Genomic DNA, 56,289 nt, shown 5'->3' with positions numbered 1-56,289 from the left:
GCGGACTGCCACTACGACCCCGACCAGGCACGACAGTGGAGTGGCAGTCTGGCGAGCAGGTTTCCTATTAGTAACGCCCCTCAGCCCGGTCTGTCGGTGCCGTGTGCCAAGGTAGACGTGTGCGTCGCATCCATCCCGACACCGCAGACGATCCCGACATCCCCCAGGCCTACGCCTACCCCGGGCGGCAGCCGTGGCTGCGCGTCAACATGGTCGCCAGCGCCGACGGCGGCACCTGGGTCAAGGGGTTGTCGGGCGGCCTGTCCAGCAAGGGCGACCGGCGGATCTTCGGCGTCCTGCGCGGTCTGTCCGACGTCGTCATGGCGGGCGCCGCCACCGTCAGGACCGAGGGGTACGGTCCGGCCAAACCCAGGCAGTCGTGGCAGGCGCTGCGCGAGGGCCGCCCGGCCGCGCCGCCCATCGCCGTGGTGACCCGACGCCTCGACCTCGACCTGGGCAGCGCGCTGTTCACCGACGCCGAGCCGTACGCGCGGACGATCGTGATCACCTGTGCGGCGGCGCCGCACGACCGCCGCGCCGAGGCGGCCGAGCTGGCCGACGTGATCGTGGCGGGTGACGACAGGGTCGACCTCAGGCTGGCGGTCGAGGCGCTGCGCGAGCGGGGCCTCGACCACATCCTGTGCGAGGGCGGGCCGCGGCTCAACGGCCAGCTGGCCGCCGCCGGGCTGATCGACGAGCTGTGCCTGTCGGTGAGCCCGATGCTGATCGGCGGCGGCGCGGCGCGCGTCCTGAACGGCGAGCCGGTTCAGCTCGGCCTGAGCCTGGCGCAGGTGCTGGAGGAGGAGGGTTTCCTCTTCTGCCGATACATCAGGGAGTAGCCATGGATGACGAGCTCGACCTCCGGCTTGACCTCCCGGTGCTGCCGCCGGTGGCGCCGATGCTGGCCAAGGCGGTCAAGGGCATGCCCAAGCAGGACGGCAAGATGTTCTACGAGCCGAAGTGGGACGGCTTTCGCTGCATCATCTTCCGCGACGGCGACGAGGTGTTCCTCGGCAGCCGCAACGAGCGGCCGTTCACGCGCTACTTCCCCGAGCTGGTCGAGGCGGTCAAGGCCGAGCTGCCCGACAAGTGCGTGGTCGACGGCGAGATCGTGCTGCGCAGGGGGCAGGAGCTCGACTTCGAGGCGTTGCAGCAGCGCATCCACCCTGCCGCCTCCAGGGTGAAGATGCTCTCGGAGCAGACGCCCGCCTCGTTCGTGGCCTTCGACCTGCTGGCGCTGGGGTCGGATGCGCTGATGGAGGCGCCGTTCGCCGAGCGGCGGGCCAGGCTCGAAGGGCTCTTCCCTCAGGCGGGCGGCTCGATCAGGCTCACCCCGGTGACCGACAGCGACGAGCGGGCGGCCGAGTGGTTCGAGATGTTCGAGGGGGCGGGGCTCGACGGCATCATCGTCAAGCCGGGCGACCAGCCGTACGTGCCGGACAAGCGGACGATGTTCAAGGTCAAGCACGAGCGCACCGCCGACGTGGTGATCGCGGGCTACCGCGAGCACAAGACGGGGCCGATCGTCGGCTCGCTGCTGCTCGGCCTCTACGGCGACGACGGCAGGCTCCACCACGTCGGGGTGGCCGCCTCCTTCCCGATGGCGCGCAGGGCCGAGCTGGTGGAGGAGCTCAAGCCGTACCTCGCCCAGTTGGGCGAGCATCCGTGGGGCGAGTGGGCCGACCAGGCGCTGCTGCGGGCCGGGCTGCCGGCGGCGACCCCGTCGGGCGGCGGCCAGCGGATGCCGGGAGCGGTCTCAAGATGGAACGCCAAGAAGGACCTGTCGTTCATCCCGCTCAGGCCCGAGCTGGTGATCGAGGTGGCCTACGACAGCATGGAGGGCGACAGGTTCCGGCACACCGCGCAGTTCCGGCGGTGGCGGCCGGACCGGACGCCCGAATCCTGCACCTATGAGCAGCTCGAAAAGCCGATTTCGTACAACCTTGATGACATTCTTGCCCGCTGACCGGGCAATGCGTTATATCTCGATCTATGACGTCATCTCACGGCGATGAGCTGCGCGCCGCCGTCGCGGCGCGCCGCGACCTCGGCCCCGACTTCGAGGACTCCATCATCGAGTCCTTCCTCGACAAGATGGGCAAGGAGGTCGACCGGCGGGTCGATGAGCGCATGGTCGCCGACGCGGGCGTGGCCAGGCGCGAGTTGAAGCAGCAGCAGAGCACCACCGGCATGCGGCTGGCGCTGGCGATCGTCTCGATCGTGATGGGCACGATCGCGACGGTCGCGCTCACCGTGGGCGACGCCGGCCTGCTGACCTACCTGGTCGTGTGGGGCGGCGTCGTCCTGGTCAACCTGGCCTTCTCGGTGGGGTCGTCGCGCCGCTAGCCGTCCCGCATCAAGCAAGCATATGCTTGGTCGCGTGATGGAGTATCGCAACCTCATCGGTGGCAGGCTCGTCCCGGCGGCCGACGGCCGTACCCTCGACTCGGTCAACCCCGCCACCGGCGAGGTCTGGGCGCGGATCCCGGCCAGCGGGAAGGCCGACGCCGAGGCGGCCGTCGCCGCCGCCCGCGCGGCGCTGCCCTCGTGGTCGGCGCTGCCCGCCCTCGGCAGGGCCCACTTCCTGCGCAAGGTCGCGGCCGTCTTCGCCGACCACGCCGAGGAGCTGGCCAGGATCGAAACCCGCGACAACGGCCGCATCCTTCGCGACACCCTCCACCGGGACCTGCCCGGCATGCGGTTCCTCTGGGAGCTGGCCGCGGGGCAGGTGCTCGACGCGGTCAGGGGCGACACCGTCATCCTCGGGCCCGACAGCCTGGGGCTGACCAGGCGGGAGCCGTACGGCGTGGCGCTGGCGATCATCCCGTGGAACTCCCCCGTCTCGACGTTCTCCGCCAAGGCCGCCTTCGCGCTGGCCGCGGGCAACACCGTGATCGTCAAACCGGCCGAGCAGGCCGCCGCCTCGGTGCTGCGCCTGGGCGAGCTGCTGGCCGAGGTGCTGCCGCCCGGCGTGCTGAACCTCGTCTCCGGCATGGGCGAGGACGTCGGCGAGGCCCTCGTACGGCACCGCGGCGTCAACAAGATCAGCCTGACCGGCTCCACGCAGACCGGCGTCGCGATCACCCAGGCGGCCGGGATCAAGCCGCTCACCTTCGAGCTGGGCGGCAAGTCGCCCAACATCGTCTTCCCCGACGCCGACCTCGACGCCGCCACCGAGGGCGTCACCGTCAACTCCGTCTTCACCGGCAACGCCGGGCAGGTCTGCGTCGCCGGGTCGCGCATCCTCATCCACCGCGACATCTGGGACGAGATGCTCGGCCGCATCTCCTCGGCCGCCTCCGGCATCGTCCTCGGCGACCCGCTCGACCTGGGCACCACCATGGGCCCGATCGTGTCGGCGGGGCAGTACGAACGGGTCTCCTCCTACCTGCAGATCGCCGAGAAGGAGGGGGCCGAGCTGATCTTCGGCGGGACGACCGGCGCCGAGGTGGTGCCCGCCATGCCGGGCGGCTACTGGGTGGCGCCGACCCTCTACACCGCCACCGACAACGCGCTGCGCGTCTGCCAGGAGGAGATCTTCGGGCCGGTGGCGGTGGCCATGCCGTTCGGGAGCGACGAGGAGGCGCTGGCCATCGCCAACGACTCCGCCTACGGGCTGGCCGCCGGGGTGTGGACGCGCGACCTGGGCCGCGCCCACCGGTTCGTGCGCGACCTCGACTGCGGCACGGTGTGGGTCAACACCTTCCGGCAGATGCCGCCCGGCCTGCCGTTCGGCGGAGTGAAGGACAGCGGCTACGGTCACGACGCGGTGCTGGAGTACACCAGGGAGAAGGCCGCGATCATCAACCTGTGACGGGCGCCGGCCGTGACCCTGACCACGGTCCCTGGCCGTGGACCCTGGCCGTGGACCCTGGCCACGGTCCCTGGCCACGGACCCTGGCCGCGGACCGAATAAGGTTCTAGATTCGGTCGCATGGCGATCGCACTGACTTCGGAACACCGGGCGTTGGCCGAGTCCGTCCGCGGGCTCGTGGCACGTGACGCCTCCCATGCGGCGCTGGCAGCGCAGGGGGTGTTGGGAGTGCACGTGCCCGAGGCGGCGGGCGGGCAGGGGTACGGGCTGGTCGAGCTGGCGGTCACGCTGGAGGAGCTGGGGTCCGCGCTCGTCGCCGGGCCCTACCTGCCCACGGTGCTGGCGTCGGCGGCGCTGACGTGGTCGGGGCGGTGCGGGTCGCTGCTGCCCGGCCTGGCCGACGGTACGGTGACCGCCACCGTCGTGCTGGACGGGCACGGGCTGGGCGCGCCCGACGCCGACCTGTTCCTGGTGCCGGTGGCGGGTGGGTGGGCGCTGCTGGACCGGACCTCGGTCCGGGCGAGCGCCATCTACGGCGTCGACCTGTCCCGCCCCCTGTCGCAGGTGAGCCCGGTCGGTGAGAGTGCCGACCTGCCGCGAATGAGTCCGGTCGGAGAGGGCGCCGACCTGCCGCGGGTGAGCCCGGTCGCTGGGAACGCCGACCCGCCGCAGATGGGACCGCCCGCCGAGGGCGCCGCCGACCTGTCGCGGGTGGGGCCGTCGGGGGTGTGGGACGTGCCCGCGTCGCGGGTGCTCGGGCCGGTGCCGGTGCGGGAGCTGGCCGCGGTGCTGCTCGGCGCGGAGGCGTGCGGGGTGGCGGCGTGGGCGGTGCGCACGGCGGCCGACTACGCGAAGGTACGGGAGCAGTTCGGACGGCCGATCGGACAGTTCCAGGGCGTCAAACACCGGATCGCGGCAGCGCTGGTCGCCCTGGAACAGGCTCGCGCGGCCGTCTGGGACGCCGCCCGCGCCCTGGACACCGCCCGCGCTCACCACACCACCGCGCGCGCCCTCGACACCACGCGCGCTCACCACACCACCGCGCGCGCCCTCGACACCACGCGCGCTCACCACGCCGCCGCCTCCACCCCGGACGCCGAACGCGCCCCACACACCGCCGACACCGCCCCGGACGCCGGGTTGCCGGAGTCCACGGGCGGCGGGCGGCTGGGGGCCACCGACGGCGGGCGGCTGAGGGCGGACGCGGAACGGGAGACGGTCGGGCGGCCCCCGGCGGGCGTGCCAGAGGCCCCCGGGGACGGGCGGGCGCTCGGAGCGGAGCGAGCGCCCGGGGACGGGCGGCCGCTCGGGGCGGAGACACGGCTGGCGGTCGGGGTGGCGGCGGTGCTGGGGCCTGACGCGGCCGTGCGGTGCGCCGCCGACGCGATTCAGGTGCTGGGCGGCATCGGCTACACCTTCGAGCACGACGCCCACCGCTACTACCGGCGCGCGCTGTCGCTGCGCATGCTGGCGGGCGACCCAGGCGTGTGGGCCGAGCAGATCGCGGAGCTGGCCATCGGCGGCGCGCGCAGGGCCATGGAGCCCGACCTGCCGGAGGAGGCGTCCCCGCTACGCGAGGAGATCAGGAGCCTCGCCGAGGGCCTGGCGAGGGAGGAGCCGCTGGCCAGGCTGGGCAGGTTCGCCCGCGAGGGCTGGATCATGCCGCACCTGCCCGAGCCGTGGGGCCGCGCCGCCACGCCACTGGAGCAGGTGATCATCCACCAGGAGTTCCACGGCCTCAAGCGGCCCAACCTGGGCATCGCCGCGTGGGCGGTGCCGTCCATCGTCCGGTACGGCACGCGCGAGCAGCAGGAGCGCTTCCTGCCGAAGACGTTCACCGGCGAGATCGTGTGGTGCCAGCTGTTCAGCGAGCCGGGAGCGGGCTCGGACCTGGCGGGGCTGTCGACGAAGGCCGTGCGGGTGGAGGGCGGCTGGTCGATCAGCGGATCGAAGATCTGGACGTCGCTGGCGCAGTACGCGCACTGGGGCATCTGCCTCGCGCGCACCTCGCCGGACCGGCCGAAGCACGACGGGATCACCTACTTCCTGGTGGACATGTCGTCGCCAGGAGTGACCGTGCGCCCGCTGAAGGAGATCAACGGGGAGGAGATCTTCAACGAGGTCTTCCTCGACGACGTGTTCGTGCCGGACGACCTGGTCGTCGGCGAGGTGGACGGCGGCTGGCGGGTCGCCCGCGACACGCTGTCACACGAGCGGGTCGCGCTCGGGGACTCCTGGGGTCCGGGGTCGCAACACACCGACCTGATGAAGCTCGTCCGGCGCCTGCCTCCACTGCGGCAGGCCCAGCTCGAACAGGCGGGACGGCTGTGGGCCGAGGGACAGGCGATCTCGGCGCTGGGGCTGCGGGTGACGCTGTCGCAACTGGCGGGGACGGACGCGGGAACGGCCTCCAGCGTGCGCAAGCTGCTGGGGATGCGGCACGCGCAGGCGATCTCGGAGTTCTGCTGGTCACTGGCGCCCGCCGATCCCTACTGGAACCGGATGATCCTGACGACGCGGGCGTTCACGATCGGCGGGGGGACGACGGAGGTGCAGCTCAACATCATCGCCGAACGCGCCCTCGGCCTCCCCCGCGACCCCTGACCCTCGGCCTCCCCAAAGACGCCTCCAAGAACGCCTCCCGAACGACACCCCAAGAACGCCCCCCGAAAGACGCCTCCCGGGACCCGGCTCGCTGAACCGCTGGCACCACACGATCTCGCCAGTGAACGTCTTCGGCAGGAAGCGCTCCTGCACTCGCGCGTGCCGTACCGGACGATGGACGGCACCGCCCACGCGGCGATGCCCAGGTTGGGCCGACACCCCCAGGACCGCCTCCCGCAAGTCACCCCTTCGAGGCCGCCCCTTGTAAGACGCCTCCCGAACCGAAGGACGCGGTGAGGCTCAGGACGTGGGATGGTACGCGTGGGCGAGGTGGGCGTAGACGATGGTGTTGTCCCGGTAGCTGTGCGCCTTCCTGTCGAAGGCGCCGCCGCACGTCACCAGCCGCAGCCCCGCGTACTTCACCTTCCCGAAGACCTTCCTGCTGGGAAAGGCGCTCTTGGCCACCTGTTCCACCCGGTCGACCACGAAAATGGCCACCGACCGGTCGGCCCGCATCACCTGCACCTGGTCGCCCCGCCTGATCGAGCGCAGGTTCGCGAACACCGCGGGTCCGGTCCGCGTGTCGAGGTGCCCGGTGATGACCGCCGCCCCCCGCGCGCCCGGCACCGGCGCGTACCGGTACCACCCGGCCACGTTCGGATGGTCCAGCGGCGGGTTCTCGATCGCGCCCTTGGCGTCGACGCCCAGCTCCATCAGCGGCGCGGACACCCCGAGCTTGGGGATGTAGACGGCCGTCGGCCGGGCCGTCCGCATCGGCTCGGCCACCCTGCCGACCAGCACGTCGGGCGGCTCGGTCAGCGCCGGAGCGCCGACCTTGGGCAGCGCCGACGTGGCCGTGGCGGAGACGGGCGACGGCTCGGGCGTGGCCGCCATGCCGGTGACGCCGAACCAGATCAGGGCGATCCCGGCGAGCGACACCAGCACGGCCCCCGCCATGATCAGCTTGTGCCCAGGCGGCTCAGCCACTCCGCCGTTCCGAGGCGCCGCGCCGTACCGCGAGACCCGCCAGCCCCGCGCCGGTCAGCAGGGCCGCGCCCCCGGCGGCGAACGGCCACGTGGGGTCGCCGGCCGCGAGTCCGCCCGCCCCCGTCTGCGGCGGGCCCTCGGGGATGCGGTGCTTGTCCTCGTCCGCGGGCTTCCACGTCGGTTCGCGCGGCGGCTCGGCGGGCCCCGACGACCAGGTGTCCTGGGGCGCGGGCGCGTTCGACCACGTGTCCTGAGGAGCGGGCGCGTTCGACCAGGTGTCGGAGGGGATGGGGAGGTTGGACAAGGGGTCGTTCGGGATCGGCAGGCGTGGCGGAATGATGCCCGGCTCCCACGGATCGCCCGGATCGCCGCCCTGGACCGGCTCGTCCTCGCACGCCAGGATGAGCAGCTTGCAGTCGGCGGCCATGGCGGTGCCCACGCCCGCCACCATGGTCACGCCGCCGACGATGAAGGCCGTCACCGCTCCCGCGGCGGCGAGCCGTCGTGCTGATGCCAAAGCCATAGTCCGAGAGCCTCCCGAACTATTGGACCGGGCGTCAAGTAATGTGATTCAAGTGATACAAGTCACTCATCCCTGGCCTTGCTGGGCTGCACCCGCTTCGGCTCGCCCGGCATCTTCGGGTAGTTCGGGGGGTACGGCATGTCGCCGCGCTCGTCCTTGGCGTACCACTCCAGCAGCGTCTCGATCGAGAACGCCCGCTCGTCGATGTCGGCGTGCACGTCGCCCACTATGGCGAAACGCTCCGGCATGGTCCTGATGTCGAAGTCGCCGGGCTCGGCGTCGGCCAGCTCGTCCCAGGTGAGCGGCGCGGAGACGGGCGCGTGCGGCTTGGCCCGCACCGAGTAGGCGCTGGCGACGGTCCTGTCCCTGGCGTTCTGGTTGAAGTCGATGAACACCCGCTCGCCGCGCTCCTCCTTCCACCAGGCGGTCGTCACCAGGCCGGGGTCGCGGTCCTCGATGGCCCTGGCCAGCGCGATGCCCGCGTGCCGTACCTCGATGAAGTCCCAGCGGGGCTCGATCCTGACCGCGATGTGCACGCCCCTGTTGCCCGAGGTCTTCACGAAGCCGGTCAGCCCCGCCTCCGCCATCACCTCGCGGGCCAGGAAGGCGGTACGGCGGGCCGCGTCGAAGTCCAGGCCGGGCTGCGGGTCGATGTCGATGCGCAGCTCGTCGGGGTGCTCGACGTCGGCGGCCCGCACCTGCCACGGGTGGAAGTCGAGGGTGGCGAGGTTGGCGCAGTAGGCGATCGAGGCCACCTCGGTGACCTTGAGCGCGTCGGCGGTGCGCCCGCTGGGGAAGGTCACGGTGACGGTCTGCAGCCAGTCGGGATGCTTGGCGGGCATCCGCTTCTGGTAGATGGCCTCGGTCTCGACGCCGTCAGGGTGCCGTTTCAGGTGGGTCGGACGATCCTTGAGCCCCCGCAGGGCGCCCTCCCCCACGCTGACGTAGTACTCCACCAGCTCCCGCTTGGTGGCTCCGATCTGCGGGAAGTAGACCTTGTCGGGATTGGTGACCTTGACCGTACGGTCCCCGACCTGCAGTTCGATGAAAGGCGACGCCATGGGGCTGAACCTACCCCGAAACGGGTGGGTCCGTCCTGGAGTGCCACGGTGGCGGGACCGAGCACTCGACAGGACGAACCTGACGACCGCCCTCCTTCACGCCGTGCCGGACGCTGGCGCATCGTCCGGCCGGCTTCGACGGGCCGCCTGCGCGCGGTACGGGCATATCCGCGCAGCGGCGACGGCCCCCGGCGAGCGGTCTCACCCCTCTAGGGAGGTGAAGTCACACCCCCTCATCGACAAAGACGCAGAAACGCCCCCGGAAGGATGCTTCTCGCAAGTGATTCTTCCGCGCCGCATAAGGTGGACGCATGAACAAGGTGGTCAAGAGTGAGGCCGAATGGCGCTCGCAGCTCACTCCCGAGGAGTATCACGTCCTCAGGGAGGCGGGCACGGAACGACCCTTCAGCGGAGAGTACGTCGACACCAAGACCGAGGGCGTCTACTCCTGCCGCGCCTGCGGCGCCGAGCTGTTCAGGTCCGATGCGAAGTTCGAGTCGCACTGCGGGTGGCCGAGCTTCTTCGAGCCGTCGCAGTCGGAGGCGGTCGTCCTGATCGAGGACCGCGGCCACGGGATGGTCCGCACCGAGGTCCGCTGCGCCGCCTGCGACTCCCATCTGGGTCACGTCTTCCACGGCGAGGGCTACGCGACGCCCACCGACGACCGCTACTGCATCAACTCGATCTCCGTACGGCTGGAGCCCAAGGCCTGACCTCAGCCGGGCTCGGGGTGGGTGACGCGGCAGTCGCCGTCGCCGGGGCCGAGGACGTTGGCGAGGACGGGATTGCCGTTCTCGCCGAACTCGGCCTGGACGAAGACCACGGGCTTGTCCTCCCCGATCTCCCGTAAGTACTCCAGACCCCGCTCGCACAGCGTGATCGCCTGCGCCGAGTTGTGCGCCGACTCGGGCAGGTCGGTGTAGATGCGCAGGTAGCCGCCGACGCTGCGGATGTCCTTGAGCCGCTTGGCGGCCTTGTCGCCGCCGCCCCAGCGCTTGTCGAAGTACTCGGCCGCCTTCGCGTCGGTGTGCTCAGACTTCTTCCGCTTGGCTGAGGGAGGGGCCGCCGTGCTCGCCACCGCTCTGTCGGCCCCGCCCTGCGCGGTTGGCGCGGGGGTGAGGGGGACGACGGTCACGGTGCCCGCGGCCTGCTGCGGCCGGTCCCGGCCGAACACCCCGCTGCCGACCGCCAGCCCGGCGACCATCAGCGCCGCCGCGGCGACCGCCCCCTCCAGCACCCACGGCCCGCGCCGCCTCGTGCGCCGCCGTCCGTGCCTCCCACGCCTGGAGCGTGCCAGGCCGCTGCCTTCGTCCACCCTTTGCCTCACTAGGACAGGGGATTTGGCGTGATTATGGCAAAGGAGAGGCGGCCAGGCGCGAGGACAGCGCCTTTACAAAGTCAGGTCAGGGAAGGGCGGTGATCAGCTCGCCCACCGGCTTGCGAACCCCAGTGTAGAACGGCACCTCGATCCGGGTGTGGCGCCTGGCCTCGGCTCCGCGCAGGTGCCGCATGAGGTCGACGATCCGGTGGAGCTCGTCGGCCTCGAAGGCCAGCATCCACTCGAAGTCGTTGAGGGCGAAGCAGGCCACCGTGTTGGACCTGACGTCGGGGTACTCGCGGGCCATCATGCCGTGCTCGGCGAGCATCGTGCGCCGCTCGGCGTCGTCGAGCAGGTACCACTCCAGCGACCGCACGAAGGGGTAGACGCACACGAAGTTTCTCGGCTCCTCCTCGGCGAGGAAGGCGGGGATGTGCGACTTGTTGAACTCGGCGGGCCGGTGCAGCGCCATCGCCGACCAGACCGGCTCGCTCAGCCGTCCGAGCGTGGTGCGCCTGAAGCGCGAGTAGACGTCCTGCAGGTCCTCGGCGGTCGGCGCGTGCCACCAGAACATGTAGTCGGCGTCGGCGCGGAAGCCCGCCACGTCGTAGCAGCCACGCGTCACGACGTCCTTGCCCGCGGCCTGCTCGAGCAGCTCGTTGACCTCGTCGGCCATGCCCTCGCGGTTGCTCGGGCACTGCTCGGTGGCTTTGAACACCGACCACATCGTGTAGCGGATCACCTGGTTAAGGTCGCGGGCCTTGGGCCGCTGGGTCGTCCCCTCAGTCATGCCGTCATTCTCCCCTGCCGCCCAGGTGGTCGAGAATCCGGGCCGCGGCCGTACGGGCGGTCGAGACGCACGCGGGCACGCCGAGCCCGTCGTAGGCCGCGCCGCAGACCGCCAGCCCAGGCTCGACGGCCACGGCCGCGCGGACGCGGGCCACGCGGTCGAGGTGGCCGACGTTGTACTGCGGCAGCGATCCGCCCCACCTGCTGACGCGGCTGTCGAGCGGCAGCCCCCGCACGCCCACGACCTCGCCCATCTCGGCCGTGGCCAGCGAGACCAGCTCGGCGTCGTCGCGCTGGAGCAGCTGCTCCTCGCCGATGCGGCCGATGGAGCAGCGCACCAGGACGGTCGACGGGTCGGACTCGACCAGGTGCGGCCACTTGACCGAGGTGAACGTCGCGGCCTTCACCGCGCGGCCCTCGACGGGCGGCACCAGGTAGCCGCTGCCGGTGGGCGGCTCGGGGAAGGCGGCCGCCGGGTAGGCGAGGGTGACGATGGCCATGCTGGAGTACTCGATCCTGGCCAGCTCGGCGGCGGCCTTCGGCACCTCCTCCCGCAGCAGCCGCGAGGCCGGCGTCGCGGGCACGGCGACGATCACCGCGTCTGCCTCGACGATCTCCGGCCGCGGGACGGGCCCGGTGACCAGGCGCCAGCCGTCCTGCGCGCGCCGCAGCTCCCTGACCGTCACGCCGGTCCTGATGTCGGCGCCCGAGGCCTTGGCGACCGCCTCGGGCAGCTTGCCCAGGCCGCCGCGCAGGCCGGCGAAGACCGGGCCCGCGTCCTTCGGGGTCTCGTGGACGATGTCCCTGACCGCGCCGAGCAGCGAGCGTTCCGAGCGCGCCGCGACGGCGATGCGGGGCATCGTCGCCTCCAGCGACAGCATGTCGGCCCGGCCCGCGTAGACGCCGCCGAGCAGCGGCTCGACCAGCCGTTCGACGACCTCGGAGCCCATGCGGGCCCTGATGTAGGAGGCGACGGACACGTCGGTGCGCACCAGCGTCGCGGGCAGCACCTGGTCGAGCGGCACCCTGAGCAGCCCGCCCGGCGAGACGATGCCGGATCTGGCCAGCTCGGTCAGGTCGCCTGGCACGCCCATGACCTGGCCCTTCGGCATCGGCCGCAGCGCGCCCCTGCTGTAGACGGCCGCCTGGGTGGTGCCGGGGTCGACCAGGTCGGCGCCCAGCCCGACCATCCTGGCCAGCTCGATGCCCTCGGGCCGCCTGGCCAGCATCGACTCCGCGCCCTCGTCCACGCTGACGCCCGCCACCTCGGAGGCGTGCAGCTTGCCGCCCACTCTGGGGGCGCCCTCGAGTACGGTCACCCGCACCCGCTCGCCGCCGCCCTGCCTGAGGAACCACGCCGCGGCCAGCCCCGAGATGCCGCCGCCGACGATCACTACATGCCGCTGATGCCCTTCCACGTCTCCTGACGCTACCGCCTCACGTCACCGCCTCCGCGAGACGGTAGGAGCCGACGGCGAACGGCCGCTCGTGCCCGGCGTCGACGTGCTCGCCGATCTTGAGCAGCGCGGGGTCGCCGTCGAGGAAGCGGTGCAGCCGCCGCGCCTCCGGCCACGGGTGCGTCACGACCAGCGTGCCCCGCGGCGACAGGAACGAGCGCAGCCGCTCGCAGGCCAGCCGCAGCCGTTCCTCCCTGCCCACGTAGTAGAGCGTCTCGGCGCAGAAGACCAGGTCGAACCGGCCTCCGGGATCCTGGTTGAGGAAGTCGACGGCGGCGAAGACGGCCCTGCCGTTCGCTCTGGCCGTCGCCCGCCTGACGGCGCGCTCGGAGACGTCCACACCCACCACGTCCGCCCCCGGGTAGGCGTCGGCGGCCAGCAGGGTGAAGGTGCCCTCGCTGCATCCCACGTCCAGGATCCTGCGGAAGTCGCCGCCTCCGGCGTGCCGGAGCGTGGCGTCGTACTTGGCGGCCTCGTAGGGGTCGACGGCGTGGTGCCACGGGTCGGGGTTGCGGTGGAACCAGTCGAAGTAGCGCTGCAGGAAGCGGCCCTGCCCGCGCGCGGGCAGCAGTGACATCGTGCGGAAGAACGTCCTGTGGAACCTCTCAGGAAGCGTGCGCATGCTTCCAGCCTGCGCGACGCGCGTCTCTGGTTCCAGGGGCGTTCCGTGATCGGGAGGAGTGCCGAACGTGACGACTTCGTGACGGCATCGCGCGGGCCGGGTCCGTCTCACGAATATGAGCAGATTTCGGTACGGCATGGCGTTAACCGCAGCGGGCGTCGCGCTCGTCCTGTCCGGTTGCGGTGGCGGCGGGAGCTCCATCAGCGACTCGGGCGGAAGGGCGCCAGCCGCCGCCTCACGGGCCCAGCAGGAGAGCGCGGCCTCGGTCAAGGACTCCCAGCAGGAGGCCGGCAAGCAGATCACGATCGCCCCCGAGCAGCGCTCGATCATCTACGTGTCGGAGATGACGGTCCGCGCCAAGGACGTCACCAAGGCGGGCGAGCAGGCCAAGCAGCTGGTCACCGGGGCGGGCGGCTACCTTGCCAACGAGCAGTCCGACGCGTTCGAGAGCAGCGAGGGCAGCTCCACGCTGGTCTTCAAGATCCCGCCGACGGCGTACCAGGGGCTGCTCGACCGGCTGGGCAAGGAACTCGGCAAGCGGGAGTCGCTGCGGCAGAACACCACCGACGTGACCGAGGAGGTGGCCGACGTCGCCAGCCGGCTGAAGTCGGCCGAGCAGGCGCTCGCCTCCATGCGCACGCTGCTCACCAAGGCGAGCACGGTCGGCCAGGTGATCGAGGTGGAGCGGGAGATCGCCACCCGCGAGGCGGAGTTGGAGTCGCTGCAGGCCAGGCAGAAGGCGCTCAACTCGCAGGTGTCCATGGGGACGCTGACGCTGCGGCTGATCGGGCCCGTGGCGCAGGTGGTCGAGCCGTCGGACGAGCCCGCGGGCTTCCTCGGCGGTCTCAAGGCGGGCTGGTCGGCGCTGGTGAGCTTCGTCAAGATCCTGCTGACCGTGATCGGCGTGCTGCTGCCGTGGATGGTGCTGATCGTGCCGGTGGTCGTGGCCATCCTCATCCTGGTACGGCGTGGCCGCGCCCGCCGTCCCGCCGCCCGGCCCGTGGGCGTTGCGCCGCGTCCCCGCCCCGGCAACGACATCCCGCTGTTCCACGGCGGCCCACCGCCCGCCCATCCCGGCAACCCGCCCTTCCACGGAGCGCCGAGCCACACCGAGCCCGGGCCCGCCGCACACGGTGCCCGGGGCCACACCGAGGCGGGCGATGACCCGTCGAGCCCTCAGCCTGCGGACGACCCTGCCGAGTCCTGACGGCCGCGCAGGTCGGCGAGCAGCCGCCCGCTGCGCTCCTCGGCGGTCGCGTCGCTCTGCGCGACCGCCAGCTCCAGCGCCGCCCGCGCGCAGGCCACGGCCTCGTCGAGGCGGCCCATCGCCCCCAGGCTCCTCGCCCTGACCTGCACGGCGGCGCATTCCACCCGGCGGTCCCCCATGGCGACCGCCTCGGCGCGCGCCTGCGCGGCCAGCAGCTCGGCGCGTTCGTGCTCGCCCCGCTCGGCGGCTAGCGTGGCGGCGACGTACTTGATCACCATCTCCGGCCGCCTGATGCCCTCGGCGACGGTGATCGCCCAGGCCAGGATGGCCTGGGCGGTATCGTGCCGGCCGGCGGCGTGATGGAGTCTGGCCAGGTGGCCGAGCATGTGCCCCTCCGTCGCCCGGTCGCCTTCGCGCAGGGCGAGGTCGCGTGCCTCGTTCGCGCGGGCCAGCGCGCGTTCGGGCCGGCCGAGCGCGTTCTCCGTCTGGGCGAGGTTGCCGATGACGAGCGCCCTGAACGGGCCGTCCAGCGACGCCAGCGCCCGTTCCAGGCGCTCCTGTGCCCGCTCGTAACGCCGCTCGAACAGGTCGAGCGAGCCGAGCGAGGCGAGCATGGCCGCCGTGCCGTACGCGTCGCCGTGGGCCTGGCACAGCTCCAGCCCGATCGTCGAGGTGGCGTGCCAGTCCGACAGGTTGCCGTTGAGCTCGTAGAGCCTGACGCCGAGCAGCGCGAGCTCCCAGCAGTGACCGACCCTGCCCAGGTCGGCGGCCTGGCGGACGGCGGCGGGCAGGGTGGCCCGCTCGGCCGCCAGCCAGGCCATCGGGTCGTCGGGCAGCGCCTGGCCGTCCAGGCGCCAGCGGGCCGCGCCGCCGTGCGCGAGCCTGAAGCCGCCCGCGTACTCCCGCAGGTAGGCCTCCTCCCCCAGCGCCAGCAGGCCGCCGAACACCCTGTCGAGCGCGGCCCCGCGCTCGACGGCGCTCATCGACGCCAGCGCCCGTTCCCTGGCGAAGATCCTGATCAGGTCGTGGAAGCGGTAGCGTTCCTGTCCCGCGACGTCGAAGCCGAGCGGCTGGACGAGCTGGGCCTCGGCCAGCCGCTCCAGCAGGTCGGCCGCCTCGCCGAGCGGGCGGTCGGCCAGGGCGGCGGCGGTCCACGGCGCGAAGTCGGGGGCGGCGAGCAGGCCGAGGCGCTCGAACAGGGTCCGTTCCCGCTCGCGCAGGTCGCGGTGGCTCACCTCGAAGCTGGCCCGCACATCGAGGTCACCGGCGCGTAGTTCGTCGAGCCTGCGCCGTTCCTCGGCCAGCCGGGTGGCCAGGCGCCGAGGGGTCCATCCGCTCCTGGCCACCAGGCGGGCTCCGGCGATGCGCAGGGCGAGGGGCAGCCGGTCGCACAGGCCGGCGAGGGCTTCGGCCTCGTCGGGGTCGACGCCTGCCAGCCTGCCGAGGAGGGCGGCGGCCTGCCGTACCGGAAGGATGTCGAGGGGCACGAACCTGGCGCCCGTCTCGGCGATCAGCTCCTCGAACCTGCTGCGCCCCGTGACCAGCGTGAAGCAGCCGGGCGAGCCGGGCAGCAGCGGCGCGACCTGGGCCGAGCAGTCGGCGTTGTCGAGCAGGACGAGCAGCCGCCGGTCCCTGGTGAGGCCGCGGAACAGGGCCGCGCGCTGGTCGAGCCCCTCGGGCACCCGCAGGACGCCGAGCGCGGACAGGAAGCGTTCGAGCACCTCCGCGGGGTCCCGGCCGCCGAGGTCTGCGTAGAGCAGGCCGTCGGGGAAGCGGGCGGCCACGCGGTGCGCCCAGCGCACGGCCAGGCCGGTCTTGCCGACGCCGCCCACCCCGCCGATCGCCGCCACCCGCGCCCCGCCGCGGCCCTCCACGAGGCCGTCGAGGACGGCCAGCTCGGCCTGCCTGCCGGCGAAGGGGAAGACGTCGGGCGGCAGCTGCGCGGGGCGTACGGCGGCGGCCGGGCTCTCCTCCCTGAGGATCTCGGTGTGCAGGTCGCGCAGGGCGCTGCCGGGTTCGACGCCGAGCTCGCCCACCAGCAGGTCGCGGCCCTCCCGGTAGACGCGCAGCGCGTCGGCGCGCCGCCCGGCCTGGTGCAGCGCGCGCATCAGCAGCTCCCTGAGCCGCTCGCGCAGCGGGTGCGCGGCCAGGCGCGCGCGCAGCTCGACGGCCGCCTCGTCGGGCAGGCCCAGCTCCAGCAGGGCCCGCGCCCTGCGTTCGGCGGCGACCAGCCGCAGTTCCTCCAGCCGCGTGGCCTCGACGCGGACCGATTCGACTCCGGTCGACTCGACGCCGATCGAGTCGGCGCCGCAGACGTCGGCGTAGGCGGGGCCGCGCCACAGGGCAGCCGCCTGGCCGAGCAGGTCGGCCACGGCGGCGGGGTCGGCGGGGTCGGCGGCGCGGGCGCACAGCTCCTCGAAGCGGGCGGCGTCGAGCTCGCCGGGCAGGACGGCGAGCTGGTAGCCGTCGGGCCTGCGGGTCAGCCGGTCGCCGCCGAGCGCCTGCCGCAGCTGGTGGACGTGCCAGCGCAGGGTGGCGGGCGAAGGGGGCGCCTGGCCCCACCCGGCCTCGGCGAGCCGGTCGGGCGCGACGGGCCGGTCGGCCGCGGCCAGCAGGACCGCCAGCAGCGTGCGCTGTTTGGCCGAGGAGAGCTCGACCGCCTCCCCGTCGCGCAGGACCGTCAGCCGCCCTAACACCCCGAATTCCACGCGCCCAACGGTCGCACAACGCTCGCCCAACGGCCACCTGGGATCTTCCTGACGGGGCCATGATCATGGGGGAACACGGGTGGAGATCGAGCTGATCCTGTTGCTGCTCGCGGTCGCGCTGGCGGCGGGCTGGGTGGACGCGGTCGTGGGCGGCGGGGGGCTGGTCCAGCTGCCCGTGCTGCTGCTGGCACTGCCCACTGCGTCGCCGCCCGCGGTGCTGGCCACCGACAAGTTGTCGTCCATCTCGGGCACGGCGGTGTCGGCGGTGGGCTTCGCGAAGAACGTCCGCCTGGAGGCGCGGGTCGCGGTGCCCGCGACGGCGCTGGCGGTCGCGCTCTCAGCCGCGGGCGCGCTCACCGCGGGACTCCTGCCCTCCGCGGTGTTCAGGCCGTTCGTGCTGGTGATGCTGGCGCTGGTGGCGGTGCTGGTGATCGCCCGGCCGAGCCTGGGCACGCGGGAGCGGCGGCGGCCGAGGGGGCGGCGCAGCGTCGTGGCCGCCGTCGTGCTGGCCGGGGTGGTCCTGCCGTTCTACAACGGCCTGGTCGGCCCCGGCACCGGCGCGCTGATCCTCATCACGCTCACCGCGCTGCTCGGGCTGGACTTCGTGATGGGCTCGGCGACGGCGAAGGTCGTCAACGTCGGCGCCAACCTGGGCGCGCTGGTGGTCTTCGCGGCGCACGGGCAGGTGTTCTGGCTGCTGGGGCTGGCGATGGCGGCCTGCAACGTGCTCGGCGCCCGGCTCGGCACCCGTACGGCGCTGCGCAGGGGCGCCGCCTTCATCAGGGCGACGCTGCTGTGCGTGGTCGCCGCCCTGATCGTGAAGCTGAGCCTGGACCAGCTACGCCTCTGAGGCGAAGGAGTGGACCAAGTCGGTGAGCCTGCGCAGCTGGTCGGGGTCGGTCGAGGGCAGCACCCCATGGCCGAGGTTGAACACGTGGCCCTCGGCGGCGCGCCCGCGTTCGAGGATCTGCCTGGCCTTGCGCTCGACGGCCTCCCACGGGGCCAGCAGGATGGCGGGGTCGAGGTTGCCCTGCAGCGCCTTGCCCGGGCCGACGCGGCGGGCCGCCTCGTCGAGCGGCACCCGCCAGTCGACGCCTACGACGTCGGGCCCGGCCTCGCCGAGCACGCCGAGCAGCTCGCCGGTGCCCACGCCGAAGTGGATGCGCGGCACCTCGGGCACCGCCGCGAAGATCCGCTCGGTGTACGGCATGACGAACTCGCGGTAGTCGTCGGGCGCGACCGCCCCCACCCACGAGTCGAACAGCTGGATGGCCGAGGCGCCCGCCCTGATCTGGACCTTGAGGTGCTCGGTCACGATGCCGGTCAGCCGGTCCATGAGCGCATGCCACAGCGCGGGCTCGCCGTACATCATGGCCTTGGTGTGGTCGTGGTTCTTGGACGGCCCGCCCTCGATCAGGTAGGAGGCGAGCGTGAAGGGCGCTCCGGCGAACCCGATGAGCGGGGTGCCGCCCAGCTCGCCCACCAGCGCCCCGATCGACTCGGTGACGTACGGCACGTCGTCAGGCTCCAGCGGGCGCAGCACCTCGAGGCCCGCGTGGTCGCGGATCGGGTCGGCGATGACCGGCCCGACGCCCGGCTTGATGTCGAGGTCGACGCCGATGGCCCTGAGCGGCACGACGATGTCGCTGAAGAAGATGGCCGCGTCGACGCCGTAGCGGCGGACCGGCTGCATGGTGATCTCGACGATCAGCTCGGGCCGCTCGCAGGCGGTCAGCATGGGCACGCCCTCGCGCACCTTGAGGTACTCGGGCAGGGACCGCCCGGCCTGACGCATGTACCACACGGGGGTGTGCGGGACGGGCTGGCGGCGGCAGGCGCGCAGGAAGGCGGAGTCGTCGAGATTCACCGTTCAAGGGTCCCACGCGCAGGTGGCGGTCGCTCCACCGGCGCTATTCGGAAACATACGCACGCCACGGCTAAAGTCACGATCAGGAGTCGAAGTAGAGGTTTAGAGCACTTCATCCCTTTAGCGCGGGCGCGCCGTGCGGACCGGGCCCCGTCACCGACGTCGTCCGGGTACAGTTCTTGTCACGGTCACCCCGAAATCCCCTCTCGACTGGACCAAATGTTTGCCAATCCACCGCGCGTCATCGAATGCCGCCCCACTTTCAGGACACGCCGAGCGCGTTGCGCGGAATTGTCAGCGCGGCATGCCAACGTCGGAGCCACGTCCCGAAGAAAGGCTCCGTACCGATGACCGCGTTGTGGAGTTCCCCCGAGCGCCGCAGTGAGCAGGCTTGCCAGGCCCCGCGCCCGCTGATGGTCGCGGCTTGATCGGCCCCGATGAGCACCCCCGTGGTCCCCATGCGACCCTCCTCGACCTACGCTTCGGCTATGACCATCGGTGACGCGCCACCGGCCCCCGCCGCTTTCCGGCGGGCGGTCGAGAGCCTGCGCGCGGCCGAGGTCAGGCCGGAGATCGAGCTGGAGGACCTGCCCGCCCCCCAGCGGCTGGCGCCGTTCTCGGCGGCCATCGGCGCGTCGGTCTATCGTGAAGACGAAGAGCTGGCGGTGGGCAGGCTGATCCTGCTGTTCGACCCCGAGGGGCAGCGCGGCTGGGAGGGGCAGTTCCGCCTGGTCGCCTACGTCAGGGCCGACATGGAGCCGGAGATCACCTCCGATCCGCTGCTGGGTCCCGTCGTGTGGAGCTGGCTGACCGAGGCGCTCGACTCCCGTGAGGCGGGCTACCGCGCGGCGGGTGGCACGGTGACCCGCGCCGTCTCCGAGGGGTTCGGCGACAAGGCCGACGAGCCCGTCTCCACCGAGCTGGAGCTGCGGGCCTCGTGGTCTCCCGCCGAGGAGGATCTGTCTGGCCATGTCGCCGCCTGGTGCGATCTGATGTGCCTGGCGGCCGGCATTCCACCGCTACCACCTGACGTGGCCACGATGCCGCGCCGACGCGAAGATCCGGAGTCCACCAGGCCGTGACCGAACGCAGTGAGACCAGCAGGGCCGCAGGAGGAGACCTCCAGAGCGAGGCGAACACCGTCGTCCCCCTTCTCGAGCCGCGGGAGGGGATCCCGCCCGTCATCGCCTCGCAGGAGGAGCTGACCCGGGTGGTCGAGAAGTTCGCCCAGGGCAGCGGCCCCGTGGCGGTCGACGCCGAGCGCGCCTCTGGCTACCGCTACGGCGGCAGGGCCTATCTGGTGCAGTTGCGCCGCGAGGGCGCCGGCAGCGCGCTGATCGACCCGATCGCCTGCCCCGACCTGTCGGAGCTCGACGCGGCCGTGGCCGACGCCGAGATCGTGCTGCACGCCGCCTCTCAGGACCTGCCGTGCCTGGCCGAGATCGGGTTCAGGCCGCGGCGGATGTTCGACACGGAGCTGGCGGGCAGGCTCCTCGGCTACGAGCGGGTGGGGCTCGGCACGATGGTCGAGACCGTGCTCGGGCTGCGCCTGGAGAAGGGGCACTCGGCGGCCGACTGGTCGACCAGGCCGCTGCCGGAAGACTGGCTGCGCTACGCGGCGCTCGACGTCGAGGTGCTGGTCGAGCTGCGTGACGTGCTCCACGACGAGCTGGCCGACAGCGGGAAGCTGGAGTGGGCGCGCGAGGAGTTCGCCACGGTGCTCGCCACGCCGCCGCCCGCGCCGCGCTCCGACCCGTGGCGGCGCACCTCCGGCATCCACAAGGTGCGCAACGTCAGGTCGCTGGCGATCGTGCGCGAGCTGTGGACCATGCGCGACCAGATCGCCCGCGACGGCGACATCGCGCCCGGCAGGGTGCTGCCCGACGCGGCCATCATCACCGCGGCGCTGGAGATGCCGCGCACCAAGAAGGCGCTGACCGACATCACCGCCTTCACCGGGCGGGCCGCCCGCCGCCACATGGCGGCCTGGCTCGACGCCGTGCACCGCGCCCGCACGCTGCCCGACTCCGACCTGCCGGCGCCGAGCACGCCGGGCGACGGCCCGCCCCCCGCCAACCGCTGGCCCGACCGCGATCCGGCCGCCGCCAAGCGGCTGGCCGCGGCCCGCTCGGTGGTGGCCGCGCTGGCCGACGAGCACCGCATGCCGACGGAGAACCTCCTGCAGCCCGACGCGGTGCGCAGGCTCACCTGGGAACCGCCCGCCGAGATCTCCGAGGGCTCGGTCGTCGAGCGGCTGCGCTCGCTGGGCGCCCGTGAGTGGCAGCTCGGCCTCGTGGGCCGCCCGCTGGCCAAGGCGCTCGACCGCCTCGAGACCAAGGGCGAAGTCTAAGCCGCTTGACGGCCTGGCTCTCGCCGCCGTACGGTCATTTGGAAAGCGCTTTCCTGAGGAGTGGTCACATGAGCGTGCGCACGATCAGTGTCGCGATGAACGGCGTCACCGGCCGGATGGGCTACCGCCAGCACCTGGTCAGGTCGGTCCTGGCCATCAACGAGCAGGGCGGCGTGACCCTCTCCGACGGCGGCAGGGTCATGCTGCGGCCGATCCTCGTGGGCCGCAGCGAGGCCAAGCTGGCCGACCTCGCCGCCAGGCACGGCATCGCCGACTACACCACCGACCTCGACGCGGCGATCGAGCAGGCCGACGTCTACTTCGACGCCCAGATCACGCAGGCGCGCGTCAAGGCGGTGCTGAAGGCGATCGAGGCGGGCAAACACGTCTACGCCGAAAAGCCCACCGCCGAGTCCTACGACGAGGCCGTGGCGCTCGCCGAGGCCGCCAGGGCCAAGGGCGTCAAGAACGGCGTCGTGCAGGACAAGCTGTTCCTGCCGGGCCTGCTCAAGCTGAAGCGGCTGATCGACGGCGGCTTCTTCGGCAAGATCCTCTCGGTGCGCGGCGAGTTCGGCTACTGGGTGTTTGAGGGCGACTGGCAGAGCGCCCAGCGGCCCTCGTGGAACTACCGGGCCCAGGACGGCGGCGGCATCATCCTCGACATGTTCCCGCACTGGCACTACGTGCTGGAGAACCTGTTCGGCGAGGTCGAATCGGTCTACGCCAAGGCCGTCACGCACATCCCGACCAGGGTCGACGAGCAGGGCCGGCCGTACGAGGCGACGGCCGACGACGCCGCCTACGGCATCTTCGAGCTGGCCGGCGGCGTCATCGCGCAGATCAACTCCTCCTGGACGGTCCGCGTCAACCGCGACGAGCTGGTGGAGTTCCAGGTCGACGGCACGCACGGCAGCGCCGTCGCGGGCCTGCGCAACTGCCGCGTCCAGAGCCGCGCCACCACCCCCAAGCCGGTCTGGAACCCCGACCTGCCCGTCACCGCGCGCTTCCGCGACGACTGGCAGGAGGTGCCTGACAACGCCGACTTCGACAACGGCTTCAAGATCCAGTGGGAGCTGTTCGTCAGGCACGTCATGGAGGACGCGCCCTTCCCCTACGACTTCGCCTCGGGCGCGCGCGGCGTACGGCTGGCCGAGCTCGGCCTGCGCAGCTCGGCCGAGGGCCGCAGGATCGCGATGGAGGAGCTGTGAGGATCGAGCTGCCCGGCGGCCCCTACACGCTGAGCGACCCGGTCACCTGGCCGGCCGTCGACGGGCCCGCCACGAGCCGCGTCGTCTACGCGGCGGCGCACGTGGTCGCCGACCCGATGGGCGACAACACGCCCGGCTCCCCCGCCGCGGTCGACTGGGACGCCACCCTGCGTTTCCGCAGGCACCTGTGGTCGTACGGCCTGCGCGTCGCCGATGCCATGGACACCGCCCAGCGCAACATGGGCCTGGACTGGGCGGCCACCCGCGAGCTGATCAGGCGCAGCGCCGCCGAGGCCCGCTCCTTCGGCGACCCCGCCGACCTGGTGGCCTGCGGCGCGGGCACCGACCACGCGCCCGGCGCCGACACGCTCGACGCGATCACCGCCGCCTACACCGAGCAGATCGAGACCGTGCAGGCCGCGGGCGCGGGCGTGATCGTGATGGCCTCGCGCCAGCTCGCCCGCCTCGCCACGGGACCGGCCGACTACCACCGTGTGTACGGCAAGCTGTTCGCGGTCGCCGACCGGCCGGTCGTCCTGCACTGGCTGGGCGAGATGTTCGACCCGCAGCTGGCCGGATACTGGGGCTCGCGCGAGGTGGCCAGGGCCACCGAGTCGTTCCTCGAGCTCGTCCACGCCCACGCCCCGATGGTCGACGGCGTCAAGGTGTCGCTCCTGGACGAGGCGCACGAGGTGGCGCTGCGCGCCGCCCTGCCCGAGGGGGTCAGGCTCTACACCGGCGACGACTTCAACTACCCGTCGCTGATCAGGACGGGCTCGCACGCGCTGCTGGGCATCTTCGACGCGATCGCCCCCGCGGCGGCCGCCGCCCTGCAGGTGCTCGACTCCGCCGAGGCCGCCTGCACCCCCGAGGCACGTAACCGGCTGCTGGCCCACTACGACGAGATCCTCGCGCCGACCGTGCCGCTGTCGCGCAAGATCTTCGAGACGCCGACGTACAACTACAAGACCGGCATCGTCTTCCTGGCCTGGCTCAACGGCCACCAGGACGCCTTCGCCATGGTCAACGGCGCCCAGGCGGCCAGGTCGCTGCCCCACCTGTGCGAGGTGTTCACGCTGGCCGACCGGGCCGGGCTGCTGGCCGACCAGGAGCTGGCCGTACGGCGGATGCGGGCGCTGCTGGCGGTGAACGGGCTGTGAGGCTGTCTCTCAACCAGTGGACCACCAAGCGGTGGACGGTGGCCGAGGCCGTCGAGGGCTGCGTACGGCATGGCGTGGAGGCCATCGGCCTGTGGCGGCAGGAGGTGGCGGCGCAGGGGCTGGCCGAGACGGTCAAGCTCGTCGGCGACGCGGGCCTGCGGGTGTCGTCGCTGTGCAGGGGCGGCTTCCTGACCGACGGCTCGGCCGAGGCCATGGCCGACAACCGGCGGGCCGTCGACGAGGCGGCCGAGCTGGGCGCGGCCTGCCTGGTGATGGTCGTCGGCGGCCTGCCGGGCGTCCCGGCGGGTCAGCCGCCAGCCGAGGGGTTCTCCCGTGATCTGGCGGGGGCGCGGGAGCGGGTGGCCGAGGCGCTGACCGTGCTGGCCCCCTACGCGGGCGAGCGTGGGGTACGGCTGGCGCTGGAGCCGCTGCACCCGATGTACTGCGCGGACCGGGCGGTGCTGTCCACGCTGGGCCAGGCGCTCGACCTGGCCGAGCCGTACCCGCCGGAGCTGGTGGGGGTCGTGGTCGACACCTTCCACGTGTGGTGGGATCCGGCGGTGTACGAGCAGATCGCCCGAGCGGGGGCGCGGATCGCCTCCTACCAGGTGTGCGACTTCCTGCAGCCGCTGCCCGCGGACGTGCTGCTGGGCAGGGGGATGATGGGCGACGGGGTGATCGACTTCGCGCCGATCACCAGGGCGGTGCGGGCGGCGGGGTACGACGGCGACGTGGAGGTGGAGATCTTCAACGCCGACGTGTGGGCCGCCGACCCCGACGCCGTGGTGGCCACGATGAAGGAGCGCTTCGCCTCGCTCATCACGGCCACCGTCTCCTGACCATCACTCGTCTCCTGACCATCACTCGTCTCCTGACCGTCACTCGGCTCCTGACCGCCACTCGGCGATCGAGATGACGCCCGCCGAGCCGTCCACGGTGATCGTCTGCCCGGTGACGATCTCGTGGGTGGCGTCGGCAACGCCGACCACCGCGGGGATCCCGTACTCCCTGGCCACCACCGCGCCGTGCGACATCGAGCCGCCCATCTCCATCACCAGCCCGCCCGCCGTCAGGAACAGCGGCGTCCAGCCGGGGTCGGTGGAGGGCGCCACGAGGATCTCGCCGGGCTCCAGGTGCGCGCCGACCGGGTCGAGCACCACCCTGGCGGGCCCGGTGACGGTGCCCGCCGAGGCGGGGGTGCCGGTCAGCGCGCCCTCCTCGGCCGCCGCCCTGACGGCGAGCGCCTCGGGCTCGGTGCCGTCGGACAGCAGCACCCTGGGCACGTGGCGGCGGCGCACCTCCTGCTCGTAGGCCGCCCGCCGCTCGGCCACCAACGCGCCGAGGTACCCGCCGCCGAGCGCCGCGCGGGTCTCGCGGAAGTCGAGGAAGTAGACGTCGTCGGCGGTGTCGAGGACGCCCTTGGCCACCAGTTCCTCCCCCACGACGCGCATGCTGCGCCGTACCGCGGCGAGGACTTCCACCATGTAGTACTTCGGCAGCTCGCGCAGGCCGCCGAACAGCCTGGTCCTGCGCAGCCCGAACGCCGCCAGCCGGCCGCGCCACCTGCCCCTGGCCGCCGCCATGGCGACGATCGTCCTGACCGCCCGCTCGGCCTCCTGCGCGCCCCTGGCGAACATCTCGTCGGGCGTCAGGTCGTCGCCGTCCAGCCGCAGGTAGTTGGCCAGCACGCCGAGGATGTGCGCGGGCTCGTCGGACCAGCGCGGCATGCCGAGGTCGATCTCGGCGACGCCGCGGTGGCCGTAGCGGGCCAGGAAGCGGTCGATTGCGCGCTGCGCCTTCAGCTCGCCGCGCGCGTAGCGGGCCGCCAGCTCGCCCACCCGCTGCGTTCTGAACGGTTCGGCCGCCTCGGGGTCGGCGCCGATCTCCGTGGCCAGCCGCCACAGTTCGAGGTCCATCTCGGTGGTGGGGTTGTTCGGCAGGCTGCGCAGGACGGCCTGCAACTGCTCCCCCTTCGCGCCCGACAGGCGGCCCGCCAGGCCGAAGCCCGCGTAGCCCACGACCGCGATCGGCATGATCGAGAAGATCGTCGGGAACGTGCCGCGCAGGCAGCGTTCGGCGTGGTCGAGCCGCTGCTCGGCGCTCGCGCCCTGGTCGATGCGCAGTCTGGCCTCGATCGCCTTGCCCAGCCGCCTGGTGTAGTCGAGCGCCGCCTGCGGTCTGGCCAGCGCGAGCGCCACCCGCTTGGGCGCGCCGACCCGCCTGGCGACGCGTGCCGCCGTACGGAGGAAGGGGCGCAGGGAGGTGGTGGTGAGCGAGAGCCGCGGATCCTCGGCGACCTGCTCGAACACCACGCCCGCGCGTGCCTCGCCGAACGCGAGCGCCCTGGGCAGGATCAGCCGTCCCGCCTTGCTGCGGACGGCGGCGGTGATGTCGAGGAACAGCCGCTGGCCGGCCTGGACCACGATCCCCGCCCCTGCCAGCGGGTCGGTCGGCGGGTGGCCCGCCATCGCCGCCGCTCCCCCGCTGATCACCTTGAACGCCGCCAGGCCCATCGGCGTGAACGGGCGCATCACGCCCTGCGCGACGTTGACGGAGAAGTAGACGCGCAGGCCGTCCCTGGCTGTCTCGTTCGTCTCGGGCAGGGGGTAGAGCGTGGTGATGGGCCTGGCCTGGGTGAGCCAGAGGACGTCGTCGGCGTCGATCGCCCACTCGGTGTCCTGCGGCGAGCCGTAGTGCTCCTCCACCCTGCGCCCGAGCGCGGCCAGGTCGCGCACCTGGTCGTCGGTGAGGCATGCCTGTTGCGCTTGTTGTGCATCGCGCATCTCGGAGCGCTCGGTGCGCTCGGTGGGCTCGGTGGGCTCGGTGCGCTCGGTGCTTTTGATACCCGCGGTGCCTTCGGTGTTCCCGGTACCTTCGGTGTGGCCGGCGCGTTCGGTGCCCCCGGTGCCTTCGGTGCGCCCGGTGTGCTCTGTGCGCTCGGTGCCGCCGCCCGGTAGGGGGCGGATCGAGACTCGCTTGTCGCCGATCCGGCGTTCGGTGATCTGTCCGGTCGCCGCGTCGACGACGAACCTGTCCGGGTTGACCGCTCCTGACACCACGGCCTCGCCCAGGCCGGGGGCGGCGTCGATGACGGCCTCGTGGCGGCGGCCCGTCACCGGGTTCGCCGTGAACATCACGCCCGCCACCTCGGCGTCCACCATCCGCTGCAGGACCACCGCGAGCCTGACCGCCGCGTGGTCGATGCCGTTGGAGGCCCGGTAGGCCACGGCTCTGTCGGTCCACAGCGAGGCCCAGCACCTGCGGACCGCGTCGCGCACCGCCTCGGGGCCGACGACGTTGAGGTAGGTGTCCTGCTGGCCGGCGAAGCTCGCGTACGGCAGGTCCTCGGCCGTCGCCGACGACCGCACGGCCACGGGCGCCCGGTCGCCGAGACGCGCGTAGGACTCGTCGACGGCCGCACGCACCTCGTCGGGAACGGGCGCGTCGAGCAGCAGCGCCCTGGCCCTGCCCGCCAGCCCGGCGAGTGCCGCGGTGTCCGTGGCGTCGGTGGTGGCGAGTTCGGCGATGACATCCTTGAGCGCGGTGCCCTCGGCGACCCGGTGGTAGGCCTCGGTGGTCAGACAGCATCCGGGAGGGACGGGCAGGCCCGCCGCGGTCAGTTCGCCCAGGTTGGCCGCCTTGCCGCCGACGTCGGCGAGCATGCCAGCGTCGATGACGGCGAACGGGAGTGCGAGCGGTTCGCGAGCGGTCGTCATCTGGCGTTCCCCTTGCCATCAGCGGTGCGTCTCATCCTGTTTGCCAGAAGTGTGCATCGCGGAGCGGGGTGAGGGAATGCCTATCCGGGAAAAAATTCATCAAGCGATGAACTTCTGTCCCGTCGGGGTGGCGCAGGGCGATCGCTCGGGGCCGGACCGTCGTGACGCGCTGCTGGAGCAGCCATCGGTCGGCATTCTCGGCATAGGCCTCCTCACCCGGTAGCCGACTCGCGGTCGCGCGCCGACCGTAGGGCGCCGGCGCGTGCGGCGGCGAGCGTGACGCGCACCGCCTGGTCGGCGGTCGCCTCGTCAACCGGTTCGGCGGTAATGAGCAGGCGCAGGTAGATCGGCGCGGCCAAGGTCTTCAACAGCTCGGCGGGCTCGGTGTCCCTGGGGAGTTCGCCGCGCGCGATGGCGCGCGTGACCACCGGTTCGGCTCTGGCGAGCCGGTCGTCGAACACGTGACGCCGGGCCGCGGCGATCTCCGGAAGACGGGACGCCCCCGTGACCATGGCGGCAAGGATGGCCTGCCCGGTCGGACTGGTGAACGCCTGGGCGAGCGAGCGCGCCAGCGCACGCAGGTCAGTCTCGACCGCTCCGGTGTCAGGGACGGGTATGTCCATCGCCATGTGCTCGGCCAGCGCGTCGGTGAGCAGGCTCTCTCGATCCTTCCACCGCCGGTACACCGTCGTCTTGTGGACTCCGGCACGCTGGGCGATGTTCTCGACGGTCAACGCGGCATACCCCTTGTCCACGAGCTCGGCGAGCGTGGCGGCGTGAACGGCAGCGCGTACTTTGGCGCCGCGGCCGACCGGCCTGCCGGTGGACTGCTCGGACTGCATTGCAACTCCAAGTTGCGATATTCGAAGGCGGCTGACAGGATCAATGTATCGCAACTCAGAGTTGCGATACATTGGTCTGCGTTCCCTTGAGGTGGTACATCATGCGCAACTCTCCACCCTGGATCCTCCCTGCCATCCCCGACCAGACCGGGCGCGTCGCCGTGGTGACCGGAGCCAACAGCGGCATCGGCTACGTCACCGCCCGCGAACTGGCCCGCCGTGGCGCGCACGTCGTGCTGGCCTGCCGCGACCTCGGACGCGGCAATGCCGCGCTCATCCGCATGCGGGGTGAGGTGCCTGGCGCCCGCCTGGAACTGCGCAGGGTGGACCTGGGCAGCCTGACCTCCATCCGGGAGTTCGCCGCCGGGTGGGACCGCGGCCGGCTCGATCTGCTGGTCAACAACGCCGGAGTGGCGATGGTTCCCTACGCCTTGACCACCGACGGGTTCGAGTCGCAGTTCGGCGTCAATCACCTGGGCACCTTCGCCCTGACCGGCCTGCTTCTGCCGCATCTGCTCGCCGCACCTGATCCGCGGGTGGTCACTGTCAGCAGCGAGGGCCAGCGCTTCGCCCGCTTCGACCTGGGCAACCTCAACGCCGAACGCAACTACCGGGCGGCGTTCGCCTACGTGCAGTCCAAGCGGGCCAACCTCTACTTCGCCATGGAACTGCAGCGCCGGGCCGACGCCGCCGGGCAGAAGCTACGCAGCATGGCCGTCGCACCCGGGCTCACCCGCACCAACGTGCTCACCGGCGGCGCCAACAGCGGCAGAGGACGGCTGTATGCGACCCTCACCCGCCTGCTGGTGCGCGTGGCCTTCCGGCCCACCCCGGAAGGGGCGAAGACCTCCCTGTACGCGGCGACCGTACCGGACCTGCCCGGGGGCAGCTACATCGTTCCCGACGGGTTGCTGCAACTGCGCGGGGAGCCCACCCGTCGCGGTCGTGAGCGCGCCATCCGCGACACCGCAACGGCCGCCGGCCTGTGGCAGCTGTCCGAGCGCCTTTCCGGCGTCACCTACGCCCTATCCGCCGCCACAGCGACACGCCTGCCGTAGCGCCGACAGGACGTCCTCGTTGTCAGGAGACGGGGCGAGCGGAATAGCGGGTGACCCAGTCGGCGGCGCCTGGCAGGATCTCCTCGACCGGGGCGACCTGCGGGTACCAGGTGCGCTCCCACTCCAGCGAGACCCACCCGTCGTAGCCGTGCGCGCGCAGGAGCTCGCCGGCCGCGTCCAACGGCACCGAGCCCGACCACAGGGGGACGGGGGTGGTGTCCGTCGCGGACACCGCGTCCTTCACCTGGACATAGGCCAGGTACGGCGCGAGCGCCGCGAGTGTCTCCTCCAGGGGTTCGCCGTGCCGCCACGGGTGGAGCAGGTCCCACAGCGCGACCGCCGCGTCGGGCCTGCCGGTCGCCGCCAGCAGTTCGGCGACAGCGGCACCCGTGGGCATCTTGTCGTGGGTCTCGACGAACACCCGGACGCCGAGCGACGCGGCGGTGTCGGCGACCGCCCGCAGGCGCCGGGAGCCGACCGCCGGGTCGCCGCCACGGGGGAAGACCCGCACGCCGGGCGCACCCAGGTCGGCGGCCAGCGTGAGGTCGGCCAGGAGGGCGTCCACGACGGAGGAGTCGGCGGGCTCGGGATCGCAGATGCCGACATATCCCGCCAGGCCGGCGATAGACAGCCCGGCGTCGGCGATCCGCTCGCGCACCGCCGCACGCTCGGCGGGCGACAGCCCGGCGTGCACCCCTGTGTCGGGATGCAGCCGCAGCTCCAGACCCTCGCAACCGGCCTTCGCCGCCACCTCGATCGCCGAGTCCAGGTTCAGTCCCGGCATTCCCAGTGTGCTGACCGCAAGCCTCATCCGTGTCTCCTCACGCCTACCCGTGTCTTCTTACGCTCTCCCGCAGCACGACCTCGCCGACGACCCGCTCCACGCGCCTCCCGACGTCACCGCCGGACACCTTGGCCGCTTCCGTTGCCGGTCCCGAGGCTGCTCTCGTGGCCGGGGCCACAGCCGATCTCGCGGCCGGTCCCATGATCGGCGCCCCGGCCGGTCCCACGGCCGATCCTGCGGTCGATCCCGAAGCGGGTCGCGTGTCCGGTCCCACGGCCGGTCCTGCGGTCGATCCTGTGGCCGGTACCGCAGTCGATCCCGAAGCCGGTCGCGTGTTCGATCCCGCGGCCGGGTCCGTTGTCAGTGCCGTGGCCGATATCGCGGTCGATTCCGAAGCCGGTCGCGTGTTCGATCCCGCGGCCGGATCCGTTGTCAATGCCGTGGCCGGTTCCGTGGTGAGTGCCATGGTCAGCGCCTTGGCGCCCATGTCGGCCAGCGGTAGCCGTACCGTGGTCAGGGCGGGGACGTGGTCGCGCAGGGTCGTGATGTCGTCGAACCCCGCCACCGACACGTCGTCGGGCACCCTGATCCCGCGTTCGCGGTAGGAGGCCAGCGCGCCGACCGCCATCACGTCGTTGACCGCGAACACGCACGTCGCCTCGCCCGTCTCGCGCGCGGCCGCGTAGCCGCCATCGCGGTCGAACGCCCCGTGGATCACCACGGGCTCCGGCAGGCCGAGGGCGGCCAGCGCCTCGACGAACCCCGCGCACCTGTCGGCGGCCGTCAGCAACCCCGGGGGCCCGGCCAGTACGGCGAAGCGGCTGTGGCCGAGCCCCGCCAGCGCGCGGGCCAGATCGGCCGCGCCCTCCCTGTTGGCCGGTGCGACGGTGTCGACGTCGAGCAGGTCCTGGCCGACGCAGGCGACCCTGCCGCCGTTGGCGCGGTAGCGGGCCAGCTCCTCGCGCAGCCGCCTGGTGACGTGGGGGTCGTCGACCCGCGAACCGGCCAGCAGCACCGCCCGCACCCGCTGGGCGTTGAGCGAGGCGACGTAGGCGATCTCCTGCTCGGGATCGCGGTGGGTGGCGCCGACCATGACGAGCAGGCCCTGCTCGGCCGCCACTCGCATGGCGCCGTCGGCCAGCGCGGCGAAGTAGGGGTCGGTGAGGTCGTGGACGACGATGCCGATGACGTTGCTGGCGCCCCTGGCGAGCGTCTGGGCGGCGAGGTTGGTGCGGTAGCCCAGCTCGGCCGCGGCCCGCTCGACCTTCGCGCGCAGGGAGGCGCCCACCTGGCGGGTGCTGCCGTTGAGCACGCGCGAGGCGGTGGCGAGAGAGACGCCAGCCTGTCTGGCGACGTCCTCGAGCGTGATCATGTCCCCTCCCGGAAAGCGATTTCCAGTCTGCCAGACCGACGGCCTTCGCGCGATCGTACGGCACCTACGCGACAGCCGCCCTCCCTCAGGGAAGGCGGCTGCGGACATGCAGGGCACCACTGTTGCCACTCAGGGAGACCGCGGGAAACGCCTTCTCGGCGAAGGCGGCTTCGGACGTCTGGGAACCGCCCTCACTCCGGGGAGACGGCGGCAATCACGCCCTCCGCAGACGCTTGAGATCCGCCCTCCCCGGGAAAGGCAGGCTGGGGACACGCTGGACCCACCGTCACCCAAGGGAGACGGCGGGAAACGCCCCCCGGGGAAGGCGGCTGAGGGCTCAGCCGAACAGCCAGTCCAGGAGGCCTCCTGGTTTCTTCTCCTCGGCGGGCTGCTGCGGAGGCTGGGCCGGCTGCTCCGTGGCGGGGGCGGGCGGCGCCTCGGTGCTGGCGGCGGGCGGGGCCTGCGTGGTGGTCGGCTCCGTCGCCGGTTCGTTCCCCTGGTTCCGTTCCTTGGTGCCCTCGTCGTTGAGCGTGCGAACCGGCTTGGAGGTGGGCTTGGTCGTGGGCGTGCCGATGCGCGTGGTGGTCGTGGGCCGCGGCGTCTCGGGCTGCTTGCTCTGCCGTACGCGGGCGACCGGCTCGGGCGTGGCGCTGACGGTCGCCGACGCCTCGGGCGTCGGGGAGGTGTCGGTGATCGGGTCGACGGCCGGCTCGGTCTCCGTCTCCTCGGCGGGCGTCTCGCTGACGGCGGGGGCCACCGAGCGGCTGGAGGCGCAGGTGCCGCCCGAGCACACGTCGCCACCCGAGCCGGTCAGCATCCAGCCGCCGGCGGCGCCCACCACCACGATGGCCGCCGCGCCCGCCAGCAGGAGCCTGGTACGCCTGCGCACCTCCCGCTGGGGGGCGTCGGTGTCCTCGGTCCAGCCCGAACCGAGGAAACCGCGAGGGGAGGAGTCACCGGGAGAGTCATAGCCCCGGTCGAGGGGCAGGTACTGCGCCTCGGTCTCCGGCACGTCCAGGGCGACGACAGGCGGCGCGTCCATGACCGTGACCAGGGGGATGTCATCCACCTCGGCGACGCCGGAGCCGGAGCCGGAGGTCACACCCGGGCCGGAGGAGACATCCGGGTCGAGGGCGTCCCCAGACGCAGGGACGGGGCCGGAGACAGGGCCGGAGACAGGGCCCGAGGCAGGGGCGGAGGTCTCCACCTCCGCGACGACGGCGGGCTGTTCGTCGGTCACGTCCGACTCGGGGGTCCAGCGGTCAGACAGCACGTCACCTGTCAGATCCGGGCTGTCGTTCTCGTCGCGCGCCACGGTGGAACCTCTCTAGTGCTCAAGATGATCGCGCACTTTCTAACAGACCGCACCACACTTTGTCCGGAAATTTCACAAGAACCAGCGATCGAGGGCTCCAGCCAGGGTCTCCTCCCCCGCCGCCGAGGGCCCCGCCGCCGAGGTCCACGCCACGTACCCGTCGGGCCTGATCAGCAGAGCCTCGTAGGGGCTGTCGGCCTTCCCGCTGACCACCTCGGCCCTGGCGCCGACGACCTTCACCAGGTCGTACCTGCCGTTCAGGTCGAGGAAGAGCGGCTGCCCCCTCCGCAGCAGCTCGACCAGCGTGACCGTCCCCGCGTCGGTGGCGATGGCCAGGTCGGGCGCCATCCATCCCGCGCCCGGCACGCCCACGTCGTAGACGGTGTCCACGCCGCTGATCATGCCGCTGAGGTAGGCGTTGACCTCCTCGAAGCGCATCAGCTCGGCGAACAGCTCCCGCAGCGGGTCCATGCGCGGATCGGGGTCGGCCAGCGCGTTCTGCGCCCTGACGTTCCACAGCACCCTGGCGGCCACGGGGTGCCGTTCGGCGTGGTAGGTGTCGAGCAGGCCGTCCGGGGCCCTGCCCTGCACCTGCGCGGCCAGCTTCCAGCCCAGGTTGAAGGCGTCCTCCAGCCCGGTGTTGAGCCCCTGACCGCCCCAGGGGAAGTGCATGTGGGCGGCGTCGCCCGCCAGCAGCACTCGGCCGCTGCGGTAGGTCTGCGCCTGCAGCGACGCGTCGCCGTACCTGGTCAGGTTGCGCGGCTCGCTCATCGGGATCGGGAAGCCGGCGATGTGCTCGGCCGCCTCTCGCAGTTCCTCCAGGGTGACCGGGGCGCTCTTGTCGGCGTGCGGCCCCCGGTAGTCGTAGGTGGTGATCCGGCCGCCGGGCCAGACCAGGAGCCAGCCGCGAGGGGTGCGGTGGTAGCCGCCGGGCAGGCCGGGCGGCAGCCGTACCTCTCCCATGAGGGCGGCCACGCGGGCGCCCATGCCGACGAACGGGATGCCGGCCGCCTTGCGGACGGCGCTGCGGGCGCCGTCCGCGCCGACCACGTAGCGGGCCTCGACGCCGTTGGACAGCCGCACGTGGCCGTCGTGCTGGACCAGGCCGGTGACCTCCTGCCCGCGCAGGATCGTCGCGCCGAGCGCCTCCGCACGCTCGGCGAAGACGTGCTCGGCCCACGCCGAGGGGCTGCCCATGATGGAGGGTCCGTCCCCGGCGACCGCGCCGAGGTCGAGCCCGAACATCCCGGAGAAGTGGAACCTGACGCTCCCCCAGGTGGGGTGGCCGACCTCGGTCAGCAGCCCCCGCCGGTCGAGGCTCTGCGCGGTGCGGGCGTGCAGGGTGCCCGCCTTCGACTCGGTCAGCGGTACGGCACGCCGCTCGAGCACGACCACGCTGACCTGCTGGAGGGCGAGTTCGGCGGCGAGCAGCATGCCCACGGGCCCGCCCCCGACGACGGCGACATCGAACATGGTGAAGCTCCTGTCAAGAAACGAGCGCGGGCTGCGGTTCGGCGTCCACGCGCTTGCCGGCGAAGGTGAGGGAGACGGCCGAGCCGAGCAGCATGCCGCCCGCGGCGACCAGGACGGCCGTGCTCAGGCCTTCCGCGAGGGCCGCGCCCGTGGCCTCGCCGACACCACCCACCGCGACGAGTACGGCCAGGCCGATGGCCGAGCCGACCTGCAGCGCGGTGGAGGCCATGCCCGAGGCGACGCCCTGCTGGTGGGGGGCGACGCCGGTGGCGGCGGCGATCCACATGCCGGTCCAGGTGAGGCCCTGGCTCACGCCCATGACCACGATGCCGGGCAGCAGCGCCCAGTAGCCGCCCGCGCCGAGGCCGAGCGCGAGCGCCGCGGTGCCGGCCGCGCCGCCGATAGTGCCGAGGAGCAGGGTGGCCCGCATCCCGGCTCGACCGGCCAGCCGCCCGCCGAGCTGGGTGCCCAGCGCGATCAGCAGGGCCGGGACCAGGAAGGCGAGGCCGGTGGTCACGACGCCGTGGCCGAGGACGGTCTGGAAGTAGACGGTCAGGAAGTACGGCAGCGCGTTGAAGGTGCCGCCGAAGACGAGGATGACCACGACGGCCGAGCTCAGGCTGCGGTTGCCGAACAGGCGCAGCGGCATGAGCGGGTCGGCGCCGGCCCGCTCGACGGCGACGAAGGCGGCCAGCAGCACGACGGCCAGGACGAGGCTCACCAGGACGGGCGCGGCCGTCCAGCCACTCTCCGGGCCCTGGATGAGGGCGAAGGCCAGCAGGCTCACGCCCGCGGTGGCCAGCACCGCGCCCGGCAGGTCGAGGCGGCGGCCGCGCTCGGCGGGCGCGTCGGCGGGGATCAGCGCGTAGGCGGCGGCGATGGCGACCCCGGCCAGCGGGACGTTCACGTAGAAGACCGCCTCCCAGCCGAACGCGCCGGTCAGCAGGCCGCCGAGCAGCGAGCCGAGGGCCAGCCCGCTGGCTCCGGCGCCGCTCCACACCGCCAGCGCCGTGTTGCGTGCTCTGCCCTCCTCGAACAGGGTGTTGACCAGGGCGAGCGTCGCAGGGAAGAGCAGCGCGCCGCCCAGGCCCTGCACGGCCCTGATCACGACGAGCACGCCGGGTCCGGTGGCCAGGCCCGCCGCCAGCGAGGAGAGCGCGAACAGGGCCAGCGCGGCGACGAACATCCTGCGGCGGCCCATCAGGTCGGCCAGCCGCCCGCCGAGGAGCAGGAAGCCGCCGTAGGCGACGGCGTAGGCGCTGGAGACCCATTGCAGGCTCTGCGCGGAGAATCCGAGGTCGGCGCCGATGTCGGGCAGTGCCACGACCACGATGAAGTAGTCGAGGGAGGTGATGAGCTGGGAGAGCGCCAGCAAAGCCAGCGTCCAACGGGTGTGCGGCATGAGATCCTTCAACCGTCCGGGAATGACGAACAGTACGTGATCCTCGTACAGTCGGACGGTCTGCGTCAAGTTCGACAGTTCCGTACAATGGTTGGATGATGGCGCTTCACCCCACGAGGGAGCAGATCCAGCTCATCGAGGTCCTGGCCGCGCTCGGCCATCCGGTGCGGGCCCAGATCGTCCGCACACTCTGGGCGCAGGGCCCCGACACGGAGATGTTCTGCGGCTCCGTCCTGCCCGACGTGCCCAAGTCCACCCTCACCAACCACTGGCGGGTGCTGCGGGAGGCCGGGGTGATCCACCAGCGGCCCGAGGGGCGCAAGCTGTTCATCACGCTGCGCGCGCAGGATCTGGACGCCCGCTTCCCCGGTCTGCTCGACCTGGTGGTCCAGGAATCCGCCGCGATGTGAACGAATCCGGAGCCATCGCCGACGAAGATGGCCCGCATGGCCACCACCTCCCTTCCGAACCCAGGCCCCCTTCCTGGCGCTGCGGCGCTTCTCAGCCTGCGCGCCCGCGCGAGGTCGGCGCGGCGCTTCGCCCTGATCGCGCTCACCGCCGCGATCGCCGCGCAGGCCGCTACGCAACTGCTGGCCGAACGGGCGCCGACCAGGGAGGGCACGCGGCCCCTGGCCTGGCTGGCGCTGGCGGTCTTCGCGCTGGCCGTTCCCGCGCTCGTGGCGACGCAGGCGATCTGGGCGTCACGGGCGCGCCGGGCGCGCGAACGCGAGCGGGCCCTCTACGGCCACCCCTCCGGCGGCGCGCGCCACGCGGCCTGCCGGCTCGGCATGGCGGGCGGCTGGCTGGTGACGCTGCTGCTCGGCTTCACCGTGCCGCGGCTGTTCGAGGAGTCGGCGCTGTACGGCACGGCCGAGTCGCTGGCCGCCGCGCTCGAGGTCGTGGCGCTGGCCGGCCTCGCCGTGGGGGTGCTCTTCACGATGTGGTGGACGCGTGAGGCGCTGGCGAGCCGTACCCGATCACCACACGACCCGTGGGACCCGGGCCGCGTAGCGACGAAGGGACCGGCCGCGTGGGCGGGGGCGGCGGTGGCGACGGCGGCGCTGGTCGCGGCGCGCGCCCACCTGTGGGAGCCGGCCACCTGGCTCGTATGCGCGCTGCTGGTGGCCACCCTCGTCCCAGTTGTAGTTACTCGCGAGTAGCATAGGGGCCGATCCAGTCCTGCAACGAGGAGCGAATCCGTGCCTTCCTCTCGTGACGTCGTTTTCGTCGACGGCGTACGCACGCCGTTCGGCAAGTCGGGGCCGAAGGGCCTGTACGCGGAGACCCGAGCCGACGACCTGGTCGTCCGCGTCATCCGCGAGCTGATGAGGCGCAACCCTGAGCTGCCGCCCGAGCGGGTGGACGAGGTCGCGATCGCGGCCACCACCCAGATCGGCGACCAGGGCCTGACCATCGGGCGCTCGGCCGCGGTGCTGGCGGGGCTGCCCAAGAGCGTGCCCGGCTACGCCATCGACCGCATGTGCGCGGGCGCCATGACCGCGGTGACCACGGTCGCCGGCGGCATCGCCTTCGGCGCCTACGACGTGGCCATCGCGGGCGGCGTCGAGCACATGGGCCGCCACCCGATGGGCGAGGGCGTCGACCCCAACCCGAGGTTCCTGTCAGAGAAGCTGGTCGACGGCAGCGCGCTGGTCATGGGCATGACCGCGGAGAACCTGCACGACCGCTACCCCACCATCAGCAAGCAGCGGGCGGACGCCTACGCCGCCCTCTCGCAGGAGAAGGTCGCCAAGGCCTACGCCGACGGCAAGATCCAGCCCGACCTGGTCCCCACGGCCGTCAGGACCGCCGAGAAGGGCTGGGGCCTGGCGGTGGCCGACGAGGCCCCGCGTCCCGGCACCACCGTCGAGGGCCTGGCCGGGCTCAAGACCCCCTTCCGCGCGCACGGCCGCGTCAGCGCGGGCAACTCCTCCGGCATCAACGACGGCGCGACCGGCTGCCTGGTGGCCGCCGCCGACGTGGCCGCCGAGCTGGGCCTGTCGCCGAAGATGCGCCTGGTCTCCTACGCCTTCGCGGGCGTCGACCCCGAGGTCATGGGCGTGGGCCCGATCCCGTCGACCGAGCGGGCGCTGCGCCTGGCGGGCCTGTCCATCGAGGACATCGGCCTGTTCGAGATCAACGAGGCGTTCGCCGTCCAGGTGCTCGCCTTCCTCGAGCACTTCGGGATCGCCGACGACGACCCCAGGGTCAACCCCTACGGCGGCGCCATCGCCTTCGGCCACCCGCTGGCCTCCTCGGGCGTGCGGCTGATGACGCAGCTGGCCCGCCAGTTCGGCGAGCGGCCCGACGTTCGGTACGGCATCACCACCATGTGCGTCGGCATGGGCATGGGCGGCACGGTCATTTGGGAGAACCTGGCATGAGCGACCTGTTCCACGATGAGGTAGTCACCAAGGCTCTGGTGCGCGACGTCGAGCTGCCCCATGGCGCGGGCACGATGGCGCTGATCACCCTGGACAACGGGTTCGACCACACCAAGCCCAACACCTTCGGCCCGGGCGGGCTGGGGCTGCTGAACGAGGCGATCGACGCCATCGCGGCCAGGAGCGACCTGGCGGCCGTCGGCGTCACCGGCAAGCCGTTCATCTTCGCCGTCGGCGCCGACCTCAAGGGCGCGGCGCTGGTGCGCGCCCGCGAGGAGGCGCTGGAGATCGGCAGGCTCGGCCACGACGTCTTCCGCCGTCTCGGCGAGCTCGACGTCCCGTCGTTCGCGTTCGTCAACGGCGCGGCCATGGGCGGCGGCCTGGAGATCGCGCTGCACTGCACCTACCGGACGATCTCCTCAGGCGTGCCCGCCGTGGCGCTGCCCGAGTGCTTCCTCGGCCTGGTGCCGGGGTGGGGCGGCACGCAGCTGCTGCCGCGCCTGATCGGCCCGGCCAAGGCGATCAAGCTGATCATCGAGAACCCGCTGTCCCAGAACCGCATGATCAAGGGCAGGGACGCGTTCGCCCTCGGCGTCGCCGACGCGATGTTCGAGCCGGCCGACTTCCTGGAGGAGTCGCTGCGCTGGGCCGCCCAGGTGCTGACCGGTTCGGTCACCGTCGAGCGGCCAGCGATCGAGGAGGACTGGGACAAGGCCGTCGCCGACGCCCGCTTCCTGGTCGACATGAAGCTGCGCGGCGCGGCCCCGGCCCCCTACCGGGCGCTCGACCTCATCGCCGCGGCCAAGGACGCCACCCGCGACGCCGGGTTCGCCGCCGAGGACGAGGCGCTGGCCGACCTGCTGATGGGCGACGAACTGCGCGCCGGGCTCTACGCCTTCGACCTGGTGCAGCGCCGGGCCAAGCGGCCCGCGGGCGCGCCCGACAAGGCGCTGGCCCGCAAGGTCACCAAGGTCGGCGTGGTCGGCGCCGGGCTGATGGCGTCGCAGATGGCGCTGCTGTTCGCCCGCCGCCTCGAGGTGCCCGTCGTGCTGACCGACCTCGACCAGGCGCGCCTGGACAAGGGCGTCGGCTACGTCCACGCCGAGGTCGACAAGCTGCTGTCCAAGGGCAGGGTCAGCCAGGACCAGGCCAACAGGCTCAAGGCGCTGGTGACCGGGTCGCTGACCAAGGACGCCTTCGCCGACGCCGACTTCGTCATCGAGGCCGTCTTCGAGGACATGGGCGTCAAGAAGAAGGCCTTCGCCGAGGTCGAGGAGCACGTCTCGGCCGAGTGCGTGCTGGCCACCAACACCTCCTCGCTCTCGCTCAGCGAGATGGGCGCGCAGCTGCGCCACCCCGAGCGGCTGGTCGGCTTCCACTTCTTCAACCCGGTCGCCGTCATGCCGCTGCTGGAGATCATCAAGGGCGACTCGACCGACGACGCGACGCTGGCGACGGCGTTCTCGGTGGGCAGGTCGCTGAAGAAGTCGGCGGTGCTGGTCAAGGACGCGCCCGCGTTCGTCGTCAACCGGCTGCTGACCAGGTTCATGGGCGAGGTCATCGCGGCCGTCGACGAGGGCACGCCGCTCGAGGTGGCCGAGCACTCGCTCGACGACCTGGGCCTGCCGATGACGCCGTTCGCGCTGCTGCAGCTCGTCGGGCCCGCCGTCGGCCACCACGTCTCGGAGACCCTGCACGCGGCCTACCCGTCGCGGTTCGGGGTTTCGGAGAACATGGCCAAGCTGGTCGCCTCGGGCAAGCCCGGCGTCTACGCCCCCGACTTCTCCCTCGACGCCGAGGCCGTGGCGCTGTTCGCGGGCGGCACCTCGCCCTCGACGGCCGAGCAGGTTCGCGAGCGGGTGCTGAAGGCGCTGGCCGAGGAGATCCGCCTCATGCTGGACGAGGGCGTCGTCGCCGCCGCGCAGGACATCGACCTGTGCATGATCCTCGGCGCGGGCTGGCCGTTCCACCTGGGCGGCATCACGCCGTACCTGGACAGGGCGGGCGTGTCCGCGCCGCGCTTCCTCGAGCCCGGGGTGGCGTCCGTCCCCGCCTGACCTGCGATCACAGGGGGCCGGTCGCGGGCGTCGCGGCGCGCTACGCGGCCGGCTTCTCCGGCGTGGTGCCACGCCACCTGAGGACGGTGCTGTGGCGGTAGCCGTACAGGAAGTAGATCACCACGCCGATGGCCAGCCAGACGAGGAACCGCAGCCACGTCTCCACCGGCAGGTTCAGCATCAGGTAGAGGCACGACAGCGCGGCGAGTAGCGGCAGCACGGGCACGAACGGCACGGTGAACGCGCGGTGGAGCTCGGGGTGGGTCTTCCTGAGGATGATCACCCCGAGTGACACCACGACGAAGGCGAACAGGGTGCCGATGTTGACCAGTTCCGCCAGCGCGCCGAGCGAGATGAACCCGGACAGCACCATGGTGACGACGCCGACGATGACGGTGATCCGCGCGGGCGTGCCGAACCGCGGATGGACCTTCGACAGCACACGCGGCAGCAGTCCGTCGCGGCACATGGCGAACAGCACCCTGGTCTGGCCGAGCATGAGGATCATGACGACTGTGGTGAGACCGGCGATGGCGCCGATGCTGATCAGGCTGGCGATCCACGGCCGGCCGACCGCGAGGAAGGCGTCGGCCAGCGGCGCGTCCTCGCTGAGCTGTGTGTACGGCTGCATGCCGACCACGACCATGGAGACGGCGATGTAGAGGACGGTGCAGATGGCCAGCGAGCCGATGATGCCGCGCGGCAGGTCGCGCTGGGGGTTGATCGTCTCCTCGGCGGCCGTGGCCACGATGTCGAAACCGATGTAGGCGAAGAACACGATCGCGGCGCCGGACAGGATGCCGATCACGCCGAAGGCGACGGGCGTGATCCCGAACAGCACCTGGATCAGCGGTGCGCCGAGCCCCGCGACGGCTGGGGTGGCCTGCGCGGGCGGGATGAACGGCGTGTAGTTGGCGGCGTCGATGAAGAACAGGCCCGCGAAGATCACCAGGAGGATCACCGCCACCTTGACGACCACGATGACGAGGTTCACCCGGGAGGCGAGCTTGATGCCGAGCGCCAGGATGACGGTCAGGATCGCGACGATCACCATGGCCGGATAGTTGATCGCGAGGCCGAACAGGTCGAGCGCCGGGAGGTTCACGCCCGCGGCGGTCATCAGCGAGTTGAAGTAGCCCGACCAGCCGACCGCCACCACCGCCCCTGCCAGCGCCATCTCCAGCATCAGGTCCCAGCCGATGATCCAGGCGGGGAACTCGCCCAGCGTGGCGAAGGAGAAGGTGTAGGCCGAGCCCGCGACGGGGATCGTCGAGGCGAACTCGGCGTAGCACAGCGCGGCCAGGCCGCACACGATGGCCGCCACCACGAACGACAGCGCCACGGCGGGGCCAGCCGTGTTCCTGGCCACCAGACCCGTCAGCACGAAGATGCCGGTGCCGACGATCACGCCGATGCCGAACACGGTCAGGTCGATGGCCGACAGCCGCTTCTTGAGCTGGTGCTCTGGTTCCTCGGTGTCCCTGATCGACTGTTCGACACTCTTGGTTCTGAAGATCTCCATTCTGTGAGTTTGCCCACACCGACGGTGACCATGCCGGGGCTGAACTCTTCGGGGCCTGGCCATGACCAGACCCCGGCATGTGCCGTCGTGCGCCGCGGTGGGCGGGAGATCACTGCTCGGCGGGCTGGCTCTCCAGAGCGGGGCTGCGGCGGGCGACCGCCTCGGTGATGTCGCGGGCGAGGTCTTGTCCGGTGAGGCCCGCGTAGCCGAGGATCTTCGGCCGCTTGGCGTGGTCGAGGAAGCGCTGCGGGATGCCGAACGTGCGCACGGGCACGTCGACGTCGTTGTCGCGCAGCAGGCGGGCGACCGCGTCGCCGACGCCGCCGACCCTGCCGTTGTCCTCGACGACGGCCACCAGCTTGTGGGCGGCGGCGGCCGGCACCAGCGCCTCGTCGAGGGGCTTGACCCAGCGCGGGTCGACGACGGTGGCGTTGATGCCCTGCGCGTCGAGCAGGCGCGCGGCCTCCAGCGCGACGTGCGCCATGGGGCCGACGGCGACCAGGAGCACGTCGGGCTCGCCCTCGCGCAGCACGTCCATCTCGCCGAGCCTGCCGATCGCCTCGACGGTCTCGGCGACGGGCCCCTTGGGGAAGCGCAGCACGGTGGGCGCGTCGTCGACGGCCACGGCCTCGCGCAGCAGCTCGGTCAGCCGCTCGCCGTCACGCGGCACCGCGATCCGCAGGCCGGGGACGACCTGGAGGATGGACAGGTCCCACATCCCGTTGTGGCTGGCGCCGTCGTCGCCGGTGACGCCCGCCCGGTCGAGGACGACCGTGACGGGCAGCCTGTGCAGGGCGACGTCCATCAGCAACTGGTCGAAGGCGCGGTTGAGGAAGGTGGCGTAGACGGCGACGACCGGGTGCAGCCCGCCGAGCGCGAGCCCGGCCGCGCTGGTCAGCGCGTGCTGCTCGGCGATGCCGACGTCGTAGGTGCGCTCGGGGTAGGCGTCGGCGAAGGCGTTGAGCCCGGTCGGGTGGAGCATGGCGGCGGTGATCGCGACCAGGTCGTCGCGCTCCTTGCCGAGCGCGACGAGCTCCTCGCTGAAGACGTTGGTCCAGATGCGGCCCTTGGGCTTCTCCACGCCGGTGTCCCTGTCGAAGGCGCCGGGCGAGTGGAACTGGTCCTCGTCGTGGTTCTCGGCGGGCGCGTAGCCGCGGCCCTTCTGGGTCAGGACGTGGACGATGACGGGGCCGCCGAAGCCGCGCGCCTTGCGCAGCGCCTCCTCCACGGCCTGCTCGTCGTGGCCGTCGATGGGGCCGACGTACTTCAGGCCGAGGTCCTCGAACATCACCTGCGGCGCGAGGACGTCCTTGAGGCCCTTCTTGATGCCGTGAAGGGCGTCGTAGACGACCGGAACGTTGCCGATCTTGTCCTTGACGAAGTCGAGCATGTCCTCGTAGCGGCGGTCGATCCTGAGCTTGGCCAGGTGGGTGGCCAGGCCGCCGATGGTCGGCGAGTAGGAGCGCCCGTTGTCGTTGACCACGATGACGCACGGCAGGTCCTTGACCGCCGCGATGTTGTTGAGCGCCTCCCAGGCCATGCCGCCGGTGAGCGCGCCGTCGCCGATGACCGCGACCGCGACCCGCTCGCGCTCGCCGCGCAGCTTGAACGCCTTGGCCAGGCCGTCGGCGTAGGACAGCGCGGTGGAGGCGTGGGAGTTCTCCACGAAGTCGTGGGGGGACTCGGCCTGGCTCGGGTAGCCGGACAGGCCGCCCTCCTGCTTGAGCGCGCCGAAGCCGCCGGCGCGCCCGGTGAGCATCTTGTGCACGTAGGACTGGTGGCCGGTGTCCCAGATGATCGGGTCGCCCGGGGAGTCGAACACCCGGTGAAGCGCGATGGTCAGCTCGACGACGCCCAGGTTGGGCCCCAGATGGCCGCCGTTGCGGGCGCACGAGTCGACGAGGAGGTCGCGGACCTCCTGGGCGAGCCGCGGCAGCTCCTCCGCTGCCAGCCGTTTGACGTCGTGCGGTCCCTTGATCGAGGCCAGCAGCCCGCTCACGGAATCATCCCCTCATCCACTCGTCAACGGATCGAGTCTAGTTCGTGGAGCAGAGGCTGACTCCATGGAGTCAATTGCACCCTGATTTGTCCGATCTTGGCCTAGGGTTGACCCATTATGAACACTGTCCCCCTGAGGAAACTCTCGTCACTTGTGTCGGCCGGACTGGTTCTTGCCCTGATGGGTGTGGGTACGGCAGGCGCCGCCGAGGCGTCCACCACGACCCCCCAGGAGGCCACGGTCAAGGCAGCCGCCCAGGCGGCGCCCCCGAGAGGGAAGGCCGCGGCGACGAGCAGCCCGCTGTACAAGACCGGGACGCTCGCCGGCAACTGTCCAGCCGGAGAGATCCAGCGTGGCAGCACGGCCGCCTACAAGCGCTTCCTGCAGACGTTCACCAATTGCCTGAACCGGTCCTGGGCCTCGGAGTTCAAGCAGGCCAGGATGCCGTTCTCCAAGCCCAGGCTGCGGATCATCACCACCAAGCGCAACACCGCCTGCGGCAGGTGGCTGACGGGCGCCGCCGGCGTCTACTGCTCCTCCGACAGGACCATGTACATGCTGATCACCAAGACGGAGCTGCGCAACCCGTCGCCGGTCGGCATCGGCCGCCTCATGGCCCACGAGTACGCCCACCACGTGCAGCAGGTCGCCGGCATCATGCCCTGGTACGCCCAGGCCAGCTGGCGCGCGAGCAAGTCCGCCAAGCTCGCCTACTCCCGCCGCCTCGAACTGCAGGCCGAGTGCCTGTCGGCGGTCTACATGCGCTCGGTGCAGGACACGCTTCCCGTCGACGAGGCGTACTACCAGCAGATCATCGACTGGTTCGGTGAGAAGGGCGCCGACATCTGGCCGCAGAACGACCACGGCTCCAGCGCCAACCAGGCCCGCTGGATGCAGCGCGGCTGGAAGTACGGGGCGCCCGCCGCGTGCAACACCTGGACCTCGCCCTCCAGGTACGTCTCCTAGCCCCCTTCTCCGTCCAACGGCCGCGCCTTCCGGCGCGGCCGTTGTGTGGTCTAAAGTCCTGTGACTATGCGTTCCCCCTTATTCGCGGTACTTTCCGGTGCCCTCGCGAGCCTGCTGTTCGCCGGTACGGCCGCGGCCGGCACCTCCGGCTTTCCCCCGGTCCTGACCGACAACAGGGTCTACAAGTCCGGCGCGATGGAGCTGAAGGAGTGCCAGGAGCAGCCGATCCAGCGCGACTCGCTGGACGGCGCCAAGGTCTACCTGGAGTTCGTGCTCGACTGCCTCAACGAGTCGTGGAGCAAGCAGCTGGCCAAGGCGAAGATCCCCTTCGCCAAGCCGAAGTTCGCGGTCGTGAGCAAGCCGGGCCAGTCTGTCGGCAAGTGCGGCAAGTTCCCGGCGGGCGCGCAGGCGCTCTACTGCCCGCCGGAGCGGAAGATGACGGTCCTGCTCGACCCCTTCATCCTGTCCGAGCCGACCGAGCTGTTCCTGATGGAGGTCGTGGCCCACGAGTACGGTCACCACATCCAGGAGCTGACCGGCATGCTGAAGGTCGTCGACAGGTACAAGGGCAAGAGCAAGAAGCAGATCTACGACGAGGCCCGCAGGATCGAGCTGCAGGCCGAGTGCTTCTCCGGCGCCTTCATCGGCAGCGTGTGGCACTCGCTCGGCCGTCGTGACTTCGACTTCAAGTACATCTTGAAGGTCGCGCAGGCCGGGTTCGACGACGGCATCCACGGCAAGCCGGCCAACATCGCCTACTGGCTGAAGAAGGGCTTCGACGCCGAGACGCCGGACGCCTGCAACACCTTCGCCGCGCCCAAGGCTCGCGTCTCCTGACCCTCTCACCTCGATGTCCGCGGCCGGGTCCCGGTCGCGGACATCGTCATCTGCGGGGCAGGCCGGCGCTCGGCTCCGGCCGGTGCCTCCAGCGGGCCGGTCAGCCGCCGGCTCTGGCCAGCGCCTCCAGCGGGTCGGCGAGCACCTGCGCGAAGGCCAGCTCGGCCGCGCCGACGAGCGTGGCGTCGTCGCCCAGCGCCGAGGTGCGCAGCCGCAGCTTCTCCCGGTGGGCGGGCAGCGCGTCGACGGCCAGGCGGCTGCGGACCTGGGCGGCCGCGCCGAGGTAGATCTCGCGCAGCATCCCCCCGAAGATCACCATCTCCGGGTTGAAGACGTTGACCAGGTTGGCCACGCCCAGGCCGAGCCAGTCGCCCACGCGGCTCAGCGCGGCCTGCGCGACGATGTCGCCCCTGTCGGCGGCGTCGACGACGGCCCTGACCGCGTCGCGGCCGAGCGGCCCTTCCCGGTCGTCGGGGGCGCGGCCGGCCGCTTCGAGCAGCGCCCGCTCCCCCACCTCCGCCTCCAGGCAACCGTGGGAGCCGCACCCGCACAGGCGCCCGCCGGGGTGGACGATCATGTGGCCGACCTCGCCGCCGAAGCCCTCGTGCCCGCCGAGCAGGTGTCCCCCGGCGATGACGCCGCCGCCCACCCCGACGTCGCCGTGCAGGTAGATCAGGTCGCGTACGGCCGCGCCCACGCCTCGGGTGTGCTCGGCGAGCGCCCCGAGGTTGGCGTCGTTGCCCACGCTGACCGGCAGGCCCAGGGCCAGCCTCTTGCTCAGCGCCTCACCGAACGGCACGTCCTCGGCCAGCAGGTTGGGACCGTACCTGACGACGCCGTCGCTCCTGCGCACCCCGCCCGCGACCGCCGCCGCCGCGCCGACGCACACGGTGTCGGCGCGGGTCTTGCGGTGCATCTGCCTGGCGAAGCCGGCCAGCGCGCCGACGACCTCGTCCAGGTCGAAGGCGCCGCGCCGCCGTACGGCCTCGCGCCGGTCGAGGATCACCCCGCCGAGGCCGACGCGGGCCGCGACCAGCCGGTCGGGGCCCAGATCGAAGGCGAAGACGTAGACTCGCGCCGACTCGGGCCGCACCACCAGGGACGGCCTGCCCGCGCGGCCCCTCTCGCGCGGCAACTCCTCGCGCACCAGGCCCGCGGCGGTCAGGTCGGAGGTCAGCGCCATGATCGTGCTGCGGTTCAGGCCCATCCTGGAGGTGAGCTCGGCCCGCGAGGTGGGCCCGCCGAGATGGACATGGCGAAGCAGCGCGCCGAGGTTGTGGCGCCTGATCTCCTCCTGGGACGGGCCCGCTCGCATCGTGGATGAATCCTTTGCACTGCCGAAGTCGCTGATCACCTTAGACCAGCGGCGGCGGCCCTACGACGGGCGAGGGCGTCGACCCCCGCCGCCAGCAGCAGCACCGACCCGGTCACCATGAACTTCTCGCTGGAGGCGAACCCCAGCAGGCCCATGCCGTTGTCGATGACCGCGATGACGGCGCCGCCGAGGACGGCGTCCAGCACCCTGCCCTTGCCGCCGAACAGGCTGGTCCCGCCGATGACGGCCGCGCCCACGGCGTACAGCAGGACCTGGCTGCCGCCGGTGTTCGGGTCGACGGACGCGCCGCGCGAGGCGGCGATGATCCCGCCGACGGCCGCGATGGCCGAGCAGATGACGAACGCGCTGACCTTGATCCGGTCGACGTTGATGCCGGCCCTGCGGGAGGCCTCCGCGTTGCCGCCCACGGCGTACAGGTGGCGGCCGAAGCGGGTCCTGCCGAGCACGAACGTCCAGACGACCAGCAGCGCCAGCACGATCGGGACGACCACCGGCACGCCGCTCAGTGACGCCACCGCGGGGTTGCGGCTGCGCTCCAGGTTGAGCACGAAGACGGCGACGCCCGCGAGGACGGCGAGCGTGCCGACCCTGGCGGCGATCAGGGAGTACGGGTCGGCCACCAGACCGCGCCCGCCGCGCTTGACCGACCTGGCGATCTGGACGGCCGCGTAGCCGCCGACGCCGACCAGCCACAGCCCCCAGCCGAGCACCGCCGGCAGGTTCTTGTTGGCGATGGCGAGGATGGTCTCGTCGCGGATGGAGATGTTGGTGCCCTCTTCGAGGATCGCCAGCAGGACCCCCTGGAAGGCCAGGAAGCCGGCCAGCGTGACGATGAAGGAGGGGATGCCGAGCTTGGCCACCAGCACGCCGAGCACGAGGCCGATGACGACGCCGGTGGCGATCGCCGCCAGGACGCAGACGTACCAGGGCAGGCCCATGTTCGTGAGCGTGACGGCCAGCACGGCCGCGCACAGGCCGCTGGCGAAGCCCGCCGACAGGTCGATCTCGCCGATCAGCAGGACGAAGACCAGCCCCATCGCGATGACGGTGACCTGGCCGCCCTGCTGGAAGATGTTGGCGAAGTTGACGGGGGTGAGGAAGACCGGCTTGAGCACGGTGAAGACGGTGCACAGGACGACCAGTCCTGCCACGGCCGGCAGGGCGCCCATGTCGCCGCCGCGCACCCGCTCCAGGTAGGCGCGGGCGCTGTTGGCGACCGAGGGGCGGCGGGCCGCGGTGACGATCGCCCCGTCCTCGGCGGATTCGCTGGTGAGTGTCCTGCTCATGCCGAGGTCCCGTTCTTGAGGCCCAGGTCTCCGCTGCGCCCGGAGGTGATCAGTTCGACGACCTGCGCGTGGGTTACGTCGGAGGTCTTGACCTGGGCGGCCATCCGCCCGAGGTAGAGCGCCGCGATCCGGTCGGAGACGGCGAAGACGTCGTTCATGTTGTGCGAGATCAGCACGACGGCCAGGCCCTTGTCGGCGAGCCTGCGCACCAGTTCGAGCACCTGGCCCGTCTGGGCCACGCCGAGCGCCGCGGTGGGCTCGTCGAGGATGACGACCTTGCTGTTCCACAGCACGGCCTTGGCGATGGCGACGGTCTGCCGCTGGCCGCCCGACAGGCTGGAGACCTGCTGCCTGATGGACTTCACGGTCCTGACCGAGAGGCCGGAGAGGGTCTGCTGGGCCATCTCCTCCATCGTGGCCTCGTCGAGCACCAGCCCGCTCCTGCGCTCCCTGCCCAGGAACATGTTCTGGACGATGTCGAGGTTGTCGCAGAGCGCGAGGTCCTGGTAGACGATCTCGATGCCCAGCTCGCCGGCGTCACGCGGGCCGCTGACCTGCACCTGCCTGCCGTCGAAGTAGTAGTCGCCCGCGTCGATCGGGTGGATCCCGCCGATGCACTTGACCAGGGTGGACTTTCCTGCGCCGTTGTCGCCGACCAGCGCGGTCACCTCGCCGGGGTAGACGGAGAAGGTGACGTCGTGCAGGACCTGCACGGGACCGAAACTCTTGTCGATCCCTCGGACTTCAAGAACGGGGTTCATATCTGCGTCCTCCGCAGGGGTACGGCCGTCGCCGGCCGTACCCCTGGCCGCGGGTTACTGGATTCCGGCCTACTGGATTCCGGCTTCGGTGCACTTGGCGGCGAACTCGCCCGCGCACAGCTCGTCCTTGGTGACGAAGCCGTCGGCCACGACGTCCTTGACGTTGTCGAAGAAGATCGCCTGGGGGTCGAGCAGCACGGCGGGGACGTCCTGGCCGCTCTCGGTGTCCTTGACGCTGCCGGTGGCCGCGGGCTTCTCACCCTTGGCCAGCGAGACGGCGAGCTGGGCCGCCGCGTCGGCCTCCTTCTTGATCGCCTTGTAGACGGTCATGCACTGGTCGCCCGCGAGGATGTTCTGCAGGCCCTGGACGGTGGCGTCCTGGCCGGTGACCGGCACCTTGCCGTTGAGGTTGTTCTTCTTCAGCACGGTGATGGCGGCGTTGCCGAGGCCGTCGTTGGCCGCGAGCACGCCGGCGATCTTCGACTCGCCGGTGAGCATCTGCTCGAAGATCGTGCCGGCCTTGGCGTTGTCCCAGTCGGGCACCGACTCGTCCGGGCCCTTGACGTACTCGCCGGAGTCGAACTTCGGCTTGAGCACGCCGTCGTAGCCCTGCTTGAACAGCGTCGCGTTGTTGTCGGTCGGCGAGCCGTTGAGGTAGGCGACGATGGGCTTGTCGGCCTTCTTGTCGGTCAGGCACTTGGCCAGGCCCTCGCCCTGCAGGGTGCCGACCTTGGTGTTGTCGAAGCTGACGTAGTAGGCGGCGCCGCCGCCGAGCGTGAGCCGGTCGTAGTCGATCGTGGCCACGCCCTGCGACTTGGCCTTGCTGAGCACGGCCTTGCCGGTGCCCGAGTCCAGGTTCACGATCATCAGCACGGTCGCACCGTTGGTGATCATCTGGTCGGCGATGGTCTGGAAGGCGTTCTTGTCGCCCTGGGCGTTCTGGATGTCGTAGGCGACGCCCGCGGCCTTGAAGGCCTCTTCCAGGTACTTGCGGTCCGCGGTCTCCCACCTGGCCGAGGACTTGCTGTCGGGAAGGATGACGCCGATCTTGCCCGCGGCGGCCGCGCTGGAGGCGGGCGCCGCGCTGGACTGGGCAGGGCCGGCCTGGGTGGTGCCGCCGCTGTCGCCCCCGCACGCGGTGAGACCGAGGGTGGTCGCCGCTGCCGCGGCGGTCAGGCTGAGGATCCCCTTGCGCATGTGCAAGGTCCTTTCTGGGGGATGGGATGGGGGGTTGGGGCCACCTGCGGTACGGCGGCGCCTGCCGTACCGGGTGAATGTTGTTTGCGGCAACGTATTCCGCGGCGGCCTGCTTTGGAAGACCCACAACCGGCCGAGTTTGTTGTGGCGGGTAACAATCCTGAAACGCCGGGTCAATCGATCGGGCTCGGCCGTCCGGGTTGTCCTGTGTACGCGAACCTTGCCGCGTCCGGACGTACATTGCCCACGATCGTGCAACTTCGGGTTAACCCTGCACCGGGGAGCAGTCCGACAAATGTTGAGCGACAAGTTCGTGTCACTGGAAACGACAGGAGTCACTGGTTCTCGGTGGCCGATGGGGCGGTGGCGCCGGTCAAACCCGCGCACCCGGTTTCTGCGTACGCGCCAGGATGAGGCCCACCGCGCTGGCCGTGATCAGGCAGACAGGCGTGTAAAGCAGGAGGTTGAGCCAGTAGAACGGCGTGCCGGTGTCCGTGCCGAGGCCGAGGGCCCACGCCAGGCCCAGCTCTCCCCGCACCAGCAGCCCTGCCCCGAGGGCGAGCGCGACCGCCTTCGCCGGCCACCCGCCCCGGCGCCTGGAGACCGCGACGATCGCCGTCGCCGCTGTGGTCAGCAGAAGGATCAGCGGCAGCAGGACCCGGGGGGTGAAGGGCACCTCCACGTTGAGGACGGCCATGGACAGCGCACGGGGGTCGGATGCGGGCGTGATGAGCCAGTACAGGTGTGCCATGGCGTCAACGACCAGGATGGCGGCGACGATGGCGCCGAGACGTGTGGTGTTCATGCCCTCAAGGAGGCGGCGGATTTCCCGATGGTTCCATGGAACCTTTGGCCCCCTCGACGCCTCTGGACGTATATGAACTGGCCTGTCGTTGATCTGGACCCGGTGCGGCGCCTGCGGGCGCTGGCCGCCGCCATCCCTGGCGCGCATGTCGCCGAGCGCGTCATCCCTGCCCCTATCGAGCTGGTGTGGGAGGTGGCGAGCGACCTGGAGCGGGAATTCGGCACGTTCGAGCCGGACATGCGGCGCGTGCGGATCGTCGCCGACGACGGCGACGGGCGGCTGGTGGCCGAGGCTCGCAGCAGGTACGGCATGCGTGCCCGGTTCGCCGTCGATCTGCGACCGGGCTGGTGCTGGATGCAGTCCAGGTTCCTGCTCGTCGGCCTGGCGGCGACAGCCGTACCCGGTGGCACTTTGGTCGCGCAGACCGGTGGTCTTCGCGTGCCGGGGCGTTCCGCGCTGGTGCCGCTGGGCGTGAGGTCGGCTGGGCGTAAGGCGTTGGCGCGGCTGGCTGCCCGGATCGAGGAGCGGGCCCAGTGACCGTCGAGCTGGTCCTGGCCGCACAGCGCGGGGACACCATGGCCATGAGCGACCTGCTCAACGAGCTGACGCCGTACCTCGGCCGGATCTGCGGCCCCATCGCGCTCGACAGCGGACCCGACGCCGTCCAGGAGGCGCTGATCGCCGTCTTCAAGAACCTGCGCGGGCTGCGTGAGCCCGAGGCGCTGTACGGCTGGGCGCGCGCGATAGCCGTACGTGAAGCGGTGCGAATCGCCAGGCGCGACGGCCGCGCGAGCCCCGCGGAGTTGGCCGAGCTGCCGTCGCGGCAGGACGTGGAGAGCGCGGTGGACATCCGCGACGTCCTGGAGCGGCTCTCGCCGGAGCACCGGGCGGTGCTGATGCTGCGCGACCTCGAGGGGCTGGAGGAGGCGGCTGCCGCCCGGCTGCTGGAGGTGCCCGTGGGCACGGTCAAGTCGAGGCTGGCGCGGGCACGGAGGAGTTTCCGCCAGGCATGGCAATCCTGAGGGAACGTCGGCAGCCGTCGCCTCCTCCTTGAGGTGGACCCCCACCGATTGGAGAAACCGATGCGACCTCGCATCCTCGCCGCCCTGGCCGTGACCCTGACGCTGCTCGTGTCCGCGGCCCTCTACGGCGCCTACGGCTACCGCCCGCCGGAGGCGAGCGGCTACCGGCCCGACCTCCTGCGCACCTCGCACTTCATCGACACGCCCTTGGCCCGCTTCCACTACCTCAGGCAGGGGAGCGGCACTCCGGTCGTGCTGCTCTCGCCCGGGGCCTCCTGGGTGTACGGCTGGCGCCACCAGCTCCCCGAACTGGCTCGCGACCACACCGTCTACGTGGTCGACCTGCCCGGCCAGGGCTTCACCTCGCTCAAGGACCGCCGCTTCGCCTGGGACCTGAACGGGATGACCAGGGCGATCGGGGCATTTCTTGACGCTATGGGCATCGATCGGCCCGCCCTGGGCGGCCTGTCGTGGAGCGGCGGCTGGGCACTGGCCTACGCGCAGCGGTACCCCGATCGGGTCGACAGCCTGCTGCTGCTGGCACCGTCCGGCGCCTCCACCCGCGACACCTGGGTCTACGAGATCATGAAATATCCCGTCATCGGGGAAATCTGGAACAACATGTACTACGCCGACAGGTCCAGCTCGCGCGCCGCGCTCGAGCGGATACACGTCCACCAGGAGAAGGTGACCGAGCAGGACGTGGACGCCTTCTGGGCGCCGGGCACCTTCGCCGACAACCTGGAGAGCCAGTATCTGCTCGAACGCGGCCTCGACTGGCGCGAGACGATCGACGCCATGCCCGGTACGGTCACGCCCGCGCTGGTGGTCTGGGGCAGGCAGGACACCGTCAACCCAGTGGGGCAGGCGCGCGTGTTCGACCGTCTCATGCCCGGAGCCCAGGTCCACGAGCTCGACGGCTGCGGCCACGCCCTCAGCACCGACTGCCCTCAGCACGTCAACCGACTGTTCGCCGACTTCCTCGCGGCTCGTGCCACCGACAAGGGAAATCAGAGAGGGCGGGGGCCGCAGCGACCCGAGCTGAGGGCCCGGTAGGCGGCGGCGATGGCCTCGATCACCGGGGTGGGCGTCTGGGTGCCGGCGGCGCCGTCGAGGTAGGCGTAGCCATCGGACAGAGCGGGGTAAGCGGTGCGTACCGCATCAATGGGGGACACATCTAAAGTTCTTGCTCGCGATCCGCCGCCTCAACCCCTATAGTCATACTCATGATTAGTCATGGATATGTCTAGGGTGGCTCTCCGGCACGCAGTGCTGGCGGCGCTGCTGGACGGCGAGTACAGCGGCTATCAGCTGGCCAAGATCTTCGATGTCGGCGTGGCCAACTTCTGGTACGCCGCCCCCCAGCAGCTCTACGCCGAGCTCACCAAACTCGAGGCCGACGGCCTGGTGGCCGGGCGCGAGGTGGTCCAGCAGGGCCGGCCCAACAAGCGGGTGTTCACCGTGACCGAGGCCGGGAGGGGCGAGCTGGCCGCCTTCGCCGCGGCGCCGAGCAAGCCCCTGCTCATTCGCGACGACCTGGTGGTGAAGGTGCACGCGGCCGACGTGGCCGACCCCGGACCGCTGATCGACCAGCTGCACCAGCGGGCCGAGGAGGCCGCGGTCAAGCTCGCCCTCTTCGACAAGATGCTGGTCAATCTGCGCGGCGGCCTGGACGAGGAGACCTTCCTGGCCAGGGGAGAGCGCATCGGCCCCTACCTGACCTGTCTGGGCGGCTGCCGCCTGGAGCGGGAGATGCGCGAGTGGTGCCTGCAGACCGCGCGCACGCTGAGCGTGCGTGCCGCGCACGATGGAAGGACCGGGCCATGACCACCTATCACCGCTACGTCGCCCTCGGTGACAGCCAGACCGAGGGCCTGGGCGACGGCGACGACGTGCGCGGCCTGCGCGGCTTCGCCGACCGGCTCGCCGAGCTGCTGGCCGCCGCCAACCCCGAGCTGCTCTACGCCAACCTGGGTGTGCGCGGGCGCCTGGCCGCCCAGGTCCGCGACGAGCAGCTGGAGGCGGCTCTGGCGCTCCGCCCCGACGTGGCCACCGTCATGGCGGGCGTGAACGACCTCATCCGGCCGGGCTTCGACGCCGCGGCGGTGGCGGGCGTGCTGGAGGAGATGTTCGTGGCGCTGACCGCGGCCGGGGCGCGGGTGGTCACCGTCACCTACCCCGACATCGGCAAGATCGCGCCCATGGCCCGCCGGCTGGTGCCCCTGGTGGTCGACTTCAACGAGCGCATCCGCGCCGCCTGCGCCCGCCACGACGTCATCCTGATCGAGACCTTCGGCCTGGAGTTCGCCACCGACGCGCGCATGTGGAGTGCCGACCGGCTCCACGCCAGCCCCGCGGGGCACGCCCGCATCGCCGCCGCCCTGGCGTACGGCCTGCAGTTGCCGGGCAGCGACGACACCTGGATGGCGCCACTGCCTGCTCTGCCCCGGCCGTCGGCCTGGCGGGTGGCGGCGACGGAGCTGCGCTGGGCGGCGGGCTTCGCCGGGCCGTGGATCGGCCGCCGGCTGCGTGGCCGCTCCTCGGGCGACGGCCGTACGGCCAAGCGGCCCGAGCTGGCCCCGGTGACGGTCATCTGAACAACCGAATCTGGGCGGTAGCGAGCTGTGTCGGTACCGGAACGTACGCCAACGCCTCCGAAAACCGGCGCGGCGCGCGGAACGACAGAAGGCTCACGGGTCGGCTGGTTGATCTCCATCGCATCGTGAACGCATCGCGGAACTATCAACCGGGGCTCGCAGGATTGGTATCACAAAGAAAACACCAGCTAAGGGAGTGTCCCCATGTCCACCACCGCCGCCATCGTCACCGTCCTGGCCGCCCTCTGGGTGGGTTTCTCTGCCTTCTCCCTCCTTCGCCGCGCCGAGTGGGTCGTGAAGCCGCTGATGGACTACGGCGTCCCCCGCTCGTGGTGGACCTGGCTCGGCGCAGCCAAGGCCGCAGGGTCTGTGGGCCTGCTGGTCGGCCTGTTCGTGCCGGTCGTCGGCCTCTTGGCCGGGATCGGCCTGGTGCTGTACTTCGCCGGAGCCGTGGTCACCGTGCTCCGGGCGCGCTCGTACTCGACCGTCGTCTTCCCCCTGCTGTACATGGGCCCGGTGATCGCCGCCTTGGTGCTGGGATACATCGCCTAGCAGCGGTCTGCACCACTCTCGAGAAGCCCTCGCCGGTGCCCTACCGACGAGGGCGAGAGGGCTTCCTCAACTACGGTGAGCTACTGACAGAACTTGTCGCTGACCACTGTCCGTTTTCTCGACGCTCAAACAACAAAGGAAGATGACGATCATGACACCTCCTGTGGCTGGTGGGGATCCTGCGTTAGCGTGCGACTTCGAATTCGCGTACGTGACGGCGGTTCGCCTGTTACAACGCGTTTGAGGCCTCGCTTCGCCTCTGTCTCGTCCTGCGTCCCTCCGCATCGTCCGACCCGGAAGACCCCTGGACGGTTCGGCTTGAGCGGCTGGTCCGGATGGAGCGGCTGGGCGTCCGCTCCCAGTCGTTTGATGGGTCGCTGTTCATCGCAGCGTTCTCCCCAGAGGCCGTCCAGATCACTGAACTCTTCCTCTCTCCCGCATGGCGCCTGGCCGCAGAGAAGATCATCAGTTCGGGCGACGAGTTCACCCCCGAGGTCGAACCCGTGGCCAAGCAACTCAACCAGCTCTTGGGCCGCACAGGGATGGGCATTTGGGACTCCTACGTGCTTGAGCGGTGGCTGGCCGGAGTTGTCGGTTCCGAGCAGGTCGAACCCGGCACCACCTTCCCTCACACGCGAGGTCGCACCGTGGACGGCACGCCGACCGGGAGACTGAGCTTCCACGAGTTGGAGCGCCGGCGCAAAGCCCGCCAAGAATTCAGAAAACATCACCACGTTCCGCACTGGCTTCTGCCAGACAACGCCAGAGCCGTCCAAAATGCAGAAAGCGCCCCCGCTTCAGAGCAGGGCGCTCACCGAAAATGCAAGATCATTCCGAACAGTCCTGGCAACCGTCGTTCGAACTAACCTGACATCTCACAGGTCCACGACAGGGCAAGAGGACATCTTCGCCTGAACGGACACTACTGAAGCCGTCGCTGCCATCACCCGCATCACCAGCGGCAACTTCCGCCTCATCACCCGCCTCGTCGACCAGATCGCACGAGTCCTGGAGATCAACCAGCTCACCACCGTGACCAAGGAAGTCGTCGAAGCCGCCCGCGAGAACCTGATCATCGGAGTCATGTGAGGCCCCCGCCTCGAACCCGCGACCCACCACATCGACAACCTCAGGCCCCGCCAAGGCGGGGCCGTACTCTTGCCGTCAAGAGATCATGTCTGGCCAAATAGCTCCGGAGGTTCCCGGCCACTTACCGGACCGCCGGAACTTAGCTCCAACTCCTAAGGACAACGTTCAGGAGGTCTCAATGGGTGCCGTGGTGCTGTACAAGAGCATGTCGTTGGACGGCTTCGTCGCCGGTCCGGACATCG

Annotated in this window: 50 protein-coding genes; 27 read left to right on the top strand and 23 right to left on the bottom strand. The window is 71.4% G+C overall.

Features of this window, described 5'->3' with window-relative positions; genetic code table 11:
* Positions 1-119 precede the first annotated feature (119 nt).
* The 5 genes from ACFXJ8_RS33620 to ACFXJ8_RS33600 all read left to right on the top strand — a co-directional run bounded on the left by ACFXJ8_RS33620 (position 120) and on the right by ACFXJ8_RS33600 (position 6,418).
* Positions 120-839 carry a pyrimidine reductase family protein gene (locus tag ACFXJ8_RS33620; RefSeq protein ID WP_379648023.1) on the top strand — a complete coding sequence of 240 codons (720 nt, stop codon included), beginning with the start codon at positions 120-122 and terminating at the stop codon, positions 837-839.
* Positions 840-841: 2 nt separating this feature from the next.
* Entirely contained in the window at positions 842-1,966 is a 1,125-nt protein-coding gene (locus tag ACFXJ8_RS33615; protein WP_379648022.1) for an ATP-dependent DNA ligase, read from the top strand.
* Between the two features lie 26 nt (positions 1,967-1,992).
* Positions 1,993-2,346 (top strand): hypothetical protein, encoded by a 354-nt coding sequence (locus ACFXJ8_RS33610; protein WP_379648021.1) that lies wholly within the window; start codon positions 1,993-1,995, stop codon positions 2,344-2,346.
* Positions 2,347-2,383: 37 nt separating this feature from the next.
* Positions 2,384-3,814: an aldehyde dehydrogenase family protein gene (locus ACFXJ8_RS33605; RefSeq protein ID WP_379648055.1), complete on the top strand. Its 1,431-nt coding sequence runs from the start codon at positions 2,384-2,386 to the stop codon at positions 3,812-3,814.
* A 120-nt stretch (positions 3,815-3,934) separates the two neighbouring features.
* Positions 3,935-6,418, top strand: a complete 2,484-nt coding sequence (locus tag ACFXJ8_RS33600; RefSeq protein WP_379648020.1) for an acyl-CoA dehydrogenase family protein — start codon at positions 3,935-3,937, stop codon at positions 6,416-6,418.
* 300 nt (positions 6,419-6,718) lie between these two features.
* On the opposite strand, the gene ACFXJ8_RS33595 is transcribed toward ACFXJ8_RS33600, so the two are convergent.
* From ACFXJ8_RS33595 to ligD, 3 genes are all read right to left on the bottom strand, one after another.
* On the bottom strand, positions 6,719-7,405 hold the full coding sequence (locus ACFXJ8_RS33595; RefSeq protein ID WP_379648019.1) for a class F sortase: 687 nt from the start codon (positions 7,403-7,405) through the stop codon (positions 6,719-6,721).
* Positions 7,398-7,928, bottom strand: a complete 531-nt coding sequence (locus ACFXJ8_RS33590) for a hypothetical protein (protein WP_379648018.1) — start codon at positions 7,926-7,928, stop codon at positions 7,398-7,400. The genes ACFXJ8_RS33595 and ACFXJ8_RS33590 overlap by 8 nt, the downstream gene beginning before the upstream one ends.
* A 62-nt stretch (positions 7,929-7,990) precedes the next feature.
* Positions 7,991-8,989: a non-homologous end-joining DNA ligase gene (ligD, locus tag ACFXJ8_RS33585; RefSeq protein WP_379648017.1), complete on the bottom strand. Its 999-nt coding sequence runs from the start codon at positions 8,987-8,989 to the stop codon at positions 7,991-7,993.
* A gap of 311 nt (positions 8,990-9,300) precedes the next feature.
* Here ligD and msrB point away from each other — a divergent pair, with 311 nt between their 5' ends.
* Complete coding sequence (msrB, locus tag ACFXJ8_RS33580) at positions 9,301-9,702, top strand: peptide-methionine (R)-S-oxide reductase MsrB (protein ID WP_379648016.1); 402 nt, start codon at positions 9,301-9,303, stop codon at positions 9,700-9,702.
* A 2-nt stretch (positions 9,703-9,704) separates the two neighbouring features.
* Here the strand turns inward: msrB and ACFXJ8_RS33575 are convergent, their stop codons facing one another.
* The 4 genes from ACFXJ8_RS33575 to ACFXJ8_RS33560 form a co-directional block, all read right to left on the bottom strand.
* On the bottom strand, positions 9,705-10,304 hold the full coding sequence (locus ACFXJ8_RS33575) for a hypothetical protein (RefSeq protein WP_379648015.1): 600 nt from the start codon (positions 10,302-10,304) through the stop codon (positions 9,705-9,707).
* An 88-nt stretch (positions 10,305-10,392) separates the two neighbouring features.
* Positions 10,393-11,097, bottom strand: coding sequence for a hydrogen peroxide-dependent heme synthase (gene hemQ, locus ACFXJ8_RS33570; protein ID WP_379648014.1), 705 nt, complete (start codon positions 11,095-11,097; stop codon positions 10,393-10,395).
* A 4-nt stretch (positions 11,098-11,101) separates the two neighbouring features.
* Positions 11,102-12,514 (bottom strand): protoporphyrinogen oxidase, encoded by a 1,413-nt coding sequence (hemG, locus tag ACFXJ8_RS33565; protein WP_379648013.1) that lies wholly within the window; start codon positions 12,512-12,514, stop codon positions 11,102-11,104.
* 19 nt (positions 12,515-12,533) lie between these two features.
* Complete coding sequence (locus tag ACFXJ8_RS33560; protein WP_379648012.1) at positions 12,534-13,175, bottom strand: class I SAM-dependent methyltransferase; 642 nt, start codon at positions 13,173-13,175, stop codon at positions 12,534-12,536.
* A 136-nt stretch (positions 13,176-13,311) separates the two neighbouring features.
* Between ACFXJ8_RS33560 and ACFXJ8_RS33555 the strand changes: the two genes are divergently transcribed.
* The gene (locus tag ACFXJ8_RS33555; protein WP_379648011.1) at positions 13,312-14,382 is read left to right on the top strand and encodes a DUF4349 domain-containing protein; all 1,071 of its coding nucleotides are present in this window, start codon (positions 13,312-13,314) and stop codon (positions 14,380-14,382) included.
* On the opposite strand, the gene ACFXJ8_RS33550 is transcribed toward ACFXJ8_RS33555, so the two are convergent.
* Positions 14,352-17,090: a BTAD domain-containing putative transcriptional regulator gene (locus ACFXJ8_RS33550; protein WP_379648010.1), complete on the bottom strand. Its 2,739-nt coding sequence runs from the start codon at positions 17,088-17,090 to the stop codon at positions 14,352-14,354. The two genes, ACFXJ8_RS33555 and ACFXJ8_RS33550, sit on opposite strands and share 31 nt — an antisense overlap.
* 79 nt (positions 17,091-17,169) lie before the next feature.
* On the opposite strand from ACFXJ8_RS33550, the gene ACFXJ8_RS33545 reads away from it, so the two are divergent.
* Entirely contained in the window at positions 17,170-17,940 is a 771-nt protein-coding gene (locus ACFXJ8_RS33545) for a sulfite exporter TauE/SafE family protein (protein ID WP_379648009.1), read from the top strand.
* Here ACFXJ8_RS33545 and hemE read toward each other — a convergent pair.
* Positions 17,929-18,957, bottom strand: coding sequence for a uroporphyrinogen decarboxylase (hemE, locus tag ACFXJ8_RS33540; protein ID WP_379648008.1), 1,029 nt, complete (start codon positions 18,955-18,957; stop codon positions 17,929-17,931). The two genes, ACFXJ8_RS33545 and hemE, sit on opposite strands and share 12 nt — an antisense overlap.
* Before the next feature lie 488 nt (positions 18,958-19,445).
* On the opposite strand from hemE, the gene ACFXJ8_RS33535 reads away from it, so the two are divergent.
* The 5 genes from ACFXJ8_RS33535 to ACFXJ8_RS33515 all read left to right on the top strand — a co-directional run bounded on the left by ACFXJ8_RS33535 (position 19,446) and on the right by ACFXJ8_RS33515 (position 24,514).
* Entirely contained in the window at positions 19,446-20,039 is a 594-nt protein-coding gene (locus ACFXJ8_RS33535) for a DUF3000 domain-containing protein (protein ID WP_379648007.1), read from the top strand.
* Positions 20,036-21,307, top strand: coding sequence for a ribonuclease D (locus ACFXJ8_RS33530; RefSeq protein WP_379648006.1), 1,272 nt, complete (start codon positions 20,036-20,038; stop codon positions 21,305-21,307). The genes ACFXJ8_RS33535 and ACFXJ8_RS33530 overlap by 4 nt, the downstream gene beginning before the upstream one ends.
* A gap of 68 nt (positions 21,308-21,375) precedes the next feature.
* On the top strand, positions 21,376-22,515 hold the full coding sequence (locus ACFXJ8_RS33525; protein ID WP_379648005.1) for a Gfo/Idh/MocA family protein: 1,140 nt from the start codon (positions 21,376-21,378) through the stop codon (positions 22,513-22,515).
* Positions 22,512-23,675: a dihydrodipicolinate synthase family protein gene (locus ACFXJ8_RS33520; protein ID WP_379648004.1), complete on the top strand. Its 1,164-nt coding sequence runs from the start codon at positions 22,512-22,514 to the stop codon at positions 23,673-23,675. The genes ACFXJ8_RS33525 and ACFXJ8_RS33520 overlap by 4 nt, the downstream gene beginning before the upstream one ends.
* Positions 23,672-24,514 carry a sugar phosphate isomerase/epimerase family protein gene (locus ACFXJ8_RS33515; RefSeq protein ID WP_379648003.1) on the top strand — a complete coding sequence of 281 codons (843 nt, stop codon included), beginning with the start codon at positions 23,672-23,674 and terminating at the stop codon, positions 24,512-24,514. The genes ACFXJ8_RS33520 and ACFXJ8_RS33515 overlap by 4 nt, the downstream gene beginning before the upstream one ends.
* Before the next feature lie 39 nt (positions 24,515-24,553).
* On the opposite strand, the gene ACFXJ8_RS33510 is transcribed toward ACFXJ8_RS33515, so the two are convergent.
* Positions 24,554-27,391, bottom strand: a complete 2,838-nt coding sequence (locus ACFXJ8_RS33510) for a PEP/pyruvate-binding domain-containing protein (RefSeq protein ID WP_379648002.1) — start codon at positions 27,389-27,391, stop codon at positions 24,554-24,556.
* A gap of 212 nt (positions 27,392-27,603) precedes the next feature.
* A complete protein-coding gene (locus ACFXJ8_RS33505) occupies positions 27,604-28,233 on the bottom strand; it encodes a TetR/AcrR family transcriptional regulator (protein WP_379648001.1) in 630 nt (209 codons plus the stop codon).
* 101 nt (positions 28,234-28,334) lie between these two features.
* Between ACFXJ8_RS33505 and ACFXJ8_RS33500 the strand changes: the two genes are divergently transcribed.
* The gene (locus tag ACFXJ8_RS33500; RefSeq protein WP_379648000.1) at positions 28,335-29,291 is read left to right on the top strand and encodes an oxidoreductase; all 957 of its coding nucleotides are present in this window, start codon (positions 28,335-28,337) and stop codon (positions 29,289-29,291) included.
* Positions 29,292-29,313: 22 nt separating this feature from the next.
* On the opposite strand, the gene ACFXJ8_RS33495 is transcribed toward ACFXJ8_RS33500, so the two are convergent.
* The 5 genes from ACFXJ8_RS33495 to ACFXJ8_RS33475 all read right to left on the bottom strand — a co-directional run bounded on the left by ACFXJ8_RS33495 (position 29,314) and on the right by ACFXJ8_RS33475 (position 35,637).
* The gene (locus tag ACFXJ8_RS33495; RefSeq protein WP_379647999.1) at positions 29,314-30,102 is read right to left on the bottom strand and encodes a sugar phosphate isomerase/epimerase family protein; all 789 of its coding nucleotides are present in this window, start codon (positions 30,100-30,102) and stop codon (positions 29,314-29,316) included.
* 16 nt (positions 30,103-30,118) lie between these two features.
* A complete protein-coding gene (locus tag ACFXJ8_RS33490) occupies positions 30,119-31,447 on the bottom strand; it encodes a substrate-binding domain-containing protein (protein WP_379647998.1) in 1,329 nt (442 codons plus the stop codon).
* 337 nt (positions 31,448-31,784) lie between these two features.
* Positions 31,785-32,762, bottom strand: coding sequence for a hypothetical protein (locus tag ACFXJ8_RS33485; RefSeq protein WP_379647997.1), 978 nt, complete (start codon positions 32,760-32,762; stop codon positions 31,785-31,787).
* Between the two features lie 72 nt (positions 32,763-32,834).
* The gene (locus ACFXJ8_RS33480) at positions 32,835-34,235 is read right to left on the bottom strand and encodes an FAD-dependent monooxygenase (protein WP_379647996.1); all 1,401 of its coding nucleotides are present in this window, start codon (positions 34,233-34,235) and stop codon (positions 32,835-32,837) included.
* Between the two features lie 13 nt (positions 34,236-34,248).
* A complete protein-coding gene (locus ACFXJ8_RS33475) occupies positions 34,249-35,637 on the bottom strand; it encodes an MFS transporter (protein WP_379647995.1) in 1,389 nt (462 codons plus the stop codon).
* 95 nt (positions 35,638-35,732) lie between these two features.
* Here ACFXJ8_RS33475 and ACFXJ8_RS33470 point away from each other — a divergent pair, with 95 nt between their 5' ends.
* Genes ACFXJ8_RS33470 through ACFXJ8_RS33455 form a run of 4 tightly spaced genes read left to right on the top strand, consistent with a single transcriptional unit; the run spans position 35,733 to position 40,078 of the window.
* On the top strand, positions 35,733-36,047 hold the full coding sequence (locus ACFXJ8_RS33470; protein ID WP_379647994.1) for an ArsR/SmtB family transcription factor: 315 nt from the start codon (positions 35,733-35,735) through the stop codon (positions 36,045-36,047).
* A 36-nt stretch (positions 36,048-36,083) separates the two neighbouring features.
* A complete protein-coding gene (locus ACFXJ8_RS33465; RefSeq protein WP_379647993.1) occupies positions 36,084-36,797 on the top strand; it encodes a hypothetical protein in 714 nt (237 codons plus the stop codon).
* Between the two features lie 39 nt (positions 36,798-36,836).
* Positions 36,837-38,021, top strand: coding sequence for a thiolase family protein (locus ACFXJ8_RS33460; protein WP_379647992.1), 1,185 nt, complete (start codon positions 36,837-36,839; stop codon positions 38,019-38,021).
* Complete coding sequence (locus ACFXJ8_RS33455; protein WP_379647991.1) at positions 38,018-40,078, top strand: 3-hydroxyacyl-CoA dehydrogenase NAD-binding domain-containing protein; 2,061 nt, start codon at positions 38,018-38,020, stop codon at positions 40,076-40,078. The genes ACFXJ8_RS33460 and ACFXJ8_RS33455 overlap by 4 nt, the downstream gene beginning before the upstream one ends.
* Positions 40,079-40,118: 40 nt before the next feature.
* On the opposite strand, the gene ACFXJ8_RS33450 is transcribed toward ACFXJ8_RS33455, so the two are convergent.
* Together ACFXJ8_RS33450 and dxs are read right to left on the bottom strand one after the other, a co-directional pair.
* Positions 40,119-41,600, bottom strand: a complete 1,482-nt coding sequence (locus tag ACFXJ8_RS33450; protein ID WP_379647990.1) for an amino acid permease — start codon at positions 41,598-41,600, stop codon at positions 40,119-40,121.
* Between the two features lie 109 nt (positions 41,601-41,709).
* Positions 41,710-43,599, bottom strand: a complete 1,890-nt coding sequence (gene dxs / locus ACFXJ8_RS33445) for a 1-deoxy-D-xylulose-5-phosphate synthase (RefSeq protein ID WP_379647989.1) — start codon at positions 43,597-43,599, stop codon at positions 41,710-41,712.
* Between the two features lie 153 nt (positions 43,600-43,752).
* Here dxs and ACFXJ8_RS33440 point away from each other — a divergent pair, with 153 nt between their 5' ends.
* Positions 43,753-44,565 carry a neutral zinc metallopeptidase gene (locus tag ACFXJ8_RS33440; protein WP_379647988.1) on the top strand — a complete coding sequence of 271 codons (813 nt, stop codon included), beginning with the start codon at positions 43,753-43,755 and terminating at the stop codon, positions 44,563-44,565.
* Between the two features lie 66 nt (positions 44,566-44,631).
* Entirely contained in the window at positions 44,632-45,402 is a 771-nt protein-coding gene (locus ACFXJ8_RS33435; RefSeq protein ID WP_379647987.1) for a neutral zinc metallopeptidase, read from the top strand.
* Positions 45,403-45,502: 100 nt separating this feature from the next.
* On the opposite strand, the gene ACFXJ8_RS33430 is transcribed toward ACFXJ8_RS33435, so the two are convergent.
* The 5 genes from ACFXJ8_RS33430 to ACFXJ8_RS33410 form a co-directional block, all read right to left on the bottom strand.
* Positions 45,503-46,717, bottom strand: a complete 1,215-nt coding sequence (locus tag ACFXJ8_RS33430; protein WP_379647986.1) for an ROK family protein — start codon at positions 46,715-46,717, stop codon at positions 45,503-45,505.
* Positions 46,718-46,752: 35 nt separating this feature from the next.
* Positions 46,753-48,024 carry a sugar ABC transporter permease gene (locus ACFXJ8_RS33425; RefSeq protein ID WP_379647985.1) on the bottom strand — a complete coding sequence of 424 codons (1,272 nt, stop codon included), beginning with the start codon at positions 48,022-48,024 and terminating at the stop codon, positions 46,753-46,755.
* The gene (locus tag ACFXJ8_RS33420) at positions 48,021-48,785 is read right to left on the bottom strand and encodes an ATP-binding cassette domain-containing protein (RefSeq protein WP_379647984.1); all 765 of its coding nucleotides are present in this window, start codon (positions 48,783-48,785) and stop codon (positions 48,021-48,023) included. Before ACFXJ8_RS33420 ends, ACFXJ8_RS33425 begins: the two co-directional genes overlap by 4 nt.
* A 69-nt stretch (positions 48,786-48,854) precedes the next feature.
* The gene (locus tag ACFXJ8_RS33415) at positions 48,855-49,982 is read right to left on the bottom strand and encodes a sugar ABC transporter substrate-binding protein (protein WP_379647983.1); all 1,128 of its coding nucleotides are present in this window, start codon (positions 49,980-49,982) and stop codon (positions 48,855-48,857) included.
* Between the two features lie 373 nt (positions 49,983-50,355).
* On the bottom strand, positions 50,356-50,787 hold the full coding sequence (locus ACFXJ8_RS33410) for a hypothetical protein (protein ID WP_379647982.1): 432 nt from the start codon (positions 50,785-50,787) through the stop codon (positions 50,356-50,358).
* A gap of 72 nt (positions 50,788-50,859) precedes the next feature.
* On the opposite strand from ACFXJ8_RS33410, the gene ACFXJ8_RS33405 reads away from it, so the two are divergent.
* The 7 genes from ACFXJ8_RS33405 (at position 50,860) to ACFXJ8_RS33375 (ending at position 55,824) form a co-directional block, all read left to right on the top strand.
* Positions 50,860-51,324 (top strand): hypothetical protein, encoded by a 465-nt coding sequence (locus tag ACFXJ8_RS33405; RefSeq protein WP_379647981.1) that lies wholly within the window; start codon positions 50,860-50,862, stop codon positions 51,322-51,324.
* Positions 51,321-51,809 (top strand): RNA polymerase sigma factor, encoded by a 489-nt coding sequence (locus ACFXJ8_RS33400; RefSeq protein ID WP_379647980.1) that lies wholly within the window; start codon positions 51,321-51,323, stop codon positions 51,807-51,809. The genes ACFXJ8_RS33405 and ACFXJ8_RS33400 overlap by 4 nt, the downstream gene beginning before the upstream one ends.
* A 60-nt stretch (positions 51,810-51,869) precedes the next feature.
* The gene (locus ACFXJ8_RS33395; protein ID WP_379647979.1) at positions 51,870-52,865 is read left to right on the top strand and encodes an alpha/beta fold hydrolase; all 996 of its coding nucleotides are present in this window, start codon (positions 51,870-51,872) and stop codon (positions 52,863-52,865) included.
* A gap of 195 nt (positions 52,866-53,060) precedes the next feature.
* Positions 53,061-53,636: a PadR family transcriptional regulator gene (locus tag ACFXJ8_RS33390; RefSeq protein WP_379647978.1), complete on the top strand. Its 576-nt coding sequence runs from the start codon at positions 53,061-53,063 to the stop codon at positions 53,634-53,636.
* On the top strand, positions 53,633-54,406 hold the full coding sequence (locus tag ACFXJ8_RS33385; RefSeq protein ID WP_379647977.1) for an SGNH/GDSL hydrolase family protein: 774 nt from the start codon (positions 53,633-53,635) through the stop codon (positions 54,404-54,406). Before ACFXJ8_RS33390 ends, ACFXJ8_RS33385 begins: the two co-directional genes overlap by 4 nt.
* 204 nt (positions 54,407-54,610) lie before the next feature.
* Complete coding sequence (locus ACFXJ8_RS33380) at positions 54,611-54,958, top strand: DoxX family protein (RefSeq protein WP_379647976.1); 348 nt, start codon at positions 54,611-54,613, stop codon at positions 54,956-54,958.
* Between the two features lie 335 nt (positions 54,959-55,293).
* On the top strand, positions 55,294-55,824 hold the full coding sequence (locus ACFXJ8_RS33375; RefSeq protein WP_379647975.1) for a hypothetical protein: 531 nt from the start codon (positions 55,294-55,296) through the stop codon (positions 55,822-55,824).
* Positions 55,825-56,289 lie beyond the last annotated feature (465 nt).

Source organism: Nonomuraea sp. NPDC059194 (assembly GCF_042754765.1).
Taxonomy (GTDB): domain Bacteria; phylum Actinomycetota; class Actinomycetes; order Streptosporangiales; family Streptosporangiaceae; genus Nonomuraea.
This window is presented reverse-complemented; position numbering and strand designations above follow the sequence as displayed.

Excerpts from the sequence above, each read along its gene's own strand:
- ACFXJ8_RS33615 (WP_379648022.1), top strand. The coding sequence starts at position 842 with ATGGATGACGAGCTCGACCTCCGGCTTGACCTCCCGGTGCTGCCGCCG.
- ACFXJ8_RS33610 (WP_379648021.1), top strand. The coding sequence starts at position 1,993 with ATGACGTCATCTCACGGCGATGAGCTGCGCGCCGCCGTCGCGGCGCGC.
- ACFXJ8_RS33605 (WP_379648055.1), top strand. The coding sequence starts at position 2,384 with ATGGAGTATCGCAACCTCATCGGTGGCAGGCTCGTCCCGGCGGCCGAC.
- ACFXJ8_RS33600 (WP_379648020.1), top strand. The coding sequence starts at position 3,935 with ATGGCGATCGCACTGACTTCGGAACACCGGGCGTTGGCCGAGTCCGTC.
- ACFXJ8_RS33590 (WP_379648018.1), bottom strand. The coding sequence starts at position 7,928 with ATGGCTTTGGCATCAGCACGACGGCTCGCCGCCGCGGGAGCGGTGACG.
- ligD (WP_379648017.1), bottom strand. The coding sequence starts at position 8,989 with ATGGCGTCGCCTTTCATCGAACTGCAGGTCGGGGACCGTACGGTCAAG.
- msrB (WP_379648016.1), top strand. The coding sequence starts at position 9,301 with ATGAACAAGGTGGTCAAGAGTGAGGCCGAATGGCGCTCGCAGCTCACT.
- hemQ (WP_379648014.1), bottom strand. The coding sequence starts at position 11,097 with ATGACTGAGGGGACGACCCAGCGGCCCAAGGCCCGCGACCTTAACCAG.
- ACFXJ8_RS33560 (WP_379648012.1), bottom strand. The coding sequence starts at position 13,175 with ATGCGCACGCTTCCTGAGAGGTTCCACAGGACGTTCTTCCGCACGATG.
- ACFXJ8_RS33555 (WP_379648011.1), top strand. The coding sequence starts at position 13,312 with ATGGCGTTAACCGCAGCGGGCGTCGCGCTCGTCCTGTCCGGTTGCGGT.
- ACFXJ8_RS33535 (WP_379648007.1), top strand. The coding sequence starts at position 19,446 with ATGACCATCGGTGACGCGCCACCGGCCCCCGCCGCTTTCCGGCGGGCG.
- ACFXJ8_RS33525 (WP_379648005.1), top strand. The coding sequence starts at position 21,376 with ATGAGCGTGCGCACGATCAGTGTCGCGATGAACGGCGTCACCGGCCGG.
- ACFXJ8_RS33510 (WP_379648002.1), bottom strand. The coding sequence starts at position 27,391 with ATGACGACCGCTCGCGAACCGCTCGCACTCCCGTTCGCCGTCATCGAC.
- ACFXJ8_RS33505 (WP_379648001.1), bottom strand. The coding sequence starts at position 28,233 with ATGCAGTCCGAGCAGTCCACCGGCAGGCCGGTCGGCCGCGGCGCCAAA.
- ACFXJ8_RS33500 (WP_379648000.1), top strand. The coding sequence starts at position 28,335 with ATGCGCAACTCTCCACCCTGGATCCTCCCTGCCATCCCCGACCAGACC.
- ACFXJ8_RS33495 (WP_379647999.1), bottom strand. The coding sequence starts at position 30,102 with ATGAGGCTTGCGGTCAGCACACTGGGAATGCCGGGACTGAACCTGGAC.
- ACFXJ8_RS33490 (WP_379647998.1), bottom strand. The coding sequence starts at position 31,447 with ATGATCACGCTCGAGGACGTCGCCAGACAGGCTGGCGTCTCTCTCGCC.
- ACFXJ8_RS33480 (WP_379647996.1), bottom strand. The coding sequence starts at position 34,235 with ATGTTCGATGTCGCCGTCGTCGGGGGCGGGCCCGTGGGCATGCTGCTC.
- ACFXJ8_RS33475 (WP_379647995.1), bottom strand. The coding sequence starts at position 35,637 with ATGCCGCACACCCGTTGGACGCTGGCTTTGCTGGCGCTCTCCCAGCTC.
- ACFXJ8_RS33470 (WP_379647994.1), top strand. The coding sequence starts at position 35,733 with ATGATGGCGCTTCACCCCACGAGGGAGCAGATCCAGCTCATCGAGGTC.
- ACFXJ8_RS33465 (WP_379647993.1), top strand. The coding sequence starts at position 36,084 with ATGGCCACCACCTCCCTTCCGAACCCAGGCCCCCTTCCTGGCGCTGCG.
- ACFXJ8_RS33455 (WP_379647991.1), top strand. The coding sequence starts at position 38,018 with ATGAGCGACCTGTTCCACGATGAGGTAGTCACCAAGGCTCTGGTGCGC.
- ACFXJ8_RS33450 (WP_379647990.1), bottom strand. The coding sequence starts at position 41,600 with ATGGAGATCTTCAGAACCAAGAGTGTCGAACAGTCGATCAGGGACACC.
- ACFXJ8_RS33435 (WP_379647987.1), top strand. The coding sequence starts at position 44,632 with ATGCGTTCCCCCTTATTCGCGGTACTTTCCGGTGCCCTCGCGAGCCTG.
- ACFXJ8_RS33430 (WP_379647986.1), bottom strand. The coding sequence starts at position 46,717 with ATGCGAGCGGGCCCGTCCCAGGAGGAGATCAGGCGCCACAACCTCGGC.
- ACFXJ8_RS33425 (WP_379647985.1), bottom strand. The coding sequence starts at position 48,024 with ATGAGCAGGACACTCACCAGCGAATCCGCCGAGGACGGGGCGATCGTC.
- ACFXJ8_RS33420 (WP_379647984.1), bottom strand. The coding sequence starts at position 48,785 with ATGAACCCCGTTCTTGAAGTCCGAGGGATCGACAAGAGTTTCGGTCCC.
- ACFXJ8_RS33415 (WP_379647983.1), bottom strand. The coding sequence starts at position 49,982 with ATGCGCAAGGGGATCCTCAGCCTGACCGCCGCGGCAGCGGCGACCACC.
- ACFXJ8_RS33410 (WP_379647982.1), bottom strand. The coding sequence starts at position 50,787 with ATGAACACCACACGTCTCGGCGCCATCGTCGCCGCCATCCTGGTCGTT.
- ACFXJ8_RS33405 (WP_379647981.1), top strand. The coding sequence starts at position 50,860 with ATGAACTGGCCTGTCGTTGATCTGGACCCGGTGCGGCGCCTGCGGGCG.
- ACFXJ8_RS33395 (WP_379647979.1), top strand. The coding sequence starts at position 51,870 with ATGCGACCTCGCATCCTCGCCGCCCTGGCCGTGACCCTGACGCTGCTC.
- ACFXJ8_RS33385 (WP_379647977.1), top strand. The coding sequence starts at position 53,633 with ATGACCACCTATCACCGCTACGTCGCCCTCGGTGACAGCCAGACCGAG.
- ACFXJ8_RS33380 (WP_379647976.1), top strand. The coding sequence starts at position 54,611 with ATGTCCACCACCGCCGCCATCGTCACCGTCCTGGCCGCCCTCTGGGTG.
- ACFXJ8_RS33375 (WP_379647975.1), top strand. The coding sequence starts at position 55,294 with ATGGAGCGGCTGGGCGTCCGCTCCCAGTCGTTTGATGGGTCGCTGTTC.